The sequence below is a fragment of the Bradyrhizobium sp. UBA2491 genome, assembly GCF_002341725.1.
Classification (GTDB): domain Bacteria; phylum Pseudomonadota; class Alphaproteobacteria; order Rhizobiales; family Xanthobacteraceae; genus Bradyrhizobium.
On the sequence record NZ_DDOP01000035.1, the window covers coordinates 1 to 55,634 of the forward strand.

Annotated in this window: 55 protein-coding genes (1 of these 55 running past the window's edge); 26 read left to right on the forward strand and 29 right to left on the reverse strand. The window is 65.2% G+C overall.

The features are described 5' to 3' along the window. On the reverse strand, positions 1-1,036 hold a 1,036-nt coding region (locus B2W55_RS09895; protein WP_291532221.1), incomplete at its 3' end, for a D-alanyl-D-alanine carboxypeptidase family protein. 426 nt (positions 1,037-1,462) lie between these two features. Between B2W55_RS09895 and B2W55_RS09900 the strand changes: the two genes are divergently transcribed. Beyond that, positions 1,463-1,798: a phasin family protein gene (locus B2W55_RS09900; protein ID WP_021078275.1), complete on the forward strand. Its 336-nt coding sequence runs from the start codon at positions 1,463-1,465 to the stop codon at positions 1,796-1,798. 74 nt (positions 1,799-1,872) lie between these two features. Here B2W55_RS09900 and B2W55_RS09905 read toward each other — a convergent pair whose 3' ends face one another. Next, positions 1,873-3,756: a TadE/TadG family type IV pilus assembly protein gene (locus tag B2W55_RS09905; protein WP_024581331.1), complete on the reverse strand. Its 1,884-nt coding sequence runs from the start codon at positions 3,754-3,756 to the stop codon at positions 1,873-1,875. Positions 3,757-4,254: 498 nt separating this feature from the next. On the opposite strand from B2W55_RS09905, the gene clpS reads away from it, so the two are divergent. Continuing rightward, entirely contained in the window at positions 4,255-4,587 is a 333-nt protein-coding gene (gene clpS / locus B2W55_RS09910; protein ID WP_024581332.1) for an ATP-dependent Clp protease adapter ClpS, read from the forward strand. A gap of 258 nt (positions 4,588-4,845) precedes the next feature. Then, complete coding sequence (gene clpA, locus B2W55_RS09915) at positions 4,846-7,254, forward strand: ATP-dependent Clp protease ATP-binding subunit ClpA (protein ID WP_024581333.1); 2,409 nt, start codon at positions 4,846-4,848, stop codon at positions 7,252-7,254. 317 nt (positions 7,255-7,571) lie between these two features. Here the strand turns inward: clpA and B2W55_RS09920 are convergent, their stop codons facing one another. From B2W55_RS09920 to B2W55_RS09935, 4 genes are all read right to left on the reverse strand, one after another. Next, positions 7,572-8,009 (reverse strand): hypothetical protein, encoded by a 438-nt coding sequence (locus tag B2W55_RS09920; protein ID WP_024581334.1) that lies wholly within the window; start codon positions 8,007-8,009, stop codon positions 7,572-7,574. A 106-nt stretch (positions 8,010-8,115) separates the two neighbouring features. Then, the gene (locus B2W55_RS09925) at positions 8,116-9,537 is read right to left on the reverse strand and encodes an MFS transporter (RefSeq protein WP_024581335.1); all 1,422 of its coding nucleotides are present in this window, start codon (positions 9,535-9,537) and stop codon (positions 8,116-8,118) included. Between the two features lie 161 nt (positions 9,538-9,698). Continuing rightward, positions 9,699-10,052 (reverse strand): PilZ domain-containing protein, encoded by a 354-nt coding sequence (locus tag B2W55_RS09930; protein ID WP_024581336.1) that lies wholly within the window; start codon positions 10,050-10,052, stop codon positions 9,699-9,701. A 216-nt stretch (positions 10,053-10,268) separates the two neighbouring features. Beyond that, positions 10,269-11,225 (reverse strand): helix-turn-helix domain-containing protein, encoded by a 957-nt coding sequence (locus tag B2W55_RS09935; RefSeq protein ID WP_024581337.1) that lies wholly within the window; start codon positions 11,223-11,225, stop codon positions 10,269-10,271. A 206-nt stretch (positions 11,226-11,431) separates the two neighbouring features. On the opposite strand from B2W55_RS09935, the gene B2W55_RS09940 reads away from it, so the two are divergent. After that, the gene (locus tag B2W55_RS09940; protein ID WP_024581338.1) at positions 11,432-12,442 is read left to right on the forward strand and encodes a carbon-nitrogen hydrolase family protein; all 1,011 of its coding nucleotides are present in this window, start codon (positions 11,432-11,434) and stop codon (positions 12,440-12,442) included. A gap of 30 nt (positions 12,443-12,472) precedes the next feature. Beyond that, complete coding sequence (locus B2W55_RS09945; protein WP_024581339.1) at positions 12,473-13,525, forward strand: phenylacetaldoxime dehydratase family protein; 1,053 nt, start codon at positions 12,473-12,475, stop codon at positions 13,523-13,525. A 252-nt stretch (positions 13,526-13,777) separates the two neighbouring features. Here the strand turns inward: B2W55_RS09945 and B2W55_RS09950 are convergent, their stop codons facing one another. Beyond that, the gene (locus B2W55_RS09950; RefSeq protein WP_024581340.1) at positions 13,778-14,629 is read right to left on the reverse strand and encodes a LysR family transcriptional regulator; all 852 of its coding nucleotides are present in this window, start codon (positions 14,627-14,629) and stop codon (positions 13,778-13,780) included. A gap of 120 nt (positions 14,630-14,749) precedes the next feature. Between B2W55_RS09950 and B2W55_RS09955 the strand changes: the two genes are divergently transcribed. Continuing rightward, positions 14,750-15,748, forward strand: a complete 999-nt coding sequence (locus tag B2W55_RS09955; RefSeq protein ID WP_200894409.1) for a bile acid:sodium symporter family protein — start codon at positions 14,750-14,752, stop codon at positions 15,746-15,748. Between the two features lie 156 nt (positions 15,749-15,904). Here the strand turns inward: B2W55_RS09955 and B2W55_RS09960 are convergent, their stop codons facing one another. After that, positions 15,905-16,834, reverse strand: a complete 930-nt coding sequence (locus B2W55_RS09960) for a glycine/sarcosine/betaine reductase selenoprotein B family protein (protein WP_024581342.1) — start codon at positions 16,832-16,834, stop codon at positions 15,905-15,907. A gap of 92 nt (positions 16,835-16,926) precedes the next feature. Between B2W55_RS09960 and B2W55_RS09965 the strand changes: the two genes are divergently transcribed. The 5 genes from B2W55_RS09965 to tsaA all read left to right on the forward strand — a co-directional run bounded on the left by B2W55_RS09965 (position 16,927) and on the right by tsaA (position 20,797). Then, positions 16,927-17,958, forward strand: coding sequence for a lytic transglycosylase domain-containing protein (locus B2W55_RS09965; protein WP_024581343.1), 1,032 nt, complete (start codon positions 16,927-16,929; stop codon positions 17,956-17,958). A gap of 205 nt (positions 17,959-18,163) precedes the next feature. After that, positions 18,164-18,916 carry an AzlC family ABC transporter permease gene (locus B2W55_RS09970; RefSeq protein ID WP_024581344.1) on the forward strand — a complete coding sequence of 251 codons (753 nt, stop codon included), beginning with the start codon at positions 18,164-18,166 and terminating at the stop codon, positions 18,914-18,916. Continuing rightward, positions 18,913-19,257 carry an AzlD domain-containing protein gene (locus tag B2W55_RS09975; RefSeq protein ID WP_024581345.1) on the forward strand — a complete coding sequence of 115 codons (345 nt, stop codon included), beginning with the start codon at positions 18,913-18,915 and terminating at the stop codon, positions 19,255-19,257. Before B2W55_RS09970 ends, B2W55_RS09975 begins: the two co-directional genes overlap by 4 nt. Positions 19,258-19,318: 61 nt before the next feature. Further along, positions 19,319-20,302, forward strand: a complete 984-nt coding sequence (locus tag B2W55_RS09980; protein ID WP_024581346.1) for a Bug family tripartite tricarboxylate transporter substrate binding protein — start codon at positions 19,319-19,321, stop codon at positions 20,300-20,302. Between the two features lie 3 nt (positions 20,303-20,305). Then, complete coding sequence (gene tsaA, locus B2W55_RS09985; RefSeq protein WP_024581347.1) at positions 20,306-20,797, forward strand: tRNA (N6-threonylcarbamoyladenosine(37)-N6)-methyltransferase TrmO; 492 nt, start codon at positions 20,306-20,308, stop codon at positions 20,795-20,797. A gap of 141 nt (positions 20,798-20,938) precedes the next feature. On the opposite strand, the gene B2W55_RS09990 is transcribed toward tsaA, so the two are convergent. From B2W55_RS09990 to B2W55_RS10010, 5 genes are read right to left on the reverse strand one after another with little or no spacing between them, the layout of a single operon-like run. After that, positions 20,939-21,364 carry an HIT domain-containing protein gene (locus B2W55_RS09990; protein WP_024581348.1) on the reverse strand — a complete coding sequence of 142 codons (426 nt, stop codon included), beginning with the start codon at positions 21,362-21,364 and terminating at the stop codon, positions 20,939-20,941. Between the two features lie 55 nt (positions 21,365-21,419). After that, on the reverse strand, positions 21,420-22,670 hold the full coding sequence (locus B2W55_RS09995) for a GNAT family N-acetyltransferase (protein ID WP_024581349.1): 1,251 nt from the start codon (positions 22,668-22,670) through the stop codon (positions 21,420-21,422). Next, positions 22,657-22,836: a hypothetical protein gene (locus tag B2W55_RS10000; RefSeq protein ID WP_145987273.1), complete on the reverse strand. Its 180-nt coding sequence runs from the start codon at positions 22,834-22,836 to the stop codon at positions 22,657-22,659. The genes B2W55_RS09995 and B2W55_RS10000 overlap by 14 nt, the downstream gene beginning before the upstream one ends. A gap of 1 nt (position 22,837) precedes the next feature. Continuing rightward, entirely contained in the window at positions 22,838-23,590 is a 753-nt protein-coding gene (locus B2W55_RS10005) for a glycerophosphodiester phosphodiesterase family protein (protein ID WP_024581350.1), read from the reverse strand. A gap of 3 nt (positions 23,591-23,593) precedes the next feature. After that, on the reverse strand, positions 23,594-24,061 hold the full coding sequence (locus tag B2W55_RS10010) for a RidA family protein (protein WP_024581351.1): 468 nt from the start codon (positions 24,059-24,061) through the stop codon (positions 23,594-23,596). A 262-nt stretch (positions 24,062-24,323) separates the two neighbouring features. Here B2W55_RS10010 and B2W55_RS10015 point away from each other — a divergent pair, with 262 nt between their 5' ends. Both B2W55_RS10015 and B2W55_RS10020 read left to right on the forward strand, forming a co-directional pair. Continuing rightward, positions 24,324-25,187, forward strand: coding sequence for a cell envelope integrity EipB family protein (locus B2W55_RS10015; protein ID WP_024581352.1), 864 nt, complete (start codon positions 24,324-24,326; stop codon positions 25,185-25,187). A gap of 243 nt (positions 25,188-25,430) precedes the next feature. Then, positions 25,431-25,832: a RidA family protein gene (locus B2W55_RS10020; protein WP_024581353.1), complete on the forward strand. Its 402-nt coding sequence runs from the start codon at positions 25,431-25,433 to the stop codon at positions 25,830-25,832. A 227-nt stretch (positions 25,833-26,059) separates the two neighbouring features. On the opposite strand, the gene B2W55_RS10025 is transcribed toward B2W55_RS10020, so the two are convergent. Both B2W55_RS10025 and B2W55_RS10030 read right to left on the reverse strand, forming a co-directional pair. Continuing rightward, a complete protein-coding gene (locus tag B2W55_RS10025; protein WP_024581354.1) occupies positions 26,060-27,376 on the reverse strand; it encodes a DNA polymerase IV in 1,317 nt (438 codons plus the stop codon). Beyond that, positions 27,355-27,654: a DUF3572 domain-containing protein gene (locus tag B2W55_RS10030; protein WP_024581355.1), complete on the reverse strand. Its 300-nt coding sequence runs from the start codon at positions 27,652-27,654 to the stop codon at positions 27,355-27,357. Before B2W55_RS10030 ends, B2W55_RS10025 begins: the two co-directional genes overlap by 22 nt. 228 nt (positions 27,655-27,882) lie before the next feature. Here B2W55_RS10030 and B2W55_RS10035 point away from each other — a divergent pair, with 228 nt between their 5' ends. Then, positions 27,883-28,248, forward strand: a complete 366-nt coding sequence (locus B2W55_RS10035; protein ID WP_016845968.1) for a response regulator — start codon at positions 27,883-27,885, stop codon at positions 28,246-28,248. 15 nt (positions 28,249-28,263) lie between these two features. Beyond that, complete coding sequence (locus B2W55_RS10040; protein ID WP_024581356.1) at positions 28,264-29,637, forward strand: PleD family two-component system response regulator; 1,374 nt, start codon at positions 28,264-28,266, stop codon at positions 29,635-29,637. Positions 29,638-29,667: 30 nt separating this feature from the next. On the opposite strand, the gene B2W55_RS10045 is transcribed toward B2W55_RS10040, so the two are convergent. Beyond that, positions 29,668-30,462, reverse strand: coding sequence for a helix-turn-helix domain-containing protein (locus B2W55_RS10045; protein WP_024581357.1), 795 nt, complete (start codon positions 30,460-30,462; stop codon positions 29,668-29,670). A gap of 135 nt (positions 30,463-30,597) precedes the next feature. On the opposite strand from B2W55_RS10045, the gene B2W55_RS10050 reads away from it, so the two are divergent. After that, positions 30,598-32,049, forward strand: coding sequence for a sulfatase family protein (locus B2W55_RS10050; RefSeq protein ID WP_024581358.1), 1,452 nt, complete (start codon positions 30,598-30,600; stop codon positions 32,047-32,049). Positions 32,050-32,062: 13 nt separating this feature from the next. On the opposite strand, the gene B2W55_RS10055 is transcribed toward B2W55_RS10050, so the two are convergent. Both B2W55_RS10055 and B2W55_RS10060 read right to left on the reverse strand, forming a co-directional pair. Further along, positions 32,063-33,268, reverse strand: coding sequence for a serine hydrolase domain-containing protein (locus B2W55_RS10055; RefSeq protein WP_029879122.1), 1,206 nt, complete (start codon positions 33,266-33,268; stop codon positions 32,063-32,065). A gap of 127 nt (positions 33,269-33,395) precedes the next feature. Next, on the reverse strand, positions 33,396-33,998 hold the full coding sequence (locus tag B2W55_RS10060; RefSeq protein ID WP_024581360.1) for a TetR/AcrR family transcriptional regulator: 603 nt from the start codon (positions 33,996-33,998) through the stop codon (positions 33,396-33,398). Positions 33,999-34,131: 133 nt separating this feature from the next. Here B2W55_RS10060 and B2W55_RS10065 point away from each other — a divergent pair, with 133 nt between their 5' ends. The 3 genes from B2W55_RS10065 to B2W55_RS10075 all read left to right on the forward strand — a co-directional run bounded on the left by B2W55_RS10065 (position 34,132) and on the right by B2W55_RS10075 (position 37,446). After that, positions 34,132-35,364 (forward strand): MFS transporter, encoded by a 1,233-nt coding sequence (locus B2W55_RS10065; protein WP_024581361.1) that lies wholly within the window; start codon positions 34,132-34,134, stop codon positions 35,362-35,364. 488 nt (positions 35,365-35,852) lie between these two features. Continuing rightward, complete coding sequence (locus tag B2W55_RS10070) at positions 35,853-37,247, forward strand: ammonium transporter (protein ID WP_029879123.1); 1,395 nt, start codon at positions 35,853-35,855, stop codon at positions 37,245-37,247. A gap of 70 nt (positions 37,248-37,317) precedes the next feature. Continuing rightward, the gene (locus tag B2W55_RS10075) at positions 37,318-37,446 is read left to right on the forward strand and encodes a hypothetical protein (protein ID WP_256372063.1); all 129 of its coding nucleotides are present in this window, start codon (positions 37,318-37,320) and stop codon (positions 37,444-37,446) included. Here B2W55_RS10075 and B2W55_RS10080 read toward each other — a convergent pair. The 7 genes from B2W55_RS10080 to topA all read right to left on the reverse strand — a co-directional run bounded on the left by B2W55_RS10080 (position 37,443) and on the right by topA (position 46,325). Next, positions 37,443-37,973: a hypothetical protein gene (locus B2W55_RS10080; RefSeq protein ID WP_024581363.1), complete on the reverse strand. Its 531-nt coding sequence runs from the start codon at positions 37,971-37,973 to the stop codon at positions 37,443-37,445. The two genes, B2W55_RS10075 and B2W55_RS10080, sit on opposite strands and share 4 nt — an antisense overlap. Before the next feature lie 109 nt (positions 37,974-38,082). Beyond that, on the reverse strand, positions 38,083-38,250 hold the full coding sequence (rpmG, locus tag B2W55_RS10085; protein ID WP_018271988.1) for a 50S ribosomal protein L33: 168 nt from the start codon (positions 38,248-38,250) through the stop codon (positions 38,083-38,085). Between the two features lie 127 nt (positions 38,251-38,377). Further along, positions 38,378-39,703 carry an LLM class flavin-dependent oxidoreductase gene (locus tag B2W55_RS10090; RefSeq protein ID WP_024581364.1) on the reverse strand — a complete coding sequence of 442 codons (1,326 nt, stop codon included), beginning with the start codon at positions 39,701-39,703 and terminating at the stop codon, positions 38,378-38,380. A 252-nt stretch (positions 39,704-39,955) separates the two neighbouring features. Continuing rightward, positions 39,956-40,705 (reverse strand): NUDIX hydrolase, encoded by a 750-nt coding sequence (locus B2W55_RS10095; RefSeq protein WP_024581365.1) that lies wholly within the window; start codon positions 40,703-40,705, stop codon positions 39,956-39,958. A gap of 36 nt (positions 40,706-40,741) precedes the next feature. Then, positions 40,742-41,179 carry a DUF983 domain-containing protein gene (locus B2W55_RS10100; RefSeq protein ID WP_024581366.1) on the reverse strand — a complete coding sequence of 146 codons (438 nt, stop codon included), beginning with the start codon at positions 41,177-41,179 and terminating at the stop codon, positions 40,742-40,744. 4 nt (positions 41,180-41,183) lie between these two features. Further along, the gene (gene rnr / locus B2W55_RS10105; protein ID WP_024581367.1) at positions 41,184-43,547 is read right to left on the reverse strand and encodes a ribonuclease R; all 2,364 of its coding nucleotides are present in this window, start codon (positions 43,545-43,547) and stop codon (positions 41,184-41,186) included. Further along, positions 43,548-46,325 carry a type I DNA topoisomerase gene (gene topA / locus B2W55_RS10110; RefSeq protein WP_024581368.1) on the reverse strand — a complete coding sequence of 926 codons (2,778 nt, stop codon included), beginning with the start codon at positions 46,323-46,325 and terminating at the stop codon, positions 43,548-43,550. Between the two features lie 231 nt (positions 46,326-46,556). On the opposite strand from topA, the gene B2W55_RS10115 reads away from it, so the two are divergent. Then, positions 46,557-46,796 (forward strand): hypothetical protein, encoded by a 240-nt coding sequence (locus B2W55_RS10115; RefSeq protein WP_024581369.1) that lies wholly within the window; start codon positions 46,557-46,559, stop codon positions 46,794-46,796. A gap of 172 nt (positions 46,797-46,968) precedes the next feature. Here the strand turns inward: B2W55_RS10115 and B2W55_RS10120 are convergent, their stop codons facing one another. Next, positions 46,969-47,442, reverse strand: coding sequence for a winged helix-turn-helix transcriptional regulator (locus tag B2W55_RS10120; RefSeq protein WP_024581370.1), 474 nt, complete (start codon positions 47,440-47,442; stop codon positions 46,969-46,971). A 110-nt stretch (positions 47,443-47,552) separates the two neighbouring features. Between B2W55_RS10120 and B2W55_RS10125 the strand changes: the two genes are divergently transcribed. After that, positions 47,553-48,326: a glucose 1-dehydrogenase gene (locus tag B2W55_RS10125; RefSeq protein WP_024581371.1), complete on the forward strand. Its 774-nt coding sequence runs from the start codon at positions 47,553-47,555 to the stop codon at positions 48,324-48,326. Positions 48,327-48,482: 156 nt separating this feature from the next. Next, the gene (locus tag B2W55_RS10130; protein WP_168200257.1) at positions 48,483-48,647 is read left to right on the forward strand and encodes a hypothetical protein; all 165 of its coding nucleotides are present in this window, start codon (positions 48,483-48,485) and stop codon (positions 48,645-48,647) included. Positions 48,648-48,703: 56 nt separating this feature from the next. On the opposite strand, the gene B2W55_RS10135 is transcribed toward B2W55_RS10130, so the two are convergent. After that, entirely contained in the window at positions 48,704-49,606 is a 903-nt protein-coding gene (locus B2W55_RS10135) for a LysR family transcriptional regulator (protein WP_024581372.1), read from the reverse strand. A 100-nt stretch (positions 49,607-49,706) separates the two neighbouring features. Between B2W55_RS10135 and B2W55_RS10140 the strand changes: the two genes are divergently transcribed. From B2W55_RS10140 to B2W55_RS10150, 3 genes are read left to right on the forward strand one after another with little or no spacing between them, the layout of a single operon-like run. Further along, positions 49,707-50,264 carry a GNAT family N-acetyltransferase gene (locus B2W55_RS10140; protein ID WP_024581373.1) on the forward strand — a complete coding sequence of 186 codons (558 nt, stop codon included), beginning with the start codon at positions 49,707-49,709 and terminating at the stop codon, positions 50,262-50,264. Next, a complete protein-coding gene (locus tag B2W55_RS10145; protein WP_024581374.1) occupies positions 50,261-51,439 on the forward strand; it encodes an MFS transporter in 1,179 nt (392 codons plus the stop codon). The genes B2W55_RS10140 and B2W55_RS10145 overlap by 4 nt, the downstream gene beginning before the upstream one ends. 45 nt (positions 51,440-51,484) lie before the next feature. After that, complete coding sequence (locus tag B2W55_RS10150; protein ID WP_160306712.1) at positions 51,485-52,948, forward strand: M20/M25/M40 family metallo-hydrolase; 1,464 nt, start codon at positions 51,485-51,487, stop codon at positions 52,946-52,948. 3 nt (positions 52,949-52,951) lie between these two features. Here the strand turns inward: B2W55_RS10150 and B2W55_RS10155 are convergent, their stop codons facing one another. Beyond that, entirely contained in the window at positions 52,952-53,461 is a 510-nt protein-coding gene (locus B2W55_RS10155; RefSeq protein ID WP_024581376.1) for a DUF1993 domain-containing protein, read from the reverse strand. Positions 53,462-53,481: 20 nt separating this feature from the next. Beyond that, positions 53,482-54,918 carry an MFS transporter gene (locus B2W55_RS10160; RefSeq protein ID WP_244442211.1) on the reverse strand — a complete coding sequence of 479 codons (1,437 nt, stop codon included), beginning with the start codon at positions 54,916-54,918 and terminating at the stop codon, positions 53,482-53,484. Positions 54,919-55,040: 122 nt separating this feature from the next. On the opposite strand from B2W55_RS10160, the gene B2W55_RS10165 reads away from it, so the two are divergent. Then, a protein-coding gene (locus B2W55_RS10165; RefSeq protein ID WP_024581378.1) for a LysR family transcriptional regulator crosses the window boundary here: on the forward strand, positions 55,041-55,634 show its 5' portion. Its footprint extends 318 nt past the window's final position; only the first 594 of its 912 coding nucleotides appear in the window; the start codon lies at positions 55,041-55,043; its stop codon lies beyond the right edge, outside the window.

Here is a 55,634-nt window from a genome sequence, read left to right on the forward strand (position 1 = left end):
ATGCCAATGTCGAAGTCGCCGCCGCGGGCTCCGACGCTGCGACCGGCGAGACGTCCGCGCCGCGTCCATTGTCCGCGTCGGCGACTTCGACATTGGCATCGGCCGGGTTGCGCTCGGTGATCGCAGCAACAGTGCGCGTGGTGCCGCCCTTGCCGATGTTCTCGGCCAGCAGGTTGCGCATGATGGCATCGCGCGAACCGCCGCTGCGGCCGCCGAGCACCACGCCGACCAGGAAGCGGTTGCCACGGTGGATCGAGGTCACGAGGTTGAAGCCGGAGGCGCGGGTGTAACCGGTCTTGATGCCGTCGACGCCGTCGACACTGCCGAGCAGGTGATTGTGGCCGGTGATGGTGCGGCCGCGGAAATTGAAGGCGGTGGTGGAGAAGTAGCGGTAGTAGCGCGGGAAGCGATCCTGGATGGCGCGGCCAAGCGTCGATTGATCGCGCGCCGTGGTGATCTGTTCGTCGTTGGGCAGGCCCGAGGCGTTGCGATAGGTGGTCCGGCTCATGCCGAGCGCGCGGGCCTTGCGGGTCATCATCCGCGCGAAATCATCTTCGCTGCCGCCGATCGCTTCGGCGATCACGACCGCGGCGTCATTGGCGGAGCGGGTGACTAAGCCCTTGATGGCGTCTTCGACCTTGATGGTCTGGCCGGGGCGCAGGCCGAGCTTGGTCGGGTCCTGTTCGGACGCATGCTCGGAAACCGGCATCTCGGTGTCGAGCTTCATCTTGCCGGACTCGAGGCGCTCGAACAGCAGATAGAGCGTCATGATCTTGGTGAGCGAAGCGGGGTGCCGCAGACCGTCGGGACTGTTGGACGTGAGCACCGAACCGGTGTTGCCGTCGACGATGATCGAGGCGAATTGCGGGCTGTAGCTTTCGCGCGCGGACTCGCTGTGATGGTGACGCGCAGCGTGGCGGCGGTGACGGCGCGCCTCGGCGCTGTCACTCGTGATCAGGATCGCCGTCGTGACGGTCACGAGCCCAAGAACGCCAACTCGCAGCGCCCGCGAGGAGGCAAAGGTTGTTCGAAGCATCTACTTCCCCGTCCCAAGTTCTGTTCTTGATCACCGGCTCGTGGGGCGAAATTGTGCCCGGCGGCCGTCGATCCTTGCCTGCGCAACGAACCACTTCGGGCAGGTCCATCGGCCCTCATGGCGGCTCAGGTCGCTCTTCTAGCTAAGATGTTGTTCACAAACAGGTTTCTAGGCTGCTTGTCGGAAGGCGAACAAAGTCCAGGAATCAGGTTAGGCGGCCCGAGTTTCCAAAAGATTAAGCAACCGTTGCGCGGTCCCCCGGGGTTTATCGCAAATGCCCAAGATTCGGGCGATTGTCATTGTGCGTCGCACAATATTTGTTGACATAATTGTGCGATGCGATATTCCGATCGACGTCAGGGGGCCGGGAGCTTCCCGGCAATGGGAATTTTACGCCTTTAGAGTCTGGGAAAAGGAATTCCATCCATGGTCAAGATCGAAGACATTCAGAACTACGGCAAAGAGCATTTCGAGTCGGTCACCGCGTCCGCGAACAATCTGCAGAGCGGCGTCCAGGCCATCGCCACCGCCTATGGCGACTACGCCAAGAAGTCCTTCGAGGACACCAAGTCGTTCGTCGAGAAGCTGTCGGGCGTGAAGTCGCTGGACAAGGCGCTCGAGGCGCAGACCGAATACCTGCGCTCGTCCTACGAGACCTTCGTCGCGGAATCGCAGAAGATCGCCGGCCTGTACAGCGACTGCGCCAAGCAGACCTTCAAGCCCTATGAAGGCCTGGTCTCCAAGTTCGCGCCGGCTCAGTAAGCCCAGCCGATCGAGACAAGCGAAAAGCCCGGCCGCTGCGGCCGGGCTTTTTTGTTGTGCCGGGCGTGCGCGGATTACTTCGCCAGTCGCAGCTTGCTCAGCGCGGTGCCGATCGTGTTGAAGGTCGTCAGGATCTGGGTCGAACTGGTCAGCATGTAGAACTTGTCCGGGCTGCTGGCGCAGTTCTTCAGGACGGTCGAGGTCGGATCGGCGGGCGAGCTCGTGTTCACCTGGATGGTGTAGATCGTGTACATCGGCAGGCCCTTGGAATCCTTCGCGGCCTGGAGGTTCTGGCATTGCAGCGTCTGCCTGGCATCGATCGGATTGCCCGAGGCCTGCGAGCTGCCGTCGCCATAGTCGGGCCAGCGGTCCTCGGTGTTCAGACCGTCGGACAGCAGGATGATGACCCGGTTGTAGGTCGTGTTGGAGTCCTCCGCCGGCGTGTTGAGCGGGCCGCCGACCAGCAACGACTGCCATGCCCAGGCGAGCCCGACCGATTGGTCGGTGCCGCCGGTCGGCTGCATCGCGTTGACCGCGTTCTTCAGCGAACTCCAGTCGTAGCTCAGCGGGATGACGGGCCCGAGCGGCGTCGAGACACTGCTGTTACAATAGGCGGTGCTGTTCTCGTAGTATTCGTTGGCCGGGAACAGCGTGGTGACGTCCGACGACGTCGGCAGCACGCCGGTCGCATCATTCGGCTGGGTGCGGTCGGTGACGCAGCCCGTCCAATTGCTGATCGGGTTGGTGGATGGCTGCTGCCAGTTGTTCACCACCGTCGGCGTCTTGTTGGTCGACGTCCATTGGTTGTTGGTCCATCCGACCACGGCGCTGACCCGGGGCTGGTTCTTGTTGTTGATGTTGTCGTTGGGCCCCGGCTGGGTCCAGTCGTGCGTATAGAGCTTGCCGGTACACTGGTAGACGCCACCGGAAGTTTTGCAGATGCAGCCGGACACCGCATTGCCCGTGGAATCCGTCGGGCATGCACACGAGTTCGAGCCGGAGCAGAACACGCCGGTGCCGACTTGCGTGCTGACCCAGCAGCCATTGTAAAGCGTGTGCGAATTGTAATCGACGCTCGGGCAAATGTAGCCCGAATACGTCCCGCTCGAGGGGATGTAGGTCGTGCTGGACGAACTGGTCGGGCTCTTCGTGCAGGTGAAGCCGCCGCTGCCGTTGGTCCACGGGCATCGCGCGCCGGGTCCGACTGCATGCCAGTTCATCGGCAGGCTCGCTTGGGTGCTGCCGTTGTTGGGCTGTGTGGTCGGCGGATTGAGCCAGTCGGTCCAGTCGAGATAGTTCTGGCCATAGTTGCTGGAGCCGAGGTTGACGACCTTCGCGAACGGGATGACCGAGATATAGACGTCGCCGTTGTTCTTGCTGAGTGCGCTCAGCTGGTCGATCAGGCCGCCGGTGCCGGCCACCGCGTTTCGCAACGCGGTAATCTTGCCATTGTCCCGCATCGAGCCCGTATTATCGAGCGCGAGCGCGACGCGCATCTTGACGTTGCCCCAGGTGGTGGTCGTCGTGGTGCCGAAATTCATCGTCGAGGGAAGGCCGGCGACCTGCACGAAATAGGTATTGATGTAGCCGGAGCCGCTCAGCAGGATGGTCGCCGCGGAATTCGCGGTGGCGGTCGTGTAGGTGGCCTGGACGGTCGCGCCCTGGCCGTCCTTGTTGGTGTAGAGGCCGTTGAAGTAGTTCTGGGCCTTGCTCGGGATATCCGCGGGCTTGATGACGCCCATGGTCAGGTCCTTGGACAGCATCAGCGCGGTGGAATCCAGCGCCGACTGCATCGAGGTACGGGCGTTGTTGGCGCGGGTGTAGTCGACCGCGGCGCCCACGAAGGCGAAGATCGGTAGCAGCGCGAGGGTGAAGATCACTGCGACATTGCCGTCAGTCGCCCTGGAAAACCGGCGGGCAGCCGCGCGAACGCGATCGAAAATGGCTGAACCAAGCATGACGCTCTCATCGAAATGGATTGCGCGGCCATCTCGACGAGCGCGGCTAAACAGAAAGTGAATCGGGGCCCGTAAACCCCGCCGCTGGCCCGGCGGAGGATTAAAAGCAGGGCAAAAGCACCCGCTATCCTCAATGCCCGCTAAACCGGATGTCCGACTCCTTTGTCAAATCAGCCAGAAATGGTTAACCTTGCCGAGGTTGTCGCGCCGGGAATCGGACCGGTGGGCCGCGGCGGTTCTGCGCTTGCGGCAGGGCCTCCCGAGGCCCATATTCGGGTGGTCGATCCGGCCGCCGGATCGAACCGGGAGCGGCAATCTGGAAAGCATTGCTGGGGGCTCCGCGATCGACCTTGCGGTGATCGCAGCCACCTTCCAATCGTCATCCGGTTCCCCCGGGGAATTCGAACGCCTGAGCCAATGTTGCGATCCACGTCGACAGTCCTGATTTCCGAACCGGTTTCGTCCACGCCGGCGGTGTCCGCCGCGCCGGCGCCGAACATGAACAATGACGACAACCGCAACGGCGCGGGCAACGGTCCATCGACTTCGGTCATCACCAAGGTCAAGCCGAAGGCCAAGCGCCCGAACCTGTATCGCGTCCTGATCCTGAACGACGACTACACGCCGATGGAGTTCGTCGTCCACGTGCTGGAACGATTCTTCCAGAAGGACGCGGAAGCGGCGACCCAGATCATGCTGCACGTTCACCATCACGGGATCGGCGAGTGCGGCGTGTTCACCTATGAGATCGCCGAGACCAAGGTGACGCAGGTCATGGACTTCGCGCGCAAGCATCAGCATCCACTGCAATGTGTGATGGAAAAGAAATAGTTCGCTGGAACGATTGATCCGCCGCGGCAAGCGGAACGGGTCTTGCATCGCGTTTTATGACGGAAACGCACGTCCCGTATGCTCACGGGGTGTGGCCGGATGCGGCGTGCCGATGCCTGCAATTTAGAGGAAAACCATCGCATCGGGGCCGGTCTTTCGCCACGATCCGTCGTAACTATATCAGAGGCGATCACGAAGGTTGTTATTGCCTGACCCGGTAATGGCGATCATGATGGCCGGGGGCCATAGAGGACGCGAATGCCAACTTTTTCTCAAAGCCTTGAACAATCGCTGCACCGTGCATTGGCGATCGCGAACGAGCGTCACCATCAATACGCGACGCTGGAACATCTGCTGCTGTCGCTGATCGACGACTCGGATGCGGCGGCGGTGATGCGGGCCTGCAGCGTCGATCTCGACAAGCTCAGGACCAGCCTCGTCAACTATCTCGAGACCGAATTCGAAAACCTGGTGACCGACGGCGCCGACGACGCGAAGCCGACCGCCGGGTTCCAGCGCGTGATCCAGCGCGCGGTGATTCACGTCCAGTCGTCGGGACGCGAGGAAGTGACCGGCGCCAACGTGCTGATCGCGATCTTCGCGGAGCGCGAGAGCCACGCCGCGTATTTCCTGCAAGAGCAGGACATGACGCGCTACGACGCGGTGAACTACATCAGCCACGGCATCGCCAAGCGGCCCGGCGTCTCCGAGGCGCGGCCGGTGCGCGGCGTCGACGAGGAAACCGAGACCAAGGGCAACGAGGACGCCAAGAAGAAGGGCGAGGCGCTCGAGACCTATTGCGTCAACCTCAACAAGAAGGCGCGCGACGGCAAGATCGATCCGGTGATCGGCCGCAATGCCGAGATCAACCGTGCGATCCAGGTCTTGTGCCGCCGCCAGAAGAACAATCCGCTGTTCGTCGGTGAAGCCGGCGTCGGCAAGACCGCGATCGCCGAAGGCCTCGCCAAGCGCATCGTCGACAGCGATGTGCCCGAGGTGCTCGCGGCTGCGACCGTGTTCTCGCTCGACATGGGCACGCTGCTCGCCGGCACGCGCTATCGCGGTGACTTCGAGGAGCGGCTGAAGCAGGTCCTCAAGGAACTGGAGGCGCATCCGAACGCGATCCTGTTCATCGACGAGATCCACACCGTGATCGGCGCCGGTGCAACGTCGGGCGGCGCGATGGATGCATCCAATCTGCTGAAGCCGGCGCTGGCTTCGGGAACGATCCGCTGCATGGGCTCGACCACCTACAAGGAATATCGTCAGCACTTCGAGAAGGACCGCGCGCTGGTGCGGCGCTTCCAGAAGATCGACGTCAACGAGCCGACGGTGGAAGACGCCATCGCGATCCTCAAGGGCTTGAAGCCTTACTTCGAGGATTACCATCGGCTGAAGTACACCAATGAGGCGATCGAGGCGGCGGTGCAGCTGTCGTCGCGCTACATCCACGACCGCAAGCTGCCCGACAAGGCGATCGACGTGATCGACGAGTCCGGCGCGGCGCAGATGCTGGTTGCCGAGAACAAGCGCAAGAAGACGATCGGCATCAAGGAGATCGAGACCACGATCGCGACCATGGCGCGGATCCCGCCGAAGAGCGTGTCGAAGGACGATGCCGAGGTGCTCAAGCATCTCGAGCAGACCCTGAAGCGCACGGTGTTCGGTCAGGACAAGGCGATCGAGTCGCTGTCGGCATCGATCAAGCTGGCGCGTGCCGGCCTGCGCGAGCCGGAGAAGCCGATCGGCTGCTATCTGTTCTCGGGTCCAACCGGCGTCGGCAAGACCGAGGTGGCGAAGCAATTGGCGGCGACGCTCGGCGTCGAGCTGCTGCGCTTCGACATGTCCGAATACATGGAGCGGCACACCGTGTCGCGCCTGATCGGCGCGCCTCCCGGCTATGTCGGCTTCGACCAGGGCGGCCTGCTCACCGATGGCGTGGACCAGCATCCGCATTGCGTGGTGCTGCTCGACGAGATCGAGAAGGCGCATCCGGATCTGTACAACGTGCTGTTGCAGATCATGGATCACGGCCGGCTCACCGACCACAATGGCAAGCAGGTCAACTTCCGCAACGTGATCCTGATCATGACCACGAATGCGGGCGCGGCCGATCTCGCGCGGCAGGCCTTCGGCTTCACGCGCTCGAAGCGGGAAGGCGACGACCACGAGGCGATCAACCGGCAGTTCGCGCCGGAGTTCCGCAACCGGCTGGATGCGATCGTCTCGTTCGCGCACCTCAATGCCGACGTCATCGGCATGGTGGTCGAGAAGTTCGTGCTGCAACTCGAGGCGCAGCTCGCCGACCGCGACGTCACGATCGAACTGTCGGAGCCCGCCAAGGCCTGGCTGATCGAGCACGGCTATGACGAGCAGATGGGCGCGCGTCCGATGGCGCGCATCATCCAGGAGCACATCAAGAAGCCGCTCGCGGATGAGGTGCTGTTCGGCCAGCTCAAGGGTGGCGGACACGTCCGCGTCATCCTGGTCAAGGACGAGGCGACCGCCAAGGACAAGATCGGCTTCGAGTATGTCGAGGGCCCGGTCACGCCGAAGCCCGAGAACCTGCCGCCGCGCAAGCGCAAGCCGCCGAAGGGTGGCCCGAACAATGGCGGCGGAGGCGGCACCAAGGGGCCGGTCTCCAAGGGGCCGATGGTCAAGGCCTGAAGCGAAAGCGAATGTGAATCGAAAAGGCCGGCTCAACAGCCGGCCTTTTTGTTTGCCATCGTACCGTCGGAGCATAGCGGCGGCTAAACCGGAGGCGAGTTCTTGATTGAATCGGCTCGGCGCCGCCTTGCTTCACCTCTCCCCGCCGGGGAGAGGTCGGATTGCGAAGCAATCCGGGTGAGGGCTCTTGCTCTCTCGATAGACCGTAATCCCTCACCCGATTTGCTGCGCAAATCGACCTCTCCCAAGGGAGAGGTGACCTTCCGACGCCGTTCCAGCTCAACCTAATCTCATCAGGCTTTTAGCTGAGCCCCTGCTTAAGCTCCCTCATAGTCGGATAGCAACTTTGCAAGCAGTTCAAGTTCGTCAGGGGATTTTTCGGTCGGATCGTTGATGACGTTCTGAAGCAAATTGAACTCGGTATCGTTCTTGATCCGCCCTCGCTTGAGGATATTGGCGTAACCTCGCGAGTATCGTTTGCGCAATTCTGAGAGCGTGATGATCCCGCGGCTGATCAGCTCGGCATCCAATTTTGCAACTTTAACTGGATCAAAAAACGAGGAACGTTCTACGCAATCATTGATCGCTTGACGTAGTCCCTGGAAAGCCATTCGAGGGCTTCTCTTTTCCATGGCCTCCAAGACAGCCGGAGGCTGCTGCTCCGGCGGCAGAGTCTGCATCGGCATGTATCGTTCAACATAGAACGAGAGGAACTTCTTCAGCTGAGTATATTCGCTTCGATTGAAGTTCTGCATCGCCGCGTACCTTGTGGGTTGCCACCAAGCTCGAACCTGAGGTGGGACGGCTGCTCCCAGAGTGTGTCGCGCAATCGCATGGCGGATTGTTGCTCGACGGATCGCCTCACTCGCCCTTCAACCGCTGTCCCTCCTGGATGCGCACCCGCTCGGCGCCGCGGCTGCCGGTGGAGGACAGCCGCAACATGCTCAGCATGGCGCCGACCAGCGCGAAGCCGACGCCGACCATCAGCGAGAGCCTTGTGCCGTCAGCCGGGAAGCGCGCCAGCAGCAGCGCCACCAAAGCGGCGCCGATGGTCTGGCCGAGCAGGCGGGCGGTGCCCAGCATGCCGCTGGCGCCGCCGGAGCGCTCGCGCGGCGCAGCGGCGATCATGGTGCGGTTGTTGGGGGTCTGGAACAGGCCAAAACCGGCACCGGCGAGCGCCATGCGCCAGATCACGTCGATCGGGGTCGCATTGGCCGGCATGAACGCCAGCGTGCCCAATCCGGCCGCGAAGATCAAAAGGCCGATGCCGCCGAGCAGGCCGGCCGGATAGCGCTCGACCAGCCAGCCGGCGAGCGGGGCGGCGAAGGCGACCGCGATCGGCCAGGGCGTGATCAGGAGGCCGATCTGCACCGCCGAATAGCCGAAATGGCTTTCGAGGTAGAACGGCATCGCGACGAAGGCGAGCATCTGGCCGCAGAACGAGGCGATCGAGGTGCCGATCGACAGCGCGAAGATCGGGATTCGCAGCAGGTCGACCGGCAGCAGCGGCGAGGGCAGGTTCAACTGCCGCCGGTACAGCAAATGCGAGGCGACCACGGCGATGGCGAATTCCAGCGCGCACAGATACAGCGCCTCGCCATGGCCGGCGCTGTCGATCGCGCTGATGCCGAAGCCGAACGCAATCGCGCTCAGGGCGGCGCTCAGCCAGTCGAAAGCGTGCACCGCGGGCCGGGTGTGTGGCAGGAAGCGCCAGCCCAGCGCCAGCGTGACGACGCCGAGCGGGACGTTGATGGCGAACAGATACGGCCAGGTTCCGACCGCCAGGATGAACGAGGCGATGGTCGGGCCGACCGCGGCCGAGATCGCGACCACCAGCGCGTTGACGCCGATGCCGCGGCCGAGCTGCGAATGCGGATAGATGAAGCGCACCAGCGCGGTGTTGACGCTGAGGATTCCGGCGGCGCCAAATCCTTGCAGGATGCGGGCGATCGTCAACAGCGGCAGCGTGTGCGACAGCGCGCAGAACAGCGACGCCAGCGTGAACAGCAGCAGCCCAGCCAGATAGACCCGGCGATAGCCGATGATCTCGCCAAGCGAGGCCAGCGGCAGCAGCGAGATCGTGATCGCCAGCTGATAGCCGTTGACGATCCAGATCGAGAAGGCGGGGCTGGCGTCAAGATCCCGGGCAATGGTCGGCAGCGCGACGTTGGCGATCGAGCCATCGACCACGGCCATCACAAGGCCGAGCGCGATCGTCAGAATGGCCCAGTTGCGTTGGGGTAGCGGCAGGCCGTCGGCATGCTCGATTGGTGCGGACGACATCTAGTGCAATGGCTCTCGGTTCCAGCAGCGGTAGGTACCGCATGCTGGATTGGCCAGACCTTTGCAACCCCCGAAAAATGCCGGGCCGGCTGCGAACGGTGGGGCAGGAGTGGATCTGGGAGGTGCGGAACGTGGCGACTCAGTCCTGGTTCAGCCTTGGTTCAGCTTTGGCCCAGCAATTCCTTGATGCGTTGCTGCAATTGCCGCTTCTTGATCTCGCTGCGGCGGACCCGCTCGTCGAGATCGCTCACCGGCGTGTCCGAGGTCATGATCCGGAAGGCGAGGCCGACCTTGTTGGCCTGCCGCCAGATCAGGCGCGCCAGGAACGAGCGGCCCTTGCGGGCAATGCTGAGGTTCATTTCTTCGGGCAGCCGGGCGGCATCGCCGAACTCCACGCAGGCGCCACCTTCGCTGATGTTGCGGACGACGCAATCCCGGGTCGAGCCGCGCTCATTGATCTCCGCAACCGCACCGTAGAACACCTTGTCACGAACGCTCTGGCGCCGGTCCTGCATGGGAAATCCTCCTCAAATGAACGGCAGGACTGTACCGGCCCGTGTCAGCGAAAAGAAGGGCGCGCGAGGAACCCGTTGCAGTTAGTGTAAATTGTTTGCATCTGTGAAGGTCGGGATTCACGGCTATTTTGCGCCGCAAAGGAGCCCCAGGCACCAGCTCCTCTTGTTGACGCGTTTCCTTAACGTGAACCGGTATCCGTCTCGTGCGAAAGCGCTTTAATTCGGCAGCCGGCTCTGCCGCCAATCCCGCGGCGACAGCCCGTAATGCTCGCGGAACACGCGGCCGAAATGCGAGAGATCGTTAAAGCCCCAGGCGAACGCGATCTCGCCGATATGGCGATGCGCATGCGCCGGCGCGGCGAGGTCGCGCTTGCAGCGCTCCAGCCGCTCCGCCAGCACGAAGCGCTGGAACGAGGTGGCCTCGTCGGCGAGCAGGCTGTTGACGTAGCGCGGCGAGATGCCGAGCGCTGCGGCGGTCTCGTTAAGGCCGAGATCGGGATTCGGCAGATGCGCGAGCACATGGGCCTTCAGCCGGTAGAGCAGGGCGGAGCGATGCGTCGATGCGGGCAGCGCTGCGCCGCCGAGCCGCTCGCTGATCGCCATCGCGAGCAGGTCGGCGGCCTGATCGGCGAGCCGGATCGCGTTGTCCGGATCGAGCCGGTCGGCGATCTCGGAAAGCCCCGTGATGAACTGCCAGGCGAGCCGCTGCACCGGACGGTCCGCTGCGAAGGTGGTCGCGGTGAGGCCCTGGGTGCCGGCGAAGCGCCGGTGCAGCATCGCGCGCGGCACCTGGAAGATGATCTGGGTGAAGTCGTCGTTGAAGCGCAGCTCATAGGGCCGCGTGGTGTCGTAGAACGCGAACTCGCCCGGCCCGATCACGGTCTCGCGGCCGTCCTGCACGACGCCGCCCGTGCCGCTGCGGCCGAGCGCGAACAGCACGAAATCCTCGCTGGCGCGCGCGATCCGCGACGGCGTTCGCAGCACGCGCTGCTGGCTCGACGACACCACCGAGCATTTCACCGCGCCCAGTTGCGCGCTGGTGATGGCGCCGTGGAAGGCGGTGCCGAGGTCGGACTTGCAGTCGAGCTGCACGAAGACATCGCAAACGATGTCCTGCCAGAGCGCGAGGCGCCGGTGGGTGGGCGCGCCTTCGGTGGTGAACAGGGCCGGCATGGTTTCCTCCCTTCACGAGTGCAACGCTGGCCACGCAAACAAAGCAAGCTTCGTACCGGGCGGGGCCGGGAAATCTCCTCCGTAGTCGAATTTTCCTTCCGTCCTGGTCGAACGGCGTTCCCGGTCCCGGGGCAGCATGATGTCAGAAGCGGCTGCGGCCGATCAAGCACGAACCGGCCGGCAGCGTCGGCTGCGAGGAGGACATCATGGGCATCGAACATCCGAAATATCGTGTTGCGGTGGTGCAGGCGGCGCCGGCCTGGCTCGATCTCGACGGCTCGATCGCCAAGAGCATTGCGTTGATCGAGGAAGCCGCCGCCAAGGGGGCGAAGCTGATCGCGTTCCCCGAAGCCTTCATCCCCGGCTATCCCTGGTACATCTGGCTGGACTCGCCGGCCTGGGCGATCGGCCGCGGTTTCGTGCAGCGCTATTTCGATAACTCCCTGTCCTACGATAGTCCGCAAGCCGAGAAGCTGCGTCTTGCGGTCAAGAAGGCCGGCATGACCGCGGTGCTCGGCCTCTCCGAGCGCGACGGCGGCAGCCTCTATCTCGCGCAATGGCTGATCGGACCTGACGGCGAGACCATTGCCAAGCGGCGCAAGCTGCGGCCGACCCATGCCGAGCGCACCGTCTATGGCGAGGGTGACGGCAGCGACCTTGCGGTGCACGACCGTCCCGGCATCGGCCGGCTCGGCGCGCTGTGCTGCTGGGAGCATCTGCAACCGCTGTCGAAATACGCGATGTATGCCCAGAACGAGCAGGTGCACGTCGCGGCCTGGCCGAGCTTCTCGCTGTACGATCCGTTTGCGCCGGCGCTCGGCTGGGAGGTCAACAACGCGGCCTCGCGCGTCTATGCGGTGGAGGGCTCGTGCTTCGTGCTGGCGCCCTGCGCCACGGTCTCACAGGCGATGGTCGACGAGATGTGCGATCGCGACGACAAGCACGCGCTGCTGCATGTCGGCGGCGGGCACGCCGCGATCTATGGGCCCGACGGCAGCTCGATCGCCGAGAAGTTGCCGCCCGATCAGGAAGGCCTGCTGCTCGCCGACATCGATCTCGGTGCGATCGGGATCGCCAAGAATGCCGCCGATCCGGCCGGGCATTATTCGCGGCCCGATGTCACCCGCCTGCTGTTGAACAAGAAGCCCTCCAAGCGCGTCGAGCATTTCGCGCTGCCGCTCGACAGTCTCGAGGAGATCGACGCGGCTGCGAGCTGAACCCCGGACATCCAACTGGAGGCGACTGTCATGGAATCCGCCATTCCCTCGCATTTGCAGACGGCGCGCTCCCGTCATCGTCGCGTGCCCGACGACTACACACCGCCTTATCCGTCGTTCGTCGCGCGCCACAAGCCCGCGGTCGCCAGCGTGATCATGGCCTATTTCGGGGCGCAGGTTCGCGGCGCGCCGACCGCGACGTTGACCGCGGCACTGGCGCAGATCGCAACGCGCTTTGCCGGAGAGAACGGGCCGACGCATTGGGACCGCGCGCAATATGTCGACCAGGCCGGTTTCACCAATGTCGTCTCGGTCGCCTATTGGGACGATGCCAAACGTTTCGATGCCTGGTTCGACGGCGCCCGCGAGGCCTGGACCGGCAGCGGCACCGCCGATGGCGTCGGCCGTTTCATCGAGGTGCTGCGGCCGCAAGTGGCGCGCTACGAGACGCTGTTTTCTTCGCTGGGCCGCCCGGAGGGCGTCGCGGTGCTTGCCGACGGCATGAGCGGCGAGGTGCAGGAGCACGCCTATTGGGGTGGCATGCGCGACCGCATTCCGTTGTCGCAGACCGACGCGATGATTCCGGGCGGCGAGCCGCGCGCGATCCATGACGGTGCGCGCATCCGGGTGGTCGCACATGACAATCTCTGCCTGATCCGCTCCGGGCAGGACTGGAGCGACACCGAGGCCTCCGAGCGCAAGATGTATCTCGACGATGTCGAGCCGGTGCTGCGCGAGGGGATGGATTTCCTGCGCGACGACGGCGTGCCGATCGGCTGCTACGCCAACCGCTACATGCGCGTCGTCGATGCCGACGGGCGAGTGACGGAAAAGTCCTACGGCCAGAGCTGGTGGAAGAGCCTCGCGGCGCTGGAGCGCTGGGCGGAATCGCATCCGACCCATGTCCGGATCTTCGGCGCGGCGATGAAGTATCTGTCGACGCTCGGGCCGAGCGCCAGGCTCAGGCTGTATCACGAGGTCACGGTCGCCGCCGCCGACGAGCAGTTCTTCGAGTATCTCGGCTGCCACGACCGCACCGGCATGCTCGGCGCGGTGCAGGTGACGGCTGAGCAGCCCGCGTAATCTCCGGAACAGCGTTCCGATCGGGTAGGGCCTGATGACATCTGGTTCAATAGCGGCCGCGATGACGGTGGGCTCCCTCGCCCCGTTCTTACGGGGAGAGGGTTGGGGTGAGGGGCTGTCTCCGCGCATACGGTGATAGCGGTGGATCCGGAGACTCCCCCTCACCCGGAACGCATCTGGCGATGCGTTCCGACCTCTCCCCGCACGCGGGGCGAGGTGAAGTTGAGGCCGTTGCTCGACCCGAACGAATCTCTACGGCCGTAGCCGGCCGCCTTGCGCGGTGATCGCCTGCGCCAGTTCGATTGCCGGGCCGCGCTTGGTCCGGCGCGCTGTGCGAACCACGAATTCGACGCTGCCGAGTGGCGGCAAACCCGAGTCCTGCACCGTGTCCAATCCGTCCGGGATGAAGCCTTGGGCCTGCGGCGTGATCCCGAGGCCGGCCAGCGCCGCGGCGCGCAGCCCGCTCAAGCTGCCGCTGGAGCAGACGATGCGCCAGGGCCGTCCGGACCGCTCCATCGCTTCCAGCACCACGCTGCGGCTGACACTCGGCGGCGCGTAGAGGATCAGGGGCAGGGGCTGCTCGGGATCGAGCCGCATGCCGGGTGCGCCGGTCCATACCAGGCGGTCCTGCCACACCAATTGTCCGAGCGCGTCGCCGGGCCGGCGCTTGCCCAGCACGAGGTCGAGCTCGCCGGCATCGAACTGCTGGTACAGCACGGCGCTCAAGCCCACCGTCAGCTCGAGATCGACCTGCGGATGGCGGCGGACGAAATCGCGCAACAGATCTGGCAGGCGCGAGCTGGCAAAATCCTCCGCAGCGCCGAACCGGACCTTGCCGCGCACCTGCGACCCCGCGAAGTAATCGCGGGCGCGCGCATTGGCCTCGAGGATCGGGCGCGCGAAGCCGGTCATCGCCTCGCCGTCGGCGGTGAGCACCACCGAATGGGTGTCGCGCACGAACAGGCGGCGGCCGGCGGCGGCCTCGAGCTTGCGGATGTGCTGGCTCACCGTCGACTGCTTCAGGCCGAGCCGGCGGCCGGCCTCGGTGAAGTTCTGCGTCTGCGCCACGGTGAGGAACGTCTCGAGCTGGGTTGGGTCGAGCATGGCGGCGATCTCGTCATTACATAACGTAATGACAATAACACCGGTAAGCGCGGTTCACAATCGACATGGTCAGGCGCACCTTTCACCCAAGGAAAGGAATTGACCATGACCCTCAGCCGCCTGCGATCATTCGTGCCCGTCGATCCCTACATCGCCGCCATCGTCGGCATGGTCGGCCTTGCCACGCTGCTGCCGCTGCACGGGCAGGGCACCGTGATCGGCGGCTACGCCACCGATCTCGCGATCGCGCTGCTGTTCTTCCTTCACGGCGCCCGCCTGTCGACCACCGAGGCGCTGGTCGGCGCCCGGCACTGGAAGCTGCATCTCGTGATCTTCCTCTCGACCTTCGGCCTGTTCCCGCTGCTCGGGCTCGCGGCCCATGCGCTGGCGCCGCATCTGTTGACGCCGGCGTTGTGGGCGGGCGTGATCCTGATCTGCATCCTGCCGTCGACCGTGCAGTCCTCGGTCGCCTTCACCTCGATCGCGGGCGGCAATGTGTCGGCGGCGTTGTGCTCGGCGACCGCCTCCAATCTGCTCGGCATCGTCGCGACGCCGCTGCTGGCCGGCGTGCTGCTCTCCAGCCATGGCGGGTTCTCCGGCAACGCCGCGCTCGACATCGTCGTGCAATTGCTGCTGCCGTTCGTGGCGGGGCAATTGTCGCGGCCGCTGATCGGCGGCTTCGTTGCCAGGCATCATGCGGTGCTCGGCCTGGTCGACCGCGGTTCGATCCTCCTGATCGTCTACACCGCGTTCAGCGACGGCGTCAGCCACGGCATCTGGCACCAGGTCAACGCGACGCAGATGGCGATCGTGCTCGGCCTCGACGCGGTGCTGCTGGCGGTGGTGCTGCTGATCACCAATTTCGGCAGCCAGCTGCTTGGCTTCTCACGCGCCGACCGCATCGCCATCATGTTCTGCGGCTCGAAGAAGAGCCTGGCGAGCGGCCTGCCGATGGCGAGCGTGCTGCTCGCCGGTCAGTCGGTCGGGTTGATCGTGCTGCCGCTGATGCTGTTTCACCAGATCCAGCTGATGACCTGCGCGGCGCTGGCGCGGCATTATGCGGGTGCGGAGGAGGCGGCCACGCGCGGCGCGGTGCCGGTGCTGGTAAAGGCGCATTGAGCCAAGCCTCCCGCTGTCGTCCCCCGGCTCGACCGGGGGACCCAGTACGCCGCGGCTTCTCCGTAACTCACCGGCGTCTCTGGAATACTGGATCGCCCGGTCGAGCCGGGCGACGACACCGTCAGTTTGGCGAGCGATGCGCCCAAACGCCCGGCGCTACGCGACGCGCAGGCCCTTCGCGATTTCCTTCTGCGCGTCGAATTCGCGGCTCAGCCGTGCCAGCTCGTCCGCACTCAGCGCCTCGGCGTTGCTGTAATCGCGCTTCCACGATGCATCCGCGCTCCAGCGCAGCGGCGACTGCACGGTGGTCTGCGGACCCGGCGCGGACTCCAGCACGCGCAGCGCGAGCTCCAGCGTGAACGCCTGCGAGGCCTCGTCATGCGGCTTGCCGGCGGAATTGCCGAGCGGGAAATCGGAGAACAGGAAACGCGGCACCGCGGCGTGCTCCACGATATCCTTGGCGCAGCCCATCACGACGGTCGGGATGCCGTTGGCCTCGAGATGGCGTGCCACCAGGCTGACGGTCTGGTGACACACCGGGCAGTTCGGCACCAGCACCGCGACGTCGACCTTGTCGTCGCGGCAGCGCTTGAGGATCTCGGGCGCGTCGGTCTCGATGGTGACGCGGTGGCTGCGGTTGGTCGGCGCTCCGAAGAAGCGCGGCGCGACTTCGCCGATTTGGCCTGCCGCAGCGAGGCGCTTGAGCTGCGCCAGCGGGAACCAGGTGCCGCTGTCGGTCGCCGTGGTATGGGTGCGGTCATAGGCGATGTGCGAAATCCGCAGGTCGTGCTGCCGCGACGTGTCGCCGTCATAGACCGAATAGAACTTGGCGCCGCCATTGTATTTCGCGCCCGGACCCTGGTCGCCCTTGGCCGCATCGAACGGCGCCGCTGTCGTGATGATGGCGACGCGAGACTGCTTCAGCGGCTTGTTCAGCGGCTGGAACGGCGCGGAGGTGTAATGCGCCCAGCGGTAGGGGGTGGTGTAGCCGATCGCCGCGTAATAATCGCGGGTCCGCTTCATGTAGCCGATCGGGGCGTCGTCGTCGGGGGCAAAGCCGGTTTGATCGTCTGAAGCTGCGGCCATTTTGCGCTCCCTTTTGCGCGCCATCATTTCAGTCCATAGCTAGACCACGAGCTTGCGGTGTCAAGCCGCGCCAGCGCGGGAACAGATTTGCCATGCGAACAGGTCTTTGCGCCGCATTGGTCCTGCTTGTGATGCTGGTGCCGACGCTCGGTGCCGGCGCGGAGGACGCGCCTGCCGCGAAGCCTGAGCCGGCCCCCGCCGAGCAGCCCACACCACCGGCGCCACCGGCGGAGAAACCTGCCGCAGCCCCAGTGGACATGCCGGCGACGCCTGCCGAGCCGCCCGCGGCGGCCGACAAGCCCGCGGACGACGCGCGCGAGAGCGACACCCGCGAGGCGATGTGCCTGATGATCGAATCGGCGGCACGGTCCAACGACCTGCCGCTCGAATTCTTCGCGCGCGTGATCTGGCAGGAGAGCCGCTTCCAGGCCGATGCGATCGGCCCGATCACCCGCAACGGCCAGCGCGCGCAGGGCATCGCGCAGTTCATGCCGGGCACCGCGAACGAGCGCGGGCTGCTCGATCCCTTCAATCCCGTGCAGGCACTGCCGAAGTCGGCCGAATTCCTCAGCGAGCTGCGCAACCAGTTCGGCAATCTCGGCCTCGCGGCGGCAGCCTACAATGCCGGCCCGCGCCGGGTGCAGGACTGGCTCGCCGGCACCGGGGCGATGCCGCAGGAGACGCGCAACTACGTCTCCGCGATCACCGGCTCGAGCGTCGACGACTGGGCTGCCGCTGCCCGCAACAACGGCAAGATGCCGGAGCGTCCGCCGGCCAAGAGCTGCCGCGAGTTGATGGCGTTATTGAAGCGCGCGCCCAATCCGTTCGTGGCCGGGCTCGAGCAGCACATCACGCTGTCGGCGGCTAAGGTCTGGGGCGTGCAGCTCGCCGCTGGCTTCAGCCGCGACAAGGCGCTTTCGATGTATGCCCGTGCCATCAAGCGGCTGTCCAACGTCATCGGCGACCAGGATCCGAGCTTGCTCTCGTCGCGGCTGCGCAGCCGTGGCAGTGCGACGTTCTACCAGGTGCGGATCGGCGCCGACAGCCGGCCCGAGGCCGACGGCCTGTGCAGCCGCATCCGCAAGGCGGGCGGCGCGTGCTTCGTGCTGAAGAACCGGGCGTGAGGCACGGACTTCTCCACGTCATTGCGAGGAGCGAAGCGACGAAGCAATCGATCTGTCCGAGCAAGCGGAGCAATGGATTGCTTCGCTTCGCTCGCAATGACGAGTGGGATTATCGCCACTGCATACCGGACCTGTGCCATCCCTTGCTTGACCCTGCATTCATCGCGCCCTAAGCCGCCGCGATTGCAAAACCATCCGGTTCCCCGTGGCGCTTCCTCCGCTCGATTCTCCGCAATGGCAGACCTCGTTCCGCGCCTTCCTATGGGGCGCGCGGTCGATCGGCGCGACGGTGCTGACGCTGGTGCTGTTCGCGACCTATCTCGGCATCGGCGCGCTGGCGCATGATTCAGGATTCTCGCTGGGCTGGACCCTGGCGAGCACGGCGTTCGTCTGGGCGGGGCCGGCGCAGATCATCGTGATCACGACGCTCGGCTCCGGCGCCACGGTGCTGCAATCGGCGATCGCGGTCACCGTCAGCGCGATCCGGCTGTTCCCGATGGTGGTGTCGGTGTTGCCGATGATGCGCACCGAGGACACCAAGCGGCGGCATCTGATCCTGGTCGCGCATCTGACCGCGGTGACGCTGTGGGTCGAGTGCTTCCGCTTCCTGCCGCAGGTGCCGCGCAACCGGCGGATCGCCTTCATCCATGGGCTCGGCTGCGGGCTGGTCACGGTCTGCCTGATCGCCAACACGATCGGCTATACGCTCGCGGCCAATCTGACGCCGCTGTTGGCGGCCGGCATGCTGATGCTGACGCCGCTCGCCTTCCTGTTCTCGACCGCGCGCAATTCCCGCGAGCTCGCCGACGTCATCGCACTGGTGCTCGGCCTGCTGCTGTTCCCGCTGGCGGCGATGCTGAACAGCGGCGTCGACATCCTGGTCAGCGGCGTCGTCGCGGGAACCATTGCCTATGGCGTGCACCGGGCGCGGGCAGGCACCGTGAGGGCGCGCGCGTGACTGGTTTCATCGGTGACTGGCACGCGCTCGCGATCCTGTTCGTTGCAGGCGTCATCCCCAACCAGATCTGGCGCATGCTCGGCCTGTGGTTCGGCGGCGGCATCGACGAGAACTCCGAGCTGCTGGTCTGGGTGAGGGCGGTCGCCACCGCGATCCTCGCCGGAATCATCGCGCAGATCCTGGTGCAGCCGCCGGGCGCGCTCGCCAGCGTGCCGGACTGGCTGCGCTACAGTTCGGTCGCCGCCGGCTTCGTCGCGTTCATGCTGGCGCGGAAATCGATCTTCGCCGGCGTCATCGTCGGCGAGGTCGTCATGATCGCAGGCAAATACTGGCTCGGCTGATTGCAGCGATCGCATTATCCGCTACTCTCGTTGCCCAATAACAAGACAGCGGGGAAACGGCATGCAGCGGCGCGCATCATCGCCATTCATTGTTGCTTTGACGGCGTTGCTCGCGGCGGTGGCGCTGCCGGCGCGCGCGGCGGACTATCCGGTACGTCCGATCAAGCTGGTGGTGCCCTATGCCGCGGGAGGACCGACCGACGTGCTCGGCCGCGTCGTCGGCGAATATCTCGGGCGCGATCTCAAGCAGGTGGTCGTGGTCGAGAACAAGGCTGGGGCGCAGGGTGCGATCGGCGCCGAGGCGGTGGCGCGCTCCGATCCCGATGGCTACACGCTGTTCGTGACGGCGGCCTCGATCTTCGTGCTCAACCCGCTGCTCTACAAGAAGCTGCCCTACGATCCGGCGCGGGATTTCCGCCTGCTGTCGGTGATCACGGATTCTCCGATGATCATGGAGGTGAATCCCTCGGTGCCGGCCAAGACCGTTGCGGAGTTCGTCGCCTACGCCAAGAAGAATCCCGGCAAGCTCAATTTCGGATCGGCGGGGACCGGTGGCACGGTTCATCTCGCCGGTGAGATGTTCAAGCAGATGGCCGGCGTCGAGATGACCCATGTGCCCTACAAGGGCGCCGGACCCGCGTTGCAGGATCTGCTGTCCGGCAACATCCAGCTGATGTTCGACACACTCGGCACCGCGCTGCCGCCGGTGAAGTCCGGCATGCTGCGCGCGCTCGGCGTCAGCTCGACCGCGCGCATTGCCGACCTGCCGGATCTGCCGACGATCGCCGAGAGCGGCTATCCCGATTATGCGGTCAGCGTCTGGTATGGTATTGCAGCGCCGTCGAAAGTGCCTGACGAGATCGCCGGCAAGATCAAGGCGAGCCTCGACCGGGCCTTGAACGACGAGGCGTTTCGCGCTTCGCTGGTCAAGATCGGCTTTCCGCCGCTGCGCCCGAAGAGCCAGGCCGAGATCGACAAGTTCGTGGATACCGATCGCGCGCGGTGGGCGGGCGTGGTCAAGGCGCTCAACATATCGCTGGACTGACACATGGTACGTGAAATGGAATTGCGCCAGGGCGAGGTCGCCGTCGACATGCCGGCGGCGCGCGATGCCGGGCTCGTCTTCATCGGCCGCATCCGTACGCCCTGGACCTCGCGGCTGGCGACGCCGCGGCAGGGGCGGCACGACGGCCCGGTGTGCCGGCTGGAGATTTTCGAGCCCTGGGTCGCCGCCATCAAGGGCGTCGATTTCTACTCGAACCTCGAAGTGCTGTACTGGCTGCACCAGTCGCGCCGCGACATCGTGCTGCAAAGCCCGAAGAACAACGGCAACACCCGCGGCACCTTCTCGCTGCGCTCGCCGGTGCGGCCCAATCCGATCGGGACCTCGGTCGTCAAGCTGGTCGGGGTCGAGGGCAACGTCATTTTGGTCCGCGGCCTCGACTGCCTCGACGAGACGCCGCTGATCGACGTCAAGCCCGACCGCTGCGAGTTTACCCCGCTGGCCCCGCCGCAGCCGGGCGATTTCGAGACGGAGTAGGTCGTCATTCCGGGGCGTCGCGCAGCGACGAGCCCGGAATCCATGGCGCCCCCAGCTCGGTCGCTCGTCAGTTCGGGATTCGTGGAGGAATGGATTCCGGGCTCGCGCCAAGAGGCGCGCCCGGGAATGACGCTGACGGCGTCACTTCAACGCCGCAATCAACTTCGCCGCATTCGCCTCCAGCACCTTGCCGTCTTCCTTGAGGCTGGCGGGCGGCAGCAGCGCGACGCCGTCCTTGCGCGGCATCACGTGCATGTGGAGGTGGAACACGACCTGGCCGCCGGCGGGCTCGTTGAATTGCTGCACGGTGATGCCGTCGGCCTCGAACGCTTTCATCGCGGCGGCCGCGATCTTGTGTGCCGCGCGCGCGACATGGGCGTAGTCGTCCGGCGTGATGTCGAGAATGTTGCGGGCAGGGGCTTTCGGGATCACCAGCGTATGCCCGGGCGAGCGCGGCATGATGTCGAGGAAGGCGAGCACGTGCTCGTTCTCATAGACCTTGTAGCAGGGAAACTCGCCGCGCAGGATCTTTGCGAAGGGGTTGTTGTTGTCGTAGGCGGCGGGCATGGCGGCGTCTCCTGAATTTTTTTGGAAGGCTAATGTCTCGGTCACGGGCCAAACGTCAAGCGTCGTCCTCGGCGGTCTTGCGGAACGGGCCGGCCTCGGTGAGCTCGCGGCCGACCTCGGCGACGTAATCGCGCTCGCGCTTGAGGTAGTCGGCGATGGCGTTGCGCAATCCGGGGTCGGCGATGAAATGCGCCGAGTGGGTGGTCTGCGGCAGGTAGCCGCGCGCCAGCTTGTGCTCGCCCTGCGCGCCAGCCTCGACCACCTTGAGCCCGCGTTGAACCGCGAAATCGATCGCCTGATAGTAGCAGACCTCGAAATGCAGGAACGGGTGGTGCTCGACCGCACCCCAGTTGCGGCCGAACAGCGTGTCCGAGCCGATGAAATTAATCGCGCCCGCGATCCAGCGACCGTCGCGCTTGGCCATCACCAACAGCACGTCGCGGGCCATGCTCTCGCCGATCAGCGAGAAGAACTTGCGGGTCAGATAGGGCCGGCCCCATTTGCGCGAGCCGGTTTCCATGTAGAACTCGAAGAACGCGTCCCAGGCCTCCTCGGTGATATCGGTGCCGGTCAGCCAGTGGATCGTGATCCCGGCCGCGACCGCTTCGCGCCGCTCGCGCTTGATGGCCTTGCGGTGACGCGAGTTCAGCGATCCCAGGAAATCGTCGAAGGTCTTGTAGCCTTCATTGTGCCAGTGGAACTGCTGGTCGGTCCGTTGCAGGAAGCCATGCGCGCCGAGGAACCTGGCCTCGTCCTCGCGGGCGAACGTCACATGCACGGAGGAGGCCTCGGTGGCGTTGCAGAGCGCCCGCAGGCCGCGCGCCAAAGCGGAGCCGATCACCTCGCGGTCGACGTCGCCCCGGATCAACAGCCGCGGCCCGGTCGCCGGCGTGAACGGCACTGAGACCTGGAGCTTCGGGTAATAGCTGCCGCCGGCGCGGTGATAGGCCTCGGCCCAGCCGCGGTCGAACACGTATTCGCCCTGCGAGTGCGATTTCAGATAGCAGGGCACGACGCCGACGATCCGGCCGTCGAGTTTGGCGATCAGATGCCGGGGGCCCCAGCCGGTGCGCGGGCAGGCCGAGCTGGAGGCCTCCGCGGCGGCAAAAAAGGCATGGGAAACGAAGGGGTTATAGCTCGAACCTGCGATCTTCTGGCAATCGCTTGCGGAGCCGGGCGAGGCCAGGGTGTCGAGCTGGTGAATGCTGTCCGCGTCCGCCTTCGGATTGGCGCAGGCGTCCCACTCGGCCGCCGGAATGGCGCCGATGTCAGCTAGAGCTTCCAGGGTGATTTCAGAAGACGCCATCGAGAATGAAGACCGGTGCCTTGTCCGAGCATGAAACTTCCGGAACAGCTGGCTCCACTTCCGGATCATGCTCCGCAATCCGCCATCGCCGATGACGACCAATGCCTGACCAGCCCCTGCAAAGATCGTGCATCGCAGCGACGACTTCAAGGCTGCGAAGGGACATGTCAGGTTCCCGGCACAAACCCTTCAAAGATCATCTGATCGGCGTAGCGCGCGGCGCGTTCGCGCTGCTCCGCGGTCCGCACGGTCCAGGCCAGCAGCGGACAGCCGAACAGGTTGCGGGCGATCCAGGGGGCCGGTGCCGGGAGCTGGTTGACCCAGAAGGCAACGAAGTGCGGCTGGGTGTTGAAGCCGTGGCGCAAATACAGCATGCCGTCGCGCTGCGCCGGCGACAGCTTGTCCCAGTAGCCGTCGTCATAGGTACGCTGGGCGGTGATGCCACGTGGCAGCGCCGGCATGGTCTCGCGCAGCGCCAGCACCTGGTCGGGGTCGAACGACATCCCGACCACAGGGCCGGAATAGGAGGCGAGCACCTCGGCCATCCGCCGCACCAGCCTGCGGTCGCCATCGAAATGGCTCTTCACCTCGACCACCAGCGGAACGCGGCCGGAGACCAGCGCGCAGAGATCGCCGAGCGTCATCATCTGCTCGGAGGTGTCCTTGAACCTGACCGCCTTCAGTTCGGCCGCCGTCTTGGTCGCCAAGAGCCCCGAACCTTCGGTGAGGCGACCAAGCGCATCGTCGTGATGCACCATCGCCTCGCCGTCGGCGGTGAGCTGGATGTCGCACTCGATGGCGAAGTTGCCGGCGACCGCGGCGTTGGCCGCGGCCGGCATGTTCTCGATGATGCCGCGCGCGGCATCGTGCAGGCCGCGATGGGCGACCGGCCGCTTGGTCAGCCAATCCGGGGCGCGCATCGCTCAGGCGACTTCGAACACGCCTTCGACTTCGACCGCGGCATCCGCGGGCAGTGAGGCGACGCCGACCGTGGTGCGGGCGTGGCGGCCCTTGTCACCGAAGGCTTCGACCATCAGGTCGGAGGCGCCGTTGAGGACCTTCGGACCGTCGAAGAAGTCGGGCGCCGAATTGATGAAGCCGCCGAGCCGAACCACGCGCACGACCTTGTCGAGATCGCCGAGCGCGGCCTTGATCTGGGCCAGCAGGTTGATCGCGCAGCCGCGTGCGGCGGCCGTGCCTTGCTCGATGGTGACGCCGGCGCCGAGCTTGCCCTTGGCGATCAGCTTGCCTTCCGCGTTGAAGCAGACCTGACCCGAGACGAATAGCAGATTACCGCTGCGTACGAAGGGGACGTAGTTTGCGACCGGGGAGGTCGGCTCGGGCAAGGTGATGCCCTGTGATGCCAGCTTCTGTTCGACGGTACCCGCCATCTCTGATCCCCCAATTGAATTGCACGACGCCTGAAACGCGGTCAGGGCCAAGTTGGTTTCGAGTGTTTCGCCCATCGGGCCGCCGGTTGCAAGCGACGGCGAGGTGCGGGCTAGGCGGCCATTGCGTGCGGAATCGCACGAAAAGCTGCCGAAAAGGACGGCATTCTCACTCCCGCATTGCCATTTTGTCAGACTTGCCCCAGTTGCGGCACAATACCACCGTCACTATTGTGGCGAATCCCTGCCTCCCCGAGGACGAATCATGACCCTGCCGTTTCGGAATCCGTCGCGTGCGCTGCTGCTGACGATCGCCGTTGCCGCGGCATCCGGTCTCGTTCAAGGGTCTGCCGCTGCGGCAAGCGGACCGTTTCTCGCGCACCAGGCGCTGTACGATCTCAGCCTGGTGAAATCGCGCGGCACCAATTCGGTCAGCGATGCGCGCGGGCGCATCCTCTACAATTTCTCCGGCAATTCCTGCGAAGGCTACACTTCCGAATTCCGCCAGGTGTCGGAACTCGACAGCGGCGAGGGCAAGGTGACGCTGTCCGACCTGCGCTCCTCGTCCTGGGAGGACGCCGCGGGCAAGAGCTATCGCTTCAAGATCGACACACGGATGAACGACAGTGAATCGTCACCGGTCGACGGTGTCGCCGAGCGCGTCGGCGATCATATCACCGTGAAGCTGACCCAGCCGGTGAAGAAGACGTTCAATCTCGACGGCAGCGTGGTGTTTCCGACCGAGCAGATCCAGCACATCATCGCCGCCGCCCGCGACGGCAAGTCGGTGCTGGAACAGACCGTCTATGACGGCTCCGACAATGGCGAGAAGGTCTACAACACGCTCACCGTGATCGGCCGACCGATCACGGGCGACCGCGCGCCGTCCTCGCCCGATCCGTCGACGGCCAGCGATGCGATGAAATCGATGACGCGTTGGCCGGTCACCGTCAGCTATTTCGATCGCGACGCGCGCGCCAAGGACGGCGAACAGACGCCGGTCTATTCGATGGCGTTCGAGCTCTACGAGAACGGCGTCTCGCGCGCGCTGGTGCTGGATTACAACGATTTCGTGATCTCCGGCGCGCTGGACAAGTTCGACGTCAGGGATTCCAAGCCCTGCAAGTGAGGGGCAGGCCGTAGCCACCCGCTCGCCGTCGTCCCGGGCAAGCGAAGCGCGACCCGGGACCATAACCACAGGGTTAGATTGTTAGGCGGGCTGTGGCTCCAGCGTCGCGCAATAATCACCCTGGGTGGTTATGGGTCCCGGCCTTCGCCGGGACGACATCGGAGCGAGGCCGCGAGACCACTCTGGCCGGAACCAGCAGACGCGAGTACGCTTCCCGAAACATTCGTGTCAGGGAGGCACATCATGAGCAAGCGCGACCATCTTCGCCCCAGCGGCCTGCATCACAATCCGGCATACTCCCACGTCGTCGTCGCATCGGGCGCGCGCACGATCTACATTTCCGGACAGGTATCCACCGACGAGGAGGGCCGGGTGGTCGGCGCCGGCGATCTCGCCGCGCAGACGACGCAGGTGATGCAGAACCTCGGCCTGGCGCTGAAGGCGGCCGGAGCCAGCTATTCCAACATCGTCAAGATCACGACTTTCGTGGTCGGCTACAGGCCGGAGCTCCGCCCGATCATCGGCAAGGCGCGCTCGGCGTTCTTCGAGGGCATGGAGCCGCCGGCCTCGACGCTCGTCGGCGTCACCGCGCTCGCGGCGCCGGAATGGCTGATCGAGATCGAGGCGATTGCCGTCGCGGATTGAGCGCAGTGCTTCCCCGTCATTGCGAGGAGCGAAGCGACGAAGCAATCCATCGTTCCGCATATGCTGAAACATGGATTGCTTCGCTTCGCTCGCAATGACGGAACTGGCGGGAGCTCGAGCCGCGCCTAGAGCCTTTCCCGTTCCGATGGAATCGGAACGGGGCTCTAGGTTCTTGTGTTGACGCGTTTTCTTTACGCGAACCGGTATCCACTTCGCTCAAAAACGCTCTAGTCTTCCGCCGGCTTGGCCGGCCCGTCATAGGCGATGCCCCTGATGACGGCGGCATTGCCGAATTTCTTGCGCAGATTGTCGATCGCGCGTTCGGCGTGTGCCGAGCGGCGGTCGAGCATGTCGGAATCATTGGCCTGCGCGCCCGGGCGCAGTGCGCTGACGCCGGCGCCCATCAGGCGGAAGGCGGTGCCGTCGATCTCCTTGATCAGCATCTCACGCGTCACCGCAAAAATCTTCGCGGCCAATTGGGTCGGCGTCTGGATCGATTGCGAACGGGTGCGCTGGCGGAAGTCGGCGGTCTTCAGCTTCAACGTGATGGTGCAGCCGGAGAGGTCGCTGCTCTTCAGCCGCGCCGAGGTCTTCTCCGACAGCTTCCAGAGCAGCTTCTCCAGCGTCGCAAAATCGCGGATGTCGGTCTCGAACGTGGTCTCGCTCGAGATCGTCTTGGCGCCGCGATCGGGGACAACGCTGCGGTCGTCGATTCCGCGCGCCAGCCGCCACAACCTGCGGCCTTCGCTGGCGAACTGTTTCATCAATTCGTTCTCGTCGGCGCGCTGCAAATCGGCGATGACGCGGAAGCCGCGCTGCACCAGCTTCTCCTGGGTCGCGGGGCCGACGCCGTAGATGAAGCCGACCGGCTTGGCTGCCAGCATCTCGCGCGCCTCCTCCTGGTCGAGCGCGGCAAAGCCCCTCGGCTTGTCGAGATCGGAGGCGATCTTGGCAAGGAACTTGTTGCAGGACAGCCCGACCGACACCGTGATGCCGATGTCGCGCTCGACGTCGCGGGCGAATTTGGCGAGCACCTTGGCCGGGATCATGCCGTGGACGCGCTGCGTGCCAGCGAGATCGAGGAACGCCTCGTCGATCGACAACGGCTCGACCAGCGGGGTCAGCGCCTGCATCGCCTGGCGCACCTCACGCCCGACCCGGACATATTTCGCCATGTCGGGCGGGATCACGGTCGCGTCCGGGCAGAGTTCCAGCGCCTTGAACATCGGCATCGCTGAGCGGACGCCGTAGGTGCGCGCGATGTAGCAGGCAGCCGACACCACGCCACGCTTGCCGCCGCCGATGATGACGGGGCGGTCGGCGATCTCAGGATTGTCGCGCTTCTCGACGGTGGCGTAGAACGCGTCGCAGTCGATATGCGCCAGCGAAAGCGTGGGCAGGGCGCGGTGCCGCACCAGCCGCGGCGAACCGCAATGGCTGCATCGCTTGACCTTGATATCGAGATCGCCGAGGCAGTCTCGGCAGAAACTGAGCGGGCCGTCCGAAGCTGCCGCTGCCGTGGTCACGGCACGTCGCGCTCCCATTTCGGGTCGCCCAGCGCCTGATGGGCGGCGGCGATGTTGGTCGGGTGCAACTCGGAGGCCTGCGCGAACGCCTTCACGGTGGCGTCGTCGCGCATCACGAAATCGAGCACGCTCGCGAGAAATTGAGGATTGGATGCGGCATTGCGTAGCGTCTCCGGACCGATTCCGGTCTCGGCCAGGAACAGGCCCAGCCGCTCGGGATCGCCGGCAATGAAGCCGAGCGCCTGAATCGCAACGATTTCAGCAACTTCGCGTGGGTTGTGAACAGGCTTTTTCAACGCGCCGGTTTGCCTTTCCGTTAACTTATGGTCTCTATTGAGAGGCCCATCATGCCCGAGTCTTCCGCTTGGGTTCAAGCAACGGAAACCACGCTGCGGAAGTTGGACTTCGGGTTAACGGGTTAGAGCGATTCTGGCGCTAGTTTGAATTCACATTTTCGACGCGCCCCGAGCGCGGTACGTGAGGTGCCGCAGCCGGGCCCGTCTCCTGGGTTTGGGAGGGACGGGATGGCCAAAACCGTCCTGATCGTGGAGGACAATGAGCTCAATATGAAGCTCTTTCGCGATCTGTTGGAAGCGCACGGCTATCAGACTTCGGGCACCAGCAATGGCTTCGAAGCGCTCGACCTCGTCCGCAAGCTGCGTCCCGATCTCATCCTGATGGATATTCAACTGCCTCAGGTCTCCGGCCTCGAGGTCACGCGCTGGATCAAGGACGATCCCGATCTGCGCACGATTCCGGTGGTCGCAGTCACCGCCTTCGCCATGAAGGGCGACGAAGAACGCATCCGCGAGGGCGGCTGCGAAGCCTATTTGTCCAAGCCGATCTCGGTCGGCAAGTTCATTGAGACTGTCCGACGCTTTATCGGATAGGGGAGTTGGGTTGCGATGTCCGCGCGTATCCTCGTCGTCGATGACGTTCCGGCGAACGTCAAGCTGTTGGAAGCCCGTCTGTCGGCCGAATATTTCGATGTGCTGACGGCGTCCAACGGGACCGAGGCGCTGGAAATCTGCGCGCGTGCCGAGTGCGACATCATCCTGCTCGACGTCATGATGCCGGATCTCGATGGATTCGAGGTCTGCCGCCGCCTGAAGTCGAACCCGGCGACCCATTTCATTCCCGTCGTCATCGTCACCGCGCTCGACAGCCCGGCCGACCGCGTGCGCGGCCTGGAGGCCGGCGCCGACGATTTCCTGACCAAGCCGGTGTCCGACGTCGTGCTGATCGCGCGCGTGCGCTCGCTGACGCGGCTGAAGATGATGACCGATGAGCTGCGGATGCGCGCCATCACCTCGCTCGAGATCGGCATGCAGGCGCCCGAGCGCAGCGCGATCGCTGATCGTGGCACCGGCGGCCGCATCCTGCTGGTCGACGACCGGCCGTCATCCTATGAGAAGCTGGCGCCGATCCTCGCCGCCGAGCACACCGTCGACGTCGAGGTCAATCCGTCGGAGGCCTTGTTCCACGCCGCCGAGGGCAATTACGATCTCCTGATCGTCTCGCTTAGCCTCGATAATTTCGACGGCCTGCGCCTGTGCAGCCAGGCCCGCTCGCTGGAGCGCACCCGCCAGGTCCCGATCCTGGCCATCTCGGATGCCGACAACAATGCGCGGCTGATGCGCGGGCTCGAGATCGGCGTCAATGATTACCTGCTGCGTCCGGTCGACAAGAACGAACTCCTGGCGCGGGCGCGCACCCAGATCCGCCGCCGCCGCTATACCGATCATCTGCGCGACAACGTGCAGAACTCGATCGAGATGGCGATCACCGATGCGCTGACCGGCCTGCATAACCGGCGCTACATGGAGAGCCATCTCGGCACGCTGGCGGAGCAGGCTTCGATCCGCGGCAAGCCGCTGGCGCTGATGATCCTCGACATCGACTACTTCAAGGCGATCAACGACACCTACGGCCACGACGCCGGCGACGACGTGCTGCGCGAATTCGCCGTCCGCATCCGCAAGTCGATCCGCGGCATCGATCTCGCCTGCCGCTATGGCGGCGAGGAGTTCGTGATCGTGATGCCCGAGACCGATCTGCATGTCGCCGGCATGGTCGCCGAGCGGCTGCGCCGCTCGATCGCGGGCGAGCCCTTTGCGGTCGAGAAGGGCGGCAAGCGGATCACGGTGACGATCTCGATCGGGCTCGCCACGCTGGAGCGCAAGGGCGAGCAGGTTGCCGACGTGCTCAAGCGCGCCGACAATGCGCTCTATCGCGCCAAGCACGACGGCCGTAACCGCGTGGTGTCGGCGGCGGCATAGTCGCCTTTCGTAGCCCTGAAGCCAACGGGGCTACGAAGTCGCTCTCGCGCGAAGCGCTGTCCTGCCTTCCGAGATCTTCGCGCCAATCGTCTGCGCCGCCTGTTGCAGGCGCGACAGATAGCGGCGGGCGAAAGCGGCTTCGCTCATCGCCGAGGACCGCCATACGATGTTGACGCAGCCGAGCAGGCGTCCCGTGCTGAGGATCGGCACCGCGATGCCGATGTCGCCCTGGCCGATCGGTGCGGGGACGCCGGTTGTTGCCCGGCAACCATAGCCCTTGCGCCGCGTGTGCTCGAGCACCGCGTCGATGCTCTGGCGGGGCGCGCTCCGGTTCGCCACCTGGCAGGCCGCGGCGATGGCCTGCTGCCGTTCGGCATCTCCGCAATAAGCGAGCCAGGCACGGCCGAGACCCGACCCAAGCAGCGAGACGCGCAGGCCCACCGGGACCGGCGCGATCGCGAGCGGCGTCAGGGCCCGGTTGCTCTCGATGATCTCCATGGTGCCTTCGCGGTAGACACCGACGTCTGAGGGCCACGCGATGTCCCGGCACAGATCGTGCAGCACGGCCGTGCTGCAATCGAGCAACTGCTCCTTCGCCTCCGAAGCCGCAGATATTCGTCCCCGCGAAGTGCGCCGCCAGCAGCCATCGGCGAGCCGCTGGCTGACATAGCCGCGGCGTTCGAGCGTCGACAACAACCGCAGCAGCGTCGGCTTCGGCAGCGTCGTGATCCGGTGCAATTCGTGCAGTGCCATCCCGTCACGCGTTTCCAGCGCTTCCAGAACATCGAGGCCGCGTGACAGGGCCCTGACCGTGTCGTGCTCCATCTGTCCGTTCTTCCGTTGCCGCCGGGACATATCTCTGTCCCCGCACGTTCCACTGTCCGGAACGCTGGTTCAAGAGCAATTGAAGGCCGCCGCAGGGCCTCTTAGGCTCGCCGCCGGACAATGTGGGAGGTCTCGATGCCAAAGATGACCCGTCGGCGGTTGATCAACTCGGCGGCTGCAACATCCGTCACGCTGGCTCTCGGGCAGGGGGCATTGGCGCGGACGCCGGCGAAGCAGCCGAACATCATCTTCATCCTCGCCGACGATCTCGGCTATGCGGACCTCTCCTGCTACGGTCCGTCGGAGATGCACACGCCGAACATCGATCGGATCGCTGCCGGCGGTCTGCGCTTCCTGCAGGCTTATGCCAATTCGGCAGTGTGCTCGGCGACGCGCACCGCGCTGATCACCGGGCGCTATCAATACCGGCTCCGTCTCGGCCTGGAGGAGCCGCTCGCCGGCGCCGGAAAGACCGTTGGCCTGCCGCCGGAAATGCCGACCATTCCCTCCCTGCTGAAGAAGTTGGGCTACGGCACGACGCTGGTCGGCAAATGGCACATGGGGGAGCTGCCGAAGTTCGGCCCGTTGCAGAGCGGCTACGAGCACTTCTACGGCTTCCGCGGCGGTGCGATCGACTATTACGCACACCAGGGGCCGGACCATAAGGACGATCTGTGGGACGACGACCTGCCGATCCACAAGGTCGGCTATGCGACCGAGCTGTTCGGCGATCGCGCGGTCAGCGTCATCGAAGGTTATGCCAAGGCCAGGCAGCCGTTCTTTCTCAGCCTGCATTTCAACGCACCGCACTGGCCGTGGGAGGCGCCCGGCGATCAGGCCGAGTCGGAGCGGCTCGCGGCGAAATCGCTGTTCGATTTCGACGGTGGCTCGCTGCAAACTTATCGCCGCATGGTCGGGGCGATGGATGCGCAGGTCGGCCGCATCCTGCGCACCCTCGAGGCCAGGGGGATCGCCGACGATACAATCGTGGTCTTCACCAGCGACAATGGCGGTGAGCGGTTCTCGAACACCTGGCCGTTCACCGGCCACAAGACGGAGCTGCTGGAAGGCGGCCTGCGCATTCCCGCCGTCATCCGCTGGCCTGCCAAAATCACCGCGCGCCGTACGCATGACCAGGTGATGGCCAGCATGGATTGGTTGCCGACGCTGCTGGCGGCGGCGGGCGGGGCGCCGGATCCGGCCTATCCGTCCGACGGCATGAACCTGCTGCCGGTGCTGACCGGCAATCCGGCGCCGGTGCCGCGCAAGCTGTTCTGGCGCTACAAGGCCAATGCGCAGCGTGCGGCCCGCGACGGCGACTGGAAGATCCTCAAGATGCTGGACCAGACCTTCCTGTTCAATGTGGTGGCCGATCCGCTGGAGCGCGCCAATCTCAGGGATCGTCACCGCGATATCTACGACCGCATGGTCGCGCAATGGACCGAGTGGAACAAGGACATGCTGCCGGAAGTGCGCGAGAGCTTCACCGACAGTTTCGACAGCAGCCAGCTCGCGGATCATTTCGGCGCGCAGAAGGCCAGCGGCCAGCCGGACCTCGACGAAGCCTTTCCACAGCAGACCCGATAAGTGATGGCGCGGGCTAGCGCCCGCGCTTCACCGCGTCATAGGCCATCCGCTTGAACTCGAACGAGAACGGATGCACGAACGCCATCTGGCGCTGCGCCATCATCACGCCGGCAATGCCGGTCTTCGGCGAGATCCACCATTGCGTGCCGGCAACGCCGCCCCAGTAGAATTCACCGGCCGCATCGGGATGATCGATCGGTGACGGATTGAGGATCAGGCCGCCGGCAAGCGCGTGTGCCTTGCCGGGCTGTTCGCCCATCAGCGCGAAGCGGATCCATCGCCCTTCGGGCAATTGGTTGGACATCATCATTGCAATGGTGTCCGGCTTCAGCAGCGTCGGTCCGCCCGGCAGCAGGCTGCGGATCAGCGCCACCATGTCGGGCAGCGTCGAGACCAGGCCGCCGCCGCCGCTGAGCCTTGCGACCGGGCGCAGATAGGCACCGGGGAACGGCGCATTGTCGGTGCGGGTGAGGCCCGGTTTCATCGGCTCCATGAGATCAGCACCGGCATAGTACGCGACGAGGCGACCCTGATCCTGCTGCGGAACGACGAAGCCGGTATCGACCATGCCGAGCGGATCGAGGATGCGGGCCTTGATGAACTTGTCGAAGCTCTGGCCGCTGACGACTTCCACCAGGCGTGAGGTTACGTCGGTCGCGAGCGAGTACTCCCACGACGTCCCCGGCTGATAGATCAGCGGCAGATCGGCGAGCACGTCCACCATCTCGGCCAGCGTCGTATTGGGGTTGTGCACGCCGCGCTCGTTCAGCGCCTTGAAGATGACGGTGCCGGGATCAAAGAAGCCGTAGCTCAAGCCGGCAGTGTGACTGAGCAACTGGCGGATCGTGATCGAACTCTGCGCCGGCTCGGTATCGTCGATCGACGTCGCGCCCGGGCGTAGCACCTTGCGGTTTCCGAGCTGCGGGATGAAGGTCTCGATCGGATCGTCGAGCCGGATATGGCCGTCCTCGAGCAGCAGCAGCGCGGCGCAGGAGGTGATCAGCTTGGTGTTGGAGAACACCCGGAAGATGTGGTCGGTGCGCAGCGGGATCTGCGCTTCCTTGTCGGCCCATCCGACGCAGGACACGTCGACCAAGTCGCGACCGACCATGACCGCGGAGGAGATGCCGGAGAGGAGATTGTTGTCGATATAGCGCTGCATGGCCGCGCGCGCCGGCGCGAAATCGTAGCCGGTGGCGGTCACCTTCAGATCTTCCATGGTCGTTCCCCTGTTGCGCCGTGCTGCTCGCGCGGTCGTCGGCAATGTCGCGTGACGGAATATTCCGGTCGGCCATCTCGCGTGCGTGGCGCTACCAACCAAACGGAACCTGTTTGCGCAACCGGATTTATCCGCCGCGCTTGTTGTCCGCCGGCGCGGCGTTTGCGACCTTGACCCCGGCGTTCGCCAGCAGCACGCGGGCGGCTTCCTTGGCCGCGCGCGCCATCGCTGGATCGTCGCGCACCAGGTCCTGTGCGATCGAGCCGTCGACCAGCAGCGTGAGCTGGGTCGCAAGTCCCTCGGCATCGGCGACGCCAAGTTGGCGCAGCAGATCGCGAAACCAGATCCGCCGGCTTTCCTTGAAGGCGATGGCGATGTTGCGAACGCTGCGGTCCTCGTCCTCGGGACCGAGTTCGGCCACCGCGTTTACGAACGGGCAGCCGCGAAAGTCCTTGGCCGAGAAGCGGCGTTCCAGCGAATCGAAGGTCGCGAGGATCTGCTCGGCCGGCGGCTTGTCGGAAGGCGGAGGTCGCACGAAGCGACGCTGCAGATAGGCTTCGATCAGCGCATCCTTCGACGGAAAGTGATTGTAGAGCGTGCGCTTGCTGATGCCGATCTCGGCCGCAATGGTATCGACGCCGATCGCGCGAATGCCCTGCAGGTAGAACAGTTTGTCGGCGGTCTCGAGGATCCGCTCTTTCATGGTCTGTTTGGGAGGCGGGGAAGCCATGCGCCGGCCGTGATCCTCTTCGCTTGACAGGACTACCCCCGTATAGACTAATTACACAGGTCTGTGTAACCAAAACATGGCTGAATCGCAGGCCGTGGCGTTCGTGCGGCGCCGATCCGGGAGAACAAAAACAATGCCCCTGCTACAGGTCCTGCGTCCCACGCTTCCGATTCTGATCGGCGCCTCCATCATGCTCACGCTGAGCATGGGCCTGCGGCAGAGCCTCGGCATCTTCATGCAGCCGCTGACACACGACATCGGCATCTCGGTGTCCCATTTCACGCTGGCTCTGGCGGTGCAGAACCTCGCCTGGGGTTTCCTCCAGCCGTTGGCCGGCGCGATGACCGTGCGCTACGGCTTCCGTCCGATCATGGTGGTCGGCGCGTTGGCTTATATCGCGGGCCTCGTGCTGATGACGATGGCGCATGGCCTCTTCAGCATCATGATTGGCGCCGGCGTGTTGATCGGCATTTCGCTCGCCTGCACCGCGAATGCGATCGCAATGTCGGTCGCCGCACGCGCGGTGCCGGAGATGGTGCGCTCGACCGTGCTTGGCATGGTTTCCGCCGCGGGCTCGCTCGGCGCCCTGTTGTCGGCGCCGATCGGCCAGATGCTCAATGAAGGTTTTGGCTGGCGCGTCGGGCTCGCGGGCTTTGTGATTCTCTCGATCGGCATGATTCCGGCCGCGTTGTATGCCGGCCGCGTCGACAGGATCCCGCTGCCGAAGCCCGCGGGCGACGACATCGGCAACGCCACGGCGGCGACCGCGGCGAAGACCGCGTTCGGCAATGCGTCCTTCGTGGTGATGACCTGCGCCTACATGGTCTGCGGCATGCAGCTCGTGTTCCTCACCACGCATCTGCCGTCGTATCTGGCGATTTGCGGCCTCGATCCGATGTTGAGCGCGCAGACGCTCGGCATGATCGGCGGCTTCAACGTGCTGGGCTCGCTGTTCTTCGGTTGGGCCGGCCAGCGCTGGAACAAGCTGGCGCTGCTGGGCGCGATCTACATCCTGCGCTCGCTGGCGCTCGCCTGGTACTTCATGCTGCCGGCAACGCCGGGCTCGACGCTGTTGTTCGGCGCCATCATGGGCTTCCTCTGGATGGGCGTCGGGCCGTTGGTCGCGGGCGCGGTCGCGGAGATGTTCGGGCTGCGCTGGCAGGCGATGATCCAGGGCCTTGCCTTCATGAGCCATCAGATCGGCAGCTTCCTCGGTGCTTATGGAGGAGGGGTGATCTACGACTCGCTGGGCTCCTACACCATGGCCTGGCGCATCGGCGTCGCGCTCGGGCTGGCCGGCGGCATCATCCAACTGGCGTTCGCGCTGATCCGGCCCTCGCAGCCGCCATTGCTCAAGGCGGCCTAGCGTCCATTCCCGGTCAAGCGGCGACTGCCCGTACCCAGGACAGTCGCCGCGTCTTGCCTAGTTTTCCATCGATCGCTTGCTACGAGAACGTGCAACAGAGCGCGAAGCCGTTCCGTGCGCGGATTGAAGGGCTCGCGCTTTCAAGGCGTTACGCTGTAAGCGCCGGTGGCATGAATCTTGATTGAATATGGCTAGAAATCGTGCCGGAAACCGTCGCTGAGGTTCCGGCCTGGGGACCCATGGGAAGGGCTGGCCGCGATGAGGCTAGTCGCCGTCATTCTCCAGCGATCCGCGCACCACGGCCTTCGCCGCGCCGCCGAGCAGGAAGCTGTTGTGCCGACCGTCCGGTGTGGCGCCGCTGCGGTTTTGCGATCGCGTCACCCAATCGAATCTCCTCGAACGCAATTCCAATCACTGCGCCGCAGACGGCCGTTCGGCGTTCACGCCACGGCATTCCGAACACCAGCATTTCTTGTGACGGGAGGAAGATGATGGAGTCTGGGACAAATACGCAGCAGAAGCTCATGAGGATCCTGGTAGCCCTGCTGGGAGTTGCGCTTCTTTGCCTGCTGTTCAGCGACGTCGCGCTGGCCGAGGACGCTGGGCCGCCGGCCTGCGGCGGCAAGATCCTCGAGAAGTGCACGCCGAACTCCGGCGACACGGCGTGGATGCTGACCTCGGTTGCGCTCGTCCTGATGATGACGGTCCCTGGTCTCGGGCTGTTCTATGGCGGCATGGTGCGCAAGAAGAATGTCGGCGATACCGTGATGACCAGCTTCGCCGTCACCTGCCTGGTCACGATCCTGTTTGCCGTCCTCACCTACAGCCTGGCGTTCCGTGCCGGCACGCCGTTTATCGGCGGTCTCGATCGCATGTTCCTGAAGGACATTCTGAGCGACATCGGCAAGGGGGGCATCGGCAATCCCAATCCGCTCGCCGCCACCATCCCTGAGTCTGTCTACATCTGCTTCCAGATGACATTCGCCATCATCACGCCGGCGTTGATTGCGGGCGCGTTTGCCGAGCGGATGAAATTCTCGGCCATGCTCTGGTTCATCGGCCTTTGGGCCATCTTGGTCTACGCGCCGATCGCGCACTGGGTCTGGGGACCCGACGGGATCTTCTCGGCGGGCAACGACGCCGCCTATGTCAAAGTTCTCGATTTCGCCGGCGGCACCGTGGTGCACATCAATGCCGGCGTGGCCGGACTGATGTGCGCGATCATGCTTGGCAAGCGCGTCGAGACGGGACCGGCGCACAATATGGTGCTGACCTTCATCGGCGCCTCGCTGCTGTGGGTCGGCTGGTTCGGCTTCAACGCCGGCTCCGCCGTCACGGCCGGAATGCAGGCTGGCATGGCCATGCTGGTGACCCAGATCGCCACGGCGGTGGCGGGCTTCACCTGGATGCTGGTGGAATGGGCATTGAAGGGCAAGCCCACCGTCGTCGGCATCTGCTCGGGTGCGGTCGCGGGCCTGGTCGCGATCACGCCGGCCTCCGGTTTCGTCGGGCCGGTCGGCGCTTTCGCCATCGGCATCGCCGCCGGCGTCTGCTGCTACTGGGGATGCACCGGGCTGAAGCGGATGTTCAGTTACGATGACGCGCTGGACTGCTTTGGCGTCCATGCGCTCGGAGGCATCGTCGGGGCGCTGCTGACCGGCGTGTTCGCGGTCGAGCAGTATGGTGGAACAGCCGGCGTTCTGGAGGGAAATACCGGGCAGTTCCTCAATCAGTGTATCGGCGTCGCGACGGTTTTCGTGTATGATGCCGTGGTGAGCTTGATCATCCTGTATGTGATCAATCTCTTCGTTGGCCTCCGCGTGACGAAGGACATCGAACGCGAAGGTCTCGACCTCGCGCTGCACGGCGAGGTCGTGCAGTAGGAACGGGGCAGTCTTCGGTGGGATCGGCAGTCGCTGCCGGCCCACCGGCCAAACCTGTTCGAGGTGCCCTATGAACTGGTTCTACTGGAACACGGCGTGGTCGCTGTTCTTCAGCCTGGTTTGGTTCATGACCATCACACACAATCCGGATGCCGACATCGCGGATGCGCATCTGCCGGATGAGGCATTCAAGGGCTAGCTCCGGTAGTAGCGCCACATCCGGAGGAACGTCCGATGGATCTCCTCGGGTGTTCGATCGAACGGCTCCAGATTGACGCGCACCACGCCGCGATGGTCCATGCGCCAGGGTAAGCGCATCAGCAGCCGATAGGCCGGCCGCTTGCGCCAATCGGCCACCAGCGCGCTGCCGAGTGGCCCATCGAGTGCGATCTGCAATTCGTGGACGGTCATCGCGCGCTCGGCGATCTCGACGAGATCGATCCGCGTGATCGCGCGCCAGCGGATCAGCCCGAAGGCCTGGATGAAGATGCCGTACTGGTTGGCCCCGATGGTCGGACGCCCGGCCTCCAGCAGCGGGATGTTGTAGTAGGTGAAGCTGGCGGCAGCCGCCGCCAGCGCCAGCCAGTAGATCGCGCCCGTGATCCACGTCGCGGTCAGGAACACCGCGGCGAGGGCGGCCGTCACATAGACCGGAAAGTAGATGTCCTCGCGGCCATAGGCGACCGAGTAACCGCCAACATTGCCTTCGTCCAGGGCTGCAACCATGCGGACCCTTCGCCCGGGCGCTGTCCGGGACGCTTCAGGGGATGACGCCTGGCTACAAAGCAAAAACGGGGCCCAAAGGGCCCCGCTTGAAGGTCGGAAGCAGGCGATCTTACTTGATCTTGGCTTCCTTGAACTCGACATGCTTGCGCGCGACCGGGTCGTACTTCTTCTTGACCAGCTTGTCGGTCATGGTGCGCGAATTCTTCTTGGCGACGTAATAGAAGCCGGTGTCGGCCGTCGACACGAGCTTGACCTTGATGGTGACCGCTTTGGCCATGTGCAAATCCTCGAAAATGAAGGGGTATCGGGAGCCGGCCAAATCGGCCCGCGTTTGGCCCGGAAACTAGCCACAAACCGCTCAAAGTCAAGGATTTCCGGGCCGAAATCGTCCCGATTCCGGCCAATTAGCCCTCGAAGAACTGGTTTTTGGGGCGCGGCAGGCCGAGATTTTCGCGCAATGTCCGCCCCTCATACTCGTTGCGGAAGATTCCCCGCTTCTGAAGTTCCGGCACCACCCGGTCGACGAACTCGAACAGGCCCTGCGGCAGATAGGGGAACATGATGTTGAAGCCGTCGCTGCCGCGACCGGTCAGCCATTCCTCCATCTGGTCGGCGATGGTCTGCGGTGTGCCGACGAACGCGAGCCCGCCATAGCCGCCGACGCGCTGCGCGAGCTGACGCACGGTGAGCTTGTCGCGCGCCGCGACCTCGACCAGGCGCTGCCGGCCGCTCTTGCTGGCATTGGTCTCGGGGATCGGTGGCAATTGGCCGTCGGGATCGAAGCCGGATGCATCGGTGCCGAGGATCACCGAGAGCGAGGCGATCGCGCTGTCGTAATGCACGCGGCTGTCGAGCAGTGCGCGCTTCTCCTTGGCTTCCTCGACGCTGTCGCCGACCACCACGAAGGCGCCGGGCAGGATCTTCAGATGCTCGGGATCGCGGCCGATCTTCTCCATGCGGCCCTTGATGTCGGCATAGAGCTTTTGTCCGTCGGCAAGGCTGCCGCCGCCGGTGAACACGGCCTCCGCAGTCTCGGCCGCAAGCTGCCTGCCATCGTCGGAAGCGCCGGCCTGCACGATCACGGGCCAGCCCTGGACGGGGCGGGCGATGTTCAGCGGGCCGCGCACCGAGAGATATTTGCCCTTGTGGTTGAGCACATGCATCTTGTCGGGATCGACGAACAGGCCGGACTCGACATCGCGCACGAACGCGTCATCGGCGAACGAGTCCCAGAGGCCGGTGACGACGTCGTAGAATTCGCGGGCGCGCTTGTAGCGTTCGGCATGCTCCATGTGATCGTCGAGCCCGAAATTCAGCGCCGCGTCCGGATTGGACGTGGTGACGATATTCCACCCCGCGCGGCCGCCCGAGATGTGGTCGAGCGAGGCGAAGCGGCGGGCGACATGGTAGGGCTCGTCGAAGGTGGTCGAGCCGGTTGCGACCAGGCCGATATTCTCTGTCACAGCCGCCAGTGCCGAGAGCAGCGTGAACGGCTCGAACGAGGTCACGGTGTGGCTGCGCTTCAGCGCATTGATCGGCATGTTGAGCACGGCCAGATGGTCGGCCATGAAGAAGGCGTCGAACTTGCCGGCCTCGAGCTTCCGGATCAGCGTCTTGATGTGGTCGAAGTTGAAATTGGCGTCGGGCCAGGCCCCGGGATAGCGCCAGGCGCCGGTGTGGATGCTGATCGGCCGCATGAACGCGCCGAGCTTGAGTTGACGCTTCGCCATTGCCCCGTTCCGTCCTTGATGTCGTTAGCGGAACAGATAGGGAGGCGGCATCCGGCGCGCCATCCGGAAGATTATTTTGTTTTTGGGCACTTCCTCAATGCCGTCATTCCGGGGCGGCGCGAAGCGACGAACCCGGAATCCATTCCTCCACCATTCATGCGGCTTGATGGATTCCGGGCTCGCGCCAAGAGGCGTGCCCTCAGGTGCGCAATTGCGCACCGGGGAATGACAGGGTGATGGTGGGTGCGCTCGTTACGCCCCCAGCACGTCCTTTTGCATCTTGCCGCCATAGAAATGGAAGAACGGCACCGGCGCGTCATGGCGGAGCGGGCCGGTGGCAAGACGGCGGTCGAGCTCGGCGAGCACGTTCTTGGTCATGGCATGCGCGTCGGCGAGCGGCTCGGAGCCGATCTCGACCCAGACGAGCTCGACCAGTTCGGCATCGGCATGCACCACGCCTTCGACGCGATGCGCGATGGTCGAGGCATCGGCGGTGAAGAAGCGGGTGTCGAAGCGGCGGACGCGGCCAGGCGGGGTGATCGCGCGTGCGATCAGGAACAGGCCCGACGGATCGGGCAGCAGGCCCGCGTCGGCGAACGGCGCCCACGGACCGTCGAGCTTGGTCTTCTTCTCGACCTTGCGGCCGAGGCAGAGCCCGGTCTCTTCACAGGCTTCGCGGATCGCGGCATTGGCGAGGGCGCGCGCGCGGCCGGACGTGATCTTCGGGCTGCCCTTCAACAGATTGGCTTCGAGCTCCGGCGTGATCGGCGCTGCGACCGGCACGCGGTTGTCGGCCTTGTCGACGCGGCCGCCGGGGAAGACGAATTTGCCCGGCATGAACACCACCTTGTCGTGACGCTTGCCGACCAGCACCTTCGGCTTGGCGCCGGAACGGTCGATCAGGATCAGCGTCGCGGCGTCCTTCGGCCGGAAATACGCATGATGATCGGCTTCCTTATCGCCCTGGTGGACGACGGCGGCGGGGGCGGCGGCTTCAGTCATTTCATCCCTTTCATTTCTTCTTGGCGTCCGGTTTAGCTAGACCGGCGGGATGTCGCTAGGGGGATTCTCGTCAAAGCCATGCATGCGCAGGGCCCATTGCAATCCGATCACGGCTCCCTTCACCGGCTGCAACAGCGCCAGCGATGCGAACAGCGTGAACGGCAGGTAGATCGCAAGTTGCAGCCACACCGGTGGCGAATAGTTGGTTTCGATCCACAGCGCGGTCGGTACCACGATATGACCGACGATGACGATGACGAGATAGGCGGGCAGATCGTCAGCGCGATGTGGCGAAAAATCGAGGTCGCAGACCGGGCAATGTCCGTCGCACTTGAGAAACTTGCGGAACAATCTGCCTTTTCCGCAGCGCGGACAACGGCCGCGGAAACCGCGCTTCATCGCACTCCACACGTCGCGCTTCTCGGGGGCGACGGCGTCGCGAGTCCAGACCACTGTCGGGGGTGTCACGTCCACGACTTCACGTCCATGACTTGCCTCGCTTCGATTTGCCGGACTTCGGCTTTGCCGGCTTGCGGTCCTTCTTGCTGCGCGCCTTACGTTCCTTGTGCGCCTTCTTGCCGGATCCCTTGCCTGGCCTCTTGTTAAATCCCGCGGCGCGGCGCTCACCTCTGATGCTGTCGTGTTTTCTGCCGCGCGGAATTGTCTGTCCTTCGGACAACAGCTCGAACCGCAACGCGCCGGCGATCGGCGCGGCTTCGACCAGGCGGACGTCGACGACGTCGCCAAGCCGGTACATGGTGCCGCTACGCGAGCCGATCAGCGCGTGACGGGTTTCGTCGTAGTTGAAATACTCGCTGCCGATGTTGCGGATCGGGATCAGGCCGTCGGCGCCGGTGTCGTCGAGCTTCACGAACAGGCCCGATCGCGTCACGCCGGAAATCCGGCCCTGGAACGAGGCGCCGACGCGATCGGCTAGGAAATGTGCGATCAGCCGGTCGGTGGTCTCGCGCTCTGCCTTCATCGCACGGCGCTCGGTGACGGAAATCTGCGCGGCTATCTCGGCGAGTGTCTCCACGGTCTCGTCGGTCGGCAAGGCGCCTTCGCCGAGGCCGAGCGCGCGGATCAGCGCGCGATGCACGATCAGGTCGGCATAGCGGCGGATCGGCGAGGTGAAGTGCGCGTAGCGGCGCAGGTTCAAGCCGAAATGACCGTAGTTCTCGGCAGAGTATTCGGCCTGCGCCTGCGAGCGCAGCACGACTTCATTGACCAGCGGTTCGTAATCCTCGCCCGCGACCTGCGCGAGCACGCGGTTGAACTGCGCGGGCCGCAGCGCGCCCTGCTTGGTGAAAGGCAGGTCGAGCGTCTTCAGGAATTCCTGGAGATTGTGCACCTTCTCCTGGCTCGGCTCGTCATGCACGCGGTAGATCAGCGGAAGCGCCTTCTTCTCCAGCATCTCCGCCGCGGCGACGTTGGCGAGGATCATGAACTCCTCGATCAGACGGTGCGCATCGAGCCGCTGCGGCACGATCACCCGATCGACGGTGCCGTCGGGTTTGAGCAGGATCTTGCGCTCGGGCAGATCGAGATCGAGCGGATCGCGCTCGTTGCGCGCAAGCTTGACCAGCTCATAGGCCGCCCACAGCGGCTTCAGGATCGGATCGAGCAGGGGGCCCGTGGTGTCGTCGGGCCTGCCGTCGACCGCTGCCTGCGCCTGCGCATAGGCAAGCTTTGCCGCCGAGCGCATCAGCACGCGATGGAAGCTGTGCGAGCGCTTGCGGCCGTCGGCGCTGATCACCATCCGCACCGCGAGCGCGCCGCGCGGCTCGCCCGGCACCAGCGAGCAGAGATTGTTGGAGATGCGCTCCGGCAGCATTGGCACGACGCGATCGGGGAAATACACCGAATTGCCGCGCTGGAGTGCGTCGCGGTCGAGCGCCGAGCCGGGCCGCACATAGAATGCGACGTCGGCGATCGCGACATGGACGATGAAGCCGCCCTTGTTGTCGGGATCGGTGTCGACCTCCGCATGCACGGCGTCGTCGTGATCCTTGGCATCGGGCGGATCGATGGTGACCAGCGGGACGTCGCGCCAATCCTCGCGGCCCTGCAAGGTCGCAGGTTTTGCCTCTTCGGCCTCGCGGAGCGCAGCTGACGAGAACACCTGCGGAATGTCGTGGGTGTTGATCGCGATCAGGCTGATCGCCTTCTCGCTCGCAATCGAGCCGAGCCGCTCCTTGACCCGGGCTGAGGCGAGGCCATAGGCGCGGGTGCGCACCAGATCGACGCTGATGAGGTCGCCGTCGACCGCGCCGTCGCTGTCGGCCGCCGCGATGTTGAGCTCGCGGCCCGCCTGCTTCTTGTCGACCGGGATCAGCCGCCCGCTACCGTCGGGATTGCGGCGGAAGATGCCGAGGATGCGGGCGCGGCCGCGATCGATCACCTTGATGATGCGGCCGCGATAGGGCGTGCCGTCCTGCTCGTCGGTCACCTCGACCCGGAGCAGCGCGCGGTCGCCGACGCCGGCGGCGGTGCCGGGCTTTGGCCGCCGCGGCATCTCGATGCGGATTTTCGGCGCGGAGCCGTTCTCGTCGGTGTCCCACTCGGCGGGCGTGGCGATCAGTTCGCCATCGCTGTCACGGCCGGTGATGTCGGCGAGCACGGTCGGCGGCAGCGCGGCCGGCTCGTGGATCTTGCGGCCGCGCTTGGCGACCGTGCCGTCGTCGGCGAGTTCGCGCAGCAGCCGCTTCAGCGCGATGCGGTCGTCGTTCTTGAGGCCGAACTCGCGCGCGATCTCGCGGGTGCCGACCTTGCCTGGATTGGCGCGGATGAAGGCGACGATGGCGTCCCGGCCCGGAAAGCCATGGTCGGGTTTTCTTTTCACTTATCCTCGTGCCTTGCCGGCGCTCTTCTTCGCGGGCGCTTTCGCTGATGCCGATGACTTTGCAGGCGACGTCTTGGCACCGGAGGCGACCGGCGCGCGCGCCTTGCTGGTCGCATCCGTTTTCGGCTTCGCCGCGGCCTTTTTCGACGCAGCCTTCTTGGCAGGCTTGGCCTCGGCGTCGCCGTCGGTTTCTTCTGCCGCGTTTTCAGATTTGGCTTTTTTGGCCTTGGCAGGCTTTTCTGCCTTCGCCTTCTTGACCTTCTTGCCGCCGCCCTTGGCCGCGCGTTCGTCGATCAGCGCGATGGCCTCGGCGAGCGTGACCTCGTCGGGCGTGCGGTCGCTCGGGATCGTGGCGTTGACGCCACCGGCGGCGACATAGGCGCCGTAGCGGCCGTTCTTGAGCGCCACCGCACCGAGCGTCGGGTGATCGCCGAGCGGCTTGCCCGGATCGGCGCCGAAGCGGCGGCCACTCGGGCCCTTGGCGATCTTCTCCGCGATCAGCGTCACCGCGCGGTTCAAGCCGATATCGAACACCTCGTCGCCGGCCTCGAGGCTGGCATAGGTCTTCTCGTGCTTGACGAACGGCCCGAACCGGCCGAGGCCGGCGGTGATCGGCTCTCCGGTCTCGGGATGCTTGCCGATCTCGCGCGGCAGCGACAGCAGCTTCAGTGCCAGTTCGAGATCGACATCGGCGGGCGAGGTGCCTTTCGGAATCCCTGCGCGCTTCGGCTTCTCGCCTTCGGCATAATCCTTCTGCTCGCCGAGCTGGATGTAGGGGCCGAAGCGGCCGGCCTTCACCGTGACGTCGAAGCCGGTGTCGGGATCGGTGCCGAGCACGCGGTCGGCGCTCTCGGCGCTGTCGGCCGCCAGTGGCCGGGTGTAGCGGCATTCCGGATAGTTCGAGCAGCCGACGAAGGCGCCGAACTTGCCGGCCTTCAGGTTGAGCCGGCCGGTGCCGCAGGTCGGGCACTGCCGGACGTCGCCGCCGTCCGCGCGCGGCGGATAGATGTGCGGGCCGAGCATCTCGTCGAGCGCGTCGAGCACCTCGGCGACCCTGAGGTCCTTGATGTCGTTGACCGCGCCGATGAAGCCGCGCCAGAAATCCTGCAGCACCTGCTGCCAGGCGATCTCGTTGTTGGAGATGCGGTCGAGCTGCTCTTCGAGGTCGGCGGTGAAATCGTATTCGACGTAGCGCGAGAAGAAGTTCTCGAGGAACGCGACCACGACGCGGCCCTTGTCCTCGCCGTGCAGCCGCTTCTTCTCCAGCTTGACGTAGCCGCGGTCCTTCAGCACCTGAAGGATGGAAGCGTAGGTCGAGGGACGGCCGATGCCGAGCTCTTCCATCCGCTTGACCAAGGACGCTTCCGAGAAGCGCGGCGGCGGCTCGGTGAAATGCTGGGTGACGGCGAGGCTCTGGCGCTTCACCGCCTCGCCCGCGCTCATCGCGGGCAGGCGGCGCGAATCCTCGTCCTCCTCGTCGTCGCGGCTTTCCTGGTACAGCGCGAGGAAGCCGTCGAACTTGATGACCTGGCCGGAGGCGCGCAGCTCCAGCACGCGAGCGCCGGCTTTGGCCTCGATATCGACGGTGGTGCGTTCGAGCTCGGCCGATTCCATCTGGCTCGCAATGGTGCGCTTCCAGATCAGTTCATAGAGTCTGGCCTGATCGGCATCGAGCCGGCGGCCGATCGAGGCCGGACGGCGCGACAGATCGGTCGGGCGGATCGCTTCGTGCGCTTCCTGGGCGTTCTTGGCCTTGGCCTGATACTGACGTGGGCTGTCTGGCACATAGGCGTTGCCGTAATCCTCGCCGATCACCTTGCGCGCCTGGGTGATCGCTTCCGGCGCGATCTGCACGCCGTCGGTTCGCATATAGGTGATGAGGCCGGTGGTCTCGCCGCCGATGTCGATGCCTTCATAGAGCCGCTGCGCGATGCGCATGGTGTGGGCCGGCGCGAAGCCGAGCTTGCGGCTGGCTTCCTGCTGCAAGGTCGAGGTGGTGAAGGGCGCCTGCGGATTGCGCCGGGCCGGCTTCGCCTCGACGGTCCCCACCTTGAACAGCGCGGCCTCGATCGCCTTCCTGAAGTCTTCGGCTTCCGCGCCGGAGCCGATGTCGAGCCGCGCGATCTTCTTGCCGTCGGCGCCGACCAGGCGCGCCTCGAAGGCTTCGCCGCGCGGCGTCAGCAGGGTTGCGACCAGCGACCAGTATTCCCGCGGCACGAACTTCTCGATTTCGAGCTCGCGGTCGCACACCAGCCGCAGCGCGACCGACTGCACGCGGCCGGCGGAGCGGGCGCCGGGCAGCTTGCGCCACAGCACCGGGGAGAGGGTGAAGCCGACCAGATAGTCCAGTGCGCGGCGCGCCATATAGGCGTCGACCAGCGCGCCGTCGATCTGACGCGGTGCCTTCATGGCCTCGGAGACGGCTTGCTTGGTGATGGCGTTGAACACCACGCGCTCGACCTTCTGGTCCTTCAGCGCGCGCTTCTCCTTCATCACCTCCAGCACGTGCCAGGAGATCGCTTCGCCCTCGCGATCAGGGTCGGTTGCGAGGATCAGGCGGTCGGCACCCTTGAGCGCCTTGGCGATGTCGTTGAGCCGGCCCGCGGCCTTGGCATCAACCTCCCAGATCATCTGGAAATTGGCATCCGGATCGACCGAACCGTTCTTGGCCGGGAGGTCGCGGACATGGCCGAACGACGCCAGGACCTCGTAGGAGGACCCCAGATATTTGTTGATCGTCTTGGCCTTGGCCGGCGACTCCACAATGACGATATTCATGTCATTCCAATAGCTTACGGGAAAACCTGAAGGCGGGTTCCGCTAGACTCGCGGCCCGCCGTGTCGGGGCGAACATGGGTGCTGGGGCGGTCGCTGTCAAATCGCCAGATATTGAAGGGAGGGCTGAAGCTGTGGAGTTCCTATCCCGAGGGTTGAAAAATACGTCCTAGAGTTGCGGCCGGAAACGGCGTATCTCTCCTTATATAGAGGGTGGGAATCGGAATAGGCCTTTTGAGCAGCACAGGGGGCGGCCGGAAGCGCGAGACGGCCGGCCGGCGGCGACCGGCGGACGACGCGACAACCGGGGACGGCGACCCGGATGACGCCCTGATCCTGATCGGCGCCGCGGCGACCGAACTCGCCAAGCTTGCCCAGCGCCACAAATTCGAAGTCCTCGACCGCCTGTTCGCGATGGCCCGGCTGGAAGCCGACGAGCAGTTGCGCGCCCGTAGCCGGCGGAAGCTGTCGTGAGGGATGAGAGAGCCCGGGGCTTTGGCGCAGGGTTCCCTCCATTCGCCGTCCTGGCGAAGGCCAGGACCCATAGCCACCGCATTCGGTGCTGAGCGGGATCGCGGCGCTTTCACCCCCGTCATTCCGGGCTCGACGCTGCGCGTCGCCCTGGAATGACGAAAGGATAGCCGCCCTACGACATCGCGTGCCGCGCCGTCTTCCGCGCAGGCCGCGGCTTCAGCGTCGTGTCGGCGGCACCCAGCACGCGACCGTCCTGCGAATAGAGCGTGAGCTTCTTCACCGGCTTGCCCCTGGCGCGGTCGACCAGCACGGTCGCGATCTCGTCCGGGTGCCCGTCGAACTCCTCGCTCCATTGGCGCAACGCGACGAGGATGGGAAAGATGCCGTGGCCTTTCGGCGTCAGCACATATTCCTGATAGGCGCTGCCGTCGGAGGCGGGGACCGTCCTCAGGATGCCGCGCTCGACCAGCGTGCGCAGCCGGGTAGCCAGGATGTTCTTGGCGAGCCCGAGGCTTGCCTGGAATTCGCCGAAGCGGCGGCGGCCGAGGCTGGCGTCGCGGATGATCAGGAGCGACCACCAGTCGCCGAACACGTCGAGCGCGCGCGCCACCGGACAGGAATCGCCTGCAAGACTGGTTCGCTTCACCGACTATCCTCCGGAATCCGAGCCATCACGGCCTTGTGTGGTTGCAATATTAAACCTGATGCCATAGTTAGGCAACGAAGTTTAATAATGCAACCATGCTGGAGGCGGACATGAGACTGGCGAACAAGACGGCGTTGATCACCGGCGGCAACAGCGGCATCGGACTTGCGACGGCAAAGCTGTTCGTAGCCGAAGGCGCAAGGGTCGTCATTACCGGGCGCAACAAGGAGACGCTCGCGGCGGCGGCCAGTGAACTCGGGCCGAATGCGCTCGCTGTGGTGGCCGATGCCACCGATGTCGCGGCGCTGGAGGCCGCGGTGAAGCAGGGCGCGGAAAAGTTCGGCAGATACGACGTGCTGTTCGCCAATGCCGGCATTCCCGGCCAGACACCGGTCGGCGGCACGACGCTGGCGGCATTCGAGAACGTGATCCGCACCAATCTCACCGGCGTGTTCTTCACCGTGCAGGCGGTCGCGCCCTATCTCAATGACGGCGCGTCGATCATCCTCAACGGCTCGGTGATTTCGGTGCTCGGTAATCCCGGCTACTCGGCCTATGCCGCGAGCAAGGCCGGCGTACGCGCGATGGCGCGCGTGATGGCATCGGAACTGTCGCCGCGCGGGATCCGCGTCAATGTGGTGGCGCCGGGTGCGGTGCGCACGCCGATCTGGGGCGCGGCGATCGCAACCCCCGAAGCCGAGAAGGCCTTCGAGCAGCGCATCGGCAAGACCACGCCGCTCGGCCGCCTCGGTGAACCCGATCATATCTCGAAGACCGTGCTGTTCCTGGCGTCGGACGATGCCGCGCATGTGCAGGGGCAGGAACTGTTCATCGACGGCGGCGCAACGGCATCGCCCGCCGGCGCACCGATCTATCGCGGCTAATTTGTTTCTCAGTGTAAGCATTGGCCGGTGTGAAAGGGATCACACCGGCCGGTTTCCTGCGCGACTATCATCACGCGCATTGAACCTTTGACGAGTTCCCGGGACTCCCGGATAGGGCTGGGATTTTTGACCACGGAATCATTTTGGAGTGCCGTCATGCCCAAGGCAGCTCGCATCGCGACCCCAATCAAGGCCTCATCCACGTCCGAGTCCGAAAACTCTGATATGGCAGAGTTTGTCACCGTCGCGCTGTTTTCCGGCATCGGCCTGTTGATCTCGCTGGTCGCTGTCATTCTCGGCATTCAGGGCGCCTGGTTCTGATCGCTCCACCTGAGCGGCCTGCCGCAAGCAAGCTCCGCATTGTTTCCGATCACGCCTTAGCGGCAGTGATCCTTCGTCGTCGAGAGCGTCTTGAGCGCCGACAAGGTCTGCCGCAGCCCACGATCGAGGCGCTTGTCGCGGCGGATCACGACCGCGAGCCGGCGATAGAGTTTTGGTGACAGCGAGCGGACGATCAGGTCGCGCGGCCTGGCCTCGGCAGGCACCGCCATGCCGGGCAGGATAGCGCAGCCAAGGCCGGCGCGCACCATCTCCTTGATCGCCTCGACGCTGCCGAGCGACATCAATGGCTTCAGCGAGACGCCGCCACGCGCCAGCCACTCGTCCGCGGTGCGCCGCGTGTTGCCGCCGGGCTCGAATAGCAGAACCGGCCTCGTCGCCAGCACCTCCGGGGTGATGCGGGCCGGCAGCTTCATGTCGCGCGGCGCGATCAGCACGAACTCGTCGTTCATCACAGGGGTGACCTCGAAGCTGCGGCCCGACACCGGCAGCGTGACCAGCGCGATGTCGATCGTATTGTCCTCGACGGCGCGCGCGATCTCCGCGGTATTCCCGGTCGTGACGGTGATCTCGAGCGAGGGCAACGCTGCACGCAACTCCCTCAGGATCGGCGGCAGCAGGAAGATGCAGGCGGTCGCCCCGGTGCCGAGCCGCACGCGGCCTGCCGTTCCCGTGGTCTGCTGCGCGACGGCATCGACCGCCGCCATCACCGCCGCGTTGATCTGTTGCGCGTGCGAGAGCAGGGCGACTCCGGCGGCGGTCGGCCTGGCCTTGCGTCCAACCCGCTCGATCAGGGTCGCATTCAGGTTGCGCTCGAGCTGGCGGACTTGCAGGCTCACCGCGGGCTGGGTGAGTTGCAGCCGCTCGGCCGCGGCCGAGAAGCTGCCGCAATCGATCACGACGGCGAAGCTGTCGAGGTAGTCGAGGTTGAGATTCTTCATCAAAGTATCTCTTATGCTATGCATAACCAATCAAAGCTTCACTTATATAACGGCGAAGCGCATGGTTGGGCAATATTGATGGCTGCGGCAGGGAGGCAACATGGCGGCAGGGATCGACGGCGTCGTGGTCCGCGACGCGACGGACGGCGACATGGCCGATGTCCAGGGCATCTACGCCCATCATGTGCTGAACGGGCTGGCGACCTTTGAGGAAGTGCCGCCGGCGGTGGACGAGATGCGCGGTCGCCGGAGCGCCGTGCTTGCGGCGGGCCTGCCGTATCTCGTCGCCGAACTCGAAGGCCGCGTGGTCGGCTACGCATATGCGACATCGTATCGGCCGCGGCCGGCCTATCGACACACCATCGAAGACTCGGTCTACGTGACCGATGGGCTGCATGGCCGCGGCATTGGCGTGGCGCTGCTTGAGGCCCTGATCGCGCGCACCGAGGCCGGGCCGTGGCGGCAAATGATTGCCGTGATCGGCAACAGTGGCAATGCCGGATCGATCGCGCTGCACCGGCGCATGGGCTTCGAGATGGTCGGAACGCTGAGGTCGGTCGGCTTCAAGCTCGGGCAGTGGGTCGACACCGTGCTGATGCAGCGATCGCTAGGACCGGGTGCCTCCAGACTTCCCGCGGAGAGGGACCAGTCGCGGTGATCGCCCGCCGCGTCGTCGTCGCCCTCGGGCTTGCGCAGCTGATCTCGTGGGGCGCGACCTACTATCTGATCGGCGGCTTCGGCGAGCAGATCGCGGCGGATCTCGGCTGGAGCCGCGACATCGTCTACGGCGGGTTCGCCGCAGCGCTGCTGGTGATGGGCGTGACGTCGCCGCTCGCAGGGCGATGGGTGGATGGCCGCGGCGGCCGCGAGGTCATGGTCGCGGGGGCCGTGATCAACGCGCTCGGTTGCGCCGGTCTCGCGGTCTCACACCAGATCGCTGTCTATTTCGCGTCGTGGATCGTGCTCGGCCTCGGCATGCGGCTGACACTGTATGACGCGGCGTTCGCGGCGCTGGCACGGATTGGCGGTCCGGAGGCGCGCCGGGCGATGTCCGGGATCACCTTGCTCGGTGGCCTGGCCGCGACCGTGTTCTGGCCGCTCGGCCACATGCTGTCGGAACAGTTCGGCTGGCGCATCGCAGTGCTGGCCTATGCCGGCTTCGCGCTGCTGACGATCCCACTGCATCTGCTGATTCCGAATGAGCGGTTCGCCGGCGTGCAGGGTTCCGTATCGGTTGCTCCCAAGCCACCGCTTGCCGTTGGCCGCGAGCGGCTTGCGATGGCGGGTGGGCTCTATGCGGTGATCATGACCGGCGCCAATTTCCTGAATGCAGGCATGTCCGCGCACATGATCGCGGTGCTCTCCGGTCTCGGGCTCACCGTCACGGTGGCGGTGTGGATCGCGACGCTGCGGGGGATTGGGCAGTCGGCAGCGCGTCTCTGCGAGGTGCTGTTCGGCCGGCGGATCGACCCGCTCGCGCTCAATCTGGCCGCCTGCCTGATCATGCCGCTGTCCTTCCTCGCCGGGCTGTTCAGCGGGTCGTCGAACGGAATGGCGATCGCCTTCGCGCTGCTCTACGGCGGCTGCAACGGCATTCTGACCATCACCAGGGGTACGCTGCCGCTGATCCTGTTCGATCATCGCAGCTATGGCACGCTGGTCGGCCGGCTCGTGGTTCCGAGCTTCATCCTGCCGGCAGCGGCGCCGTTGCTCTATGCGGTCGTGATCGACCGATTCGGCGATGCCAGTGCGCTCTATCTCTCCACCGGCCTTGCAGTGACGACGCTTGTCGCGGCAGCCATGCTGAAACTGCTGTTCGGAAGGGCTCCCTGATGCCGGCCCTGCGGGATATGCTCGAATAAAACGGGAGAAAGAAACGTGACGTCGCAGACCAGGAATAACCTCGCCGCCTTGATACTCGCCGCAGGCGTCTTCCTCTCTGGAACAGGATTTGCCGCCGCCGACCCGAATGGGGACCGCACGGTTGCCCTGCTCAAGAAGTTGATCTCATTCGATACTTCGAACGGACCTGGAGACACGCGGGCGCTCGCCGAATATCTGAAGTCGCAATTCGCGCCGCTGGGCGCCGAGGTGGACATCTTCGTCGCCCCGAACGGCAAGGCCGCGCATTTCATTGCACGGCTGCGCGGCGACGGCTCGAAGAAGCCGGTGCTGCTGGCCGCGCATGCCGACGTCGTTCCGGTCGAGCGTGAGAAGTGGACCGTGGAGCCGTTCGCGGGGATCGAGAAGGACGGATTCGTCTACGGGCGCGGCGCGATGGATTTCAAGGGCGGGCTCGCCGTGTTCGCGAGCGCGGTGATGCGGCTTGCCGAGGAGAAGACGCCGCTCGCGCGCGACGTGATCTTCCTGGCGGAGGCCGATGAGGAGCAGGGACAATACAGCACGGTTTGGCTGGCGAAGAACCATTGGGACAAGATCGACGCGGAATTCGCGCTGAACGAAGGCGGCTACGTGCTGCAAGAGCGCGACGGCACGGTGCGCCAGATCAATGTCACCACGGCGGAAAAGCTCTCGGCGACGTTCGCCTTGAAGGCGACCGGTCCCTCGGGCCATTCCTCGCGGCCGTTTCCGGCGGGCGCGATGGCCAACGACCGTCTGATCGCAGCGCTGGCCAAGCTCGCGGTGCACGATCCCGCCGTCAAGCTGGTGCCGGCGACCGAGGGGTACTTCAAGGCGCTGCTTCCGATCAGCTCGGAACAGACCGCCGCCGACATCAAGCAGCTGTTGGCGGCAAAGGACCAGGGCGAACGCGACGCGGCCGGCAAGAAGCTGGTCGCCGACAATCCCAAGGACAGCCTGCTGCTGCACGCCCTGCTGCGCGACACCATGGTGATCACGATGATCGACGCCGGCATCAAGCCCAACGTCATCCCCGGCGACGCCAAGGCGGTCGTGAACACGCGGCTGCTGCCGGGAACGACCGCCGACCAGATGATCGAGGAGATCAAGCGTGTGGTCGGCGATCCCGGCATCGAGGTGAGCATCGTTTCCGCGCTGACGCAGCAGGAGGCACGGGACGCCTATCTGATGCGGAGCAAGCTGCCGGCATCGCCGGTCGATACCGAGCTCTATGCCGCGCTGGAGCGCAACGCCAAGCGGGTTTGGAAGGATGCCGTGCTGGTGCCGACCATGTTCGAGGCGGGCACCGACGCCATCGCCTGGCGCGAGCGCAACGTACCCGTCTACGGCATCTATCCCTATCCGCTCGACGACGACATCCTGAGCCGGATGCATGGCAACGACGAAAGGATCGGCGTCGAGGCCATCAAGCAGGGAGAAGAGTGGGTCTACACCACGCTTCGCGAGGTCGCCAGGAAGTAGCAGTCAGGTCGAGAGATAGTTGCCGAGGAAATCGCGCTTGCCGAGCGGCACGCCTCGGTGACGCAAGATGGCGTAGGCCGTGGCGACGTGGAAGAACAGGCTCGGCAGCGCGAAGCCATGGAGATATCGCGCCGCCGGCATTTGCGGGACGCCGAAGGGTAGAGTGATGAGGCGTTCGGCCGCCTGATCGAATGCCTGAACCGGCACCGTGTCGATGTAATCGAGCGTCCGGGAAATGCGGGCATGGGCTTCAGCGAGGCTCTGCTCATCGTCGGCAAAGGGTGGTGGCTCGAAGCCGGCGAGCCGTCCTGCGGCGCCCTTGGCGTGATCGCTGGCCCGTTGCACCTGACCAACCAATGTCAGCATGTCGGGCGCAAGCCGCGCCGCCAGCATGGCGTCGGGATCGAGACCACGTTCGCGGGCATGGGCTTCGCCCTTGCGCAGCAGGTCGGCCAGCGCATCGAGCATTTGCCGGAACACGGGGATGGAGGCGTCGTATAGCGGGGCGTTCATGGTGTTGTCCTCGGATCGGTTCAAGCCCGTGGTTCGCGCGGCAGCCACAATGACAGCCAGCCGCCGAGCGCGAGCAGCGCGACGTTGCAGCCGAGCGCGATGGTGAAGGCATGGGCGTAGTCGCCGGCCTGCGGATGCGGTCCGAGCAGGCTGTAGAACACGCCACCGATCAGCGCGACGCCGAGCGCGGCGCCGATCTGGAAAGTCGAAATCATCATGCCCGATGCCAATCCTGCGTGGCGCGGATCGATGCTGCCGATCACGGCCTTGATGACTGACGGCATCACGGTGCCGAAGCCGAGCCCGCCGCAGATCAGGCCGAATTCGAGGCTCTGCGGACTCACGCCGCCGACCGCCAGCATCACGATGCCGAAGCCGATCACCTGCAGCGCGAAGCCGACCGTCAGCGTCCGCGGGCCGAGCCATTGCATGACGTAGGACGACAGCAGCGAACTTACGAAGAAGCCGGTGGCAAAGGGCAGGGTGGCGAGGCCCGCTGCCAGCGGCGACTGGTGCAGGCCGCTTTGCAAATACACCGCGAAGGTCAGATAGAACGACGACAGCATGTAGAAGGCGAGCGCCATCACCAGTCCGATCACGAAATCGCTGTTGCGCAGCAGATGCAGCGCGACCAGCGGGTCGCCGCCGCGCGCCGACAGGCCGGCCTCGAACCGGACGAAGGCCAGGAGCATCACGGGTGACGCCAGCAGCATGGCGATGATCCAGATCGGCCAGCCGGACTCGCGTCCCTCGATCAGCGGATAGACCAGAAAGCCGAGCGTGAGCGACAGCAGGATGACGCCGCCGATGTCGAGCCGCTGGGCATGCTCGGCGCGGGAGTCGGCGAGGAACAGCAACCCGCCGACGAATGCGACGATGCCGATCGGCACGTTAATCAGGAAGATCGCCTGCCAGGCCAGCCCGAACGGATGGGCCGAGACCAAGGCGCCGCCCAGGATCTGACCGCAGATGTTGGCAAGGCCAAAGGTCGCGCCGTAGAAGCCTAGCGCGCGGCCCTGTTCGGCGGGCGGAAACAGCACGCGGATCGAGGCCAGCACTTGCGGCGCCATCACGGTCGCGGTGAGACCTTGCAGGATGCGTCCGGCGACAAGCACGGTCGGTGACCACGCGATGCCGCACAGCACCGATGCGATGGTGAAGCCGGCGACGCCGGTCAGGAACATGCGGCGTCGCCCGAGCAGGTCGCCGAGACGGCCACCGGTGATCAGGAACACCGCATAGGCCGCCGCGTAAGCCGAGATCACGAACTGCACTTCGCTTGCGGTTGCGCCGAGATCGTCGCGGATGGCGGGCAGCGCGAGATTGACGACGTTGAAGTCGAGGATCGGCAGGAAGGCGCCGGTCAGCAGCACGGGCAGCGCAAGCCATCGCCGCGGGTCGGCGGCGACGTGGCCGGTGTCGTGGAATTGCAACGTTTCGCTGGTCTCGCTGGTCACCTGCCGGCTCCTCTGCATCGTCTTCGCTTCGCGCAGGCATGCCTGTCGATCGAACTTGCCAGAGGATGGCCTGTCGATCCGTGATAGGATATTCCTCAAGTCTGGCAACAGAGTTTGCAAAAATGCACAGTACTCTCGACTGGAACGATCTTCGCCTCGTGCTCGCGGTCGCGCGGGAGGGCAGCCTCTCGGGAGCGGCGCGCGCATTGGGCGTGACGCATTCGACGGTGTTTCGCCGCCTCGGCACGATCGAGGGGACGATCGGAACGCGGCTGTTCGAGCGCTTTCGCGACGGCTATGCGCCGACGTCGGCCGGCGAGATCGCGGCGGCGTCGGCGACACGGCTGGAGCACGAGGTGCTTGCGCTCGAGCGCAAGCTCTCGGGACAGGACCTCAGGCCGTCGGGCCCGGTCCGTATCACGACCACCGACACGCTCGGCGCGGTGCTGATGCGGCATCTGCCCGCGATGCGGGCCGCGCATCCGGAGATCCAGCCCGAGATCGTCATCTCGAATGCGATGGCGAACCTCACCCGCCGCGAGGCCGAGATCGCGATCCGGCCGACGCCCGCGCCGTCGGAGCTGCTGGTTGGGCGTCGCATCGCCGATATCGCGCACGCGGTCTATGGATCGCGCGCCTGTCTTGCCCGGCGCAACGGGCTGGATCTGTCGGCGCATGACTGGATCGGGCTCGACGACGCGCTGGCGGGGACCGTC

Bases quoted from the DNA above. Each gene is read 5' to 3' on its own strand.
- B2W55_RS10040 (WP_024581356.1), top strand. From the start codon at position 28,264: ATGTCCGCGCGTATCCTCGTCGTCGATGACGTTCCGGCGAACGTCAAG.
- B2W55_RS10155 (WP_024581376.1), bottom strand. From the start codon at position 53,461: ATGAACGCCCCGCTATACGACGCCTCCATCCCCGTGTTCCGGCAAATG.
- tsaA (WP_024581347.1), top strand. From the start codon at position 20,306: ATGGTACGTGAAATGGAATTGCGCCAGGGCGAGGTCGCCGTCGACATG.
- B2W55_RS09925 (WP_024581335.1), bottom strand. From the start codon at position 9,537: ATGTCGTCCGCACCAATCGAGCATGCCGACGGCCTGCCGCTACCCCAA.
- B2W55_RS10025 (WP_024581354.1), bottom strand. From the start codon at position 27,376: ATGGGAGCGCGACGTGCCGTGACCACGGCAGCGGCAGCTTCGGACGGC.
- B2W55_RS09900 (WP_021078275.1), top strand. From the start codon at position 1,463: ATGGTCAAGATCGAAGACATTCAGAACTACGGCAAAGAGCATTTCGAG.
- B2W55_RS10130 (WP_168200257.1), top strand. From the start codon at position 48,483: ATGCCCAAGGCAGCTCGCATCGCGACCCCAATCAAGGCCTCATCCACG.
- B2W55_RS09965 (WP_024581343.1), top strand. From the start codon at position 16,927: ATGCGAACAGGTCTTTGCGCCGCATTGGTCCTGCTTGTGATGCTGGTG.
- B2W55_RS10045 (WP_024581357.1), bottom strand. From the start codon at position 30,462: ATGGAGCACGACACGGTCAGGGCCCTGTCACGCGGCCTCGATGTTCTG.
- B2W55_RS09935 (WP_024581337.1), bottom strand. From the start codon at position 11,225: ATGCCGGCCCTGTTCACCACCGAAGGCGCGCCCACCCACCGGCGCCTC.
- B2W55_RS09945 (WP_024581339.1), top strand. From the start codon at position 12,473: ATGGAATCCGCCATTCCCTCGCATTTGCAGACGGCGCGCTCCCGTCAT.
- B2W55_RS10140 (WP_024581373.1), top strand. From the start codon at position 49,707: ATGGCGGCAGGGATCGACGGCGTCGTGGTCCGCGACGCGACGGACGGC.
- B2W55_RS10010 (WP_024581351.1), bottom strand. From the start codon at position 24,061: ATGGCGGGTACCGTCGAACAGAAGCTGGCATCACAGGGCATCACCTTG.
- B2W55_RS09960 (WP_024581342.1), bottom strand. From the start codon at position 16,834: ATGGCCGCAGCTTCAGACGATCAAACCGGCTTTGCCCCCGACGACGAC.
- B2W55_RS09980 (WP_024581346.1), top strand. From the start codon at position 19,319: ATGCAGCGGCGCGCATCATCGCCATTCATTGTTGCTTTGACGGCGTTG.
- B2W55_RS09950 (WP_024581340.1), bottom strand. From the start codon at position 14,629: ATGCTCGACCCAACCCAGCTCGAGACGTTCCTCACCGTGGCGCAGACG.
- B2W55_RS10065 (WP_024581361.1), top strand. From the start codon at position 34,132: ATGCCCCTGCTACAGGTCCTGCGTCCCACGCTTCCGATTCTGATCGGC.
- B2W55_RS10060 (WP_024581360.1), bottom strand. From the start codon at position 33,998: ATGGCTTCCCCGCCTCCCAAACAGACCATGAAAGAGCGGATCCTCGAG.
- B2W55_RS09995 (WP_024581349.1), bottom strand. From the start codon at position 22,670: ATGGCGTCTTCTGAAATCACCCTGGAAGCTCTAGCTGACATCGGCGCC.
- B2W55_RS10090 (WP_024581364.1), bottom strand. From the start codon at position 39,703: ATGGCGAAGCGTCAACTCAAGCTCGGCGCGTTCATGCGGCCGATCAGC.
- B2W55_RS10055 (WP_029879122.1), bottom strand. From the start codon at position 33,268: ATGGAAGATCTGAAGGTGACCGCCACCGGCTACGATTTCGCGCCGGCG.
- clpS (WP_024581332.1), top strand. From the start codon at position 4,255: ATGAACAATGACGACAACCGCAACGGCGCGGGCAACGGTCCATCGACT.
- B2W55_RS10080 (WP_024581363.1), bottom strand. From the start codon at position 37,973: ATGGTTGCAGCCCTGGACGAAGGCAATGTTGGCGGTTACTCGGTCGCC.
- B2W55_RS10050 (WP_024581358.1), top strand. From the start codon at position 30,598: ATGCCAAAGATGACCCGTCGGCGGTTGATCAACTCGGCGGCTGCAACA.
- B2W55_RS10125 (WP_024581371.1), top strand. From the start codon at position 47,553: ATGAGACTGGCGAACAAGACGGCGTTGATCACCGGCGGCAACAGCGGC.
- B2W55_RS09940 (WP_024581338.1), top strand. From the start codon at position 11,432: ATGGGCATCGAACATCCGAAATATCGTGTTGCGGTGGTGCAGGCGGCG.
- B2W55_RS09905 (WP_024581331.1), bottom strand. From the start codon at position 3,756: ATGCTTGGTTCAGCCATTTTCGATCGCGTTCGCGCGGCTGCCCGCCGG.
- B2W55_RS09930 (WP_024581336.1), bottom strand. From the start codon at position 10,052: ATGCAGGACCGGCGCCAGAGCGTTCGTGACAAGGTGTTCTACGGTGCG.
- B2W55_RS10020 (WP_024581353.1), top strand. From the start codon at position 25,431: ATGAGCAAGCGCGACCATCTTCGCCCCAGCGGCCTGCATCACAATCCG.
- rpmG (WP_018271988.1), bottom strand. From the start codon at position 38,250: ATGGCCAAAGCGGTCACCATCAAGGTCAAGCTCGTGTCGACGGCCGAC.
- B2W55_RS10075 (WP_256372063.1), top strand. From the start codon at position 37,318: ATGAACTGGTTCTACTGGAACACGGCGTGGTCGCTGTTCTTCAGCCTG.
- B2W55_RS10070 (WP_029879123.1), top strand. From the start codon at position 35,853: ATGATGGAGTCTGGGACAAATACGCAGCAGAAGCTCATGAGGATCCTG.
- B2W55_RS10035 (WP_016845968.1), top strand. From the start codon at position 27,883: ATGGCCAAAACCGTCCTGATCGTGGAGGACAATGAGCTCAATATGAAG.
- B2W55_RS09990 (WP_024581348.1), bottom strand. From the start codon at position 21,364: ATGCCCGCCGCCTACGACAACAACAACCCCTTCGCAAAGATCCTGCGC.
- clpA (WP_024581333.1), top strand. From the start codon at position 4,846: ATGCCAACTTTTTCTCAAAGCCTTGAACAATCGCTGCACCGTGCATTG.
- B2W55_RS10000 (WP_145987273.1), bottom strand. From the start codon at position 22,836: ATGTCCCTTCGCAGCCTTGAAGTCGTCGCTGCGATGCACGATCTTTGC.
- B2W55_RS09920 (WP_024581334.1), bottom strand. From the start codon at position 8,009: ATGCAGAACTTCAATCGAAGCGAATATACTCAGCTGAAGAAGTTCCTC.
- topA (WP_024581368.1), bottom strand. From the start codon at position 46,325: ATGAATATCGTCATTGTGGAGTCGCCGGCCAAGGCCAAGACGATCAAC.
- B2W55_RS10015 (WP_024581352.1), top strand. From the start codon at position 24,324: ATGACCCTGCCGTTTCGGAATCCGTCGCGTGCGCTGCTGCTGACGATC.
- B2W55_RS10135 (WP_024581372.1), bottom strand. From the start codon at position 49,606: ATGAAGAATCTCAACCTCGACTACCTCGACAGCTTCGCCGTCGTGATC.
- B2W55_RS10005 (WP_024581350.1), bottom strand. From the start codon at position 23,590: ATGCGCGCCCCGGATTGGCTGACCAAGCGGCCGGTCGCCCATCGCGGC.
- B2W55_RS10095 (WP_024581365.1), bottom strand. From the start codon at position 40,705: ATGACTGAAGCCGCCGCCCCCGCCGCCGTCGTCCACCAGGGCGATAAG.